Source organism: Ligilactobacillus ubinensis (assembly GCF_024160875.1).
GTDB classification, from domain to species: Bacteria; Bacillota; Bacilli; order Lactobacillales; family Lactobacillaceae; genus Ligilactobacillus; species Ligilactobacillus ubinensis.
Window position 1 is genome coordinate 57,672 of the sequence record NZ_JAIULA010000005.1, and the last position, 57,671, is coordinate 115,342.

The 57,671-nt window shown below is 34.2% G+C and carries 50 protein-coding genes (2 of these 50 cut by a window edge); 4 read left to right on the forward strand and 46 right to left on the reverse strand.

What is annotated here, in order from left to right:
• The 12 genes from LB941_RS03755 to LB941_RS03810 all read right to left on the reverse strand — a co-directional run.
• Positions 1–2,216, reverse strand: the 5' portion of a protein-coding gene (locus LB941_RS03755) for a DNA internalization-related competence protein ComEC/Rec2 (RefSeq protein WP_253359591.1). Its footprint begins 13 nt before the window's first position; only the first 2,216 of its 2,229 coding nucleotides appear in the window; the start codon lies at positions 2,214–2,216; its stop codon lies off the left edge, out of view.
• Positions 2,217–2,265: 49 nt separating this feature from the next.
• The gene (locus tag LB941_RS03760; RefSeq protein WP_253359593.1) at positions 2,266–2,751 is read right to left on the reverse strand and encodes a ComE operon protein 2; all 486 of its coding nucleotides are present in this window, start codon (positions 2,749–2,751) and stop codon (positions 2,266–2,268) included.
• Between the two features lie 44 nt (positions 2,752–2,795).
• The gene (locus LB941_RS03765) at positions 2,796–3,476 is read right to left on the reverse strand and encodes a helix-hairpin-helix domain-containing protein (RefSeq protein WP_253359595.1); all 681 of its coding nucleotides are present in this window, start codon (positions 3,474–3,476) and stop codon (positions 2,796–2,798) included.
• A 160-nt stretch (positions 3,477–3,636) separates the two neighbouring features.
• On the reverse strand, positions 3,637–4,680 hold the full coding sequence (locus LB941_RS03770; protein ID WP_253359597.1) for a SepM family pheromone-processing serine protease: 1,044 nt from the start codon (positions 4,678–4,680) through the stop codon (positions 3,637–3,639).
• Positions 4,680–5,153: a pantetheine-phosphate adenylyltransferase gene (gene coaD / locus LB941_RS03775; RefSeq protein WP_253359599.1), complete on the reverse strand. Its 474-nt coding sequence runs from the start codon at positions 5,151–5,153 to the stop codon at positions 4,680–4,682. Before coaD ends, LB941_RS03770 begins: the two co-directional genes overlap by 1 nt.
• 2 nt (positions 5,154–5,155) lie before the next feature.
• Positions 5,156–5,716 carry a 16S rRNA (guanine(966)-N(2))-methyltransferase RsmD gene (gene rsmD / locus LB941_RS03780; RefSeq protein ID WP_253359601.1) on the reverse strand — a complete coding sequence of 187 codons (561 nt, stop codon included), beginning with the start codon at positions 5,714–5,716 and terminating at the stop codon, positions 5,156–5,158.
• The gene (locus LB941_RS03785; RefSeq protein ID WP_253359602.1) at positions 5,713–6,018 is read right to left on the reverse strand and encodes a YlbG family protein; all 306 of its coding nucleotides are present in this window, start codon (positions 6,016–6,018) and stop codon (positions 5,713–5,715) included. The genes rsmD and LB941_RS03785 overlap by 4 nt, the downstream gene beginning before the upstream one ends.
• Before the next feature lie 258 nt (positions 6,019–6,276).
• Positions 6,277–9,711, reverse strand: a complete 3,435-nt coding sequence (locus tag LB941_RS03790; RefSeq protein ID WP_253359603.1) for a pyruvate carboxylase — start codon at positions 9,709–9,711, stop codon at positions 6,277–6,279.
• 51 nt (positions 9,712–9,762) lie between these two features.
• Positions 9,763–10,956: an FtsW/RodA/SpoVE family cell cycle protein gene (locus LB941_RS03795; protein ID WP_253359604.1), complete on the reverse strand. Its 1,194-nt coding sequence runs from the start codon at positions 10,954–10,956 to the stop codon at positions 9,763–9,765.
• A gap of 508 nt (positions 10,957–11,464) precedes the next feature.
• The gene (typA, locus tag LB941_RS03800; RefSeq protein WP_253359605.1) at positions 11,465–13,306 is read right to left on the reverse strand and encodes a translational GTPase TypA; all 1,842 of its coding nucleotides are present in this window, start codon (positions 13,304–13,306) and stop codon (positions 11,465–11,467) included.
• Positions 13,307–13,450: 144 nt separating this feature from the next.
• Complete coding sequence (locus tag LB941_RS03805) at positions 13,451–14,233, reverse strand: inositol monophosphatase family protein (RefSeq protein WP_253359606.1); 783 nt, start codon at positions 14,231–14,233, stop codon at positions 13,451–13,453.
• Between the two features lie 14 nt (positions 14,234–14,247).
• Positions 14,248–14,529, reverse strand: coding sequence for a UPF0223 family protein (locus LB941_RS03810; RefSeq protein WP_253359607.1), 282 nt, complete (start codon positions 14,527–14,529; stop codon positions 14,248–14,250).
• Between the two features lie 165 nt (positions 14,530–14,694).
• Between LB941_RS03810 and def the strand changes: the two genes are divergently transcribed.
• A complete protein-coding gene (def, locus tag LB941_RS03815; RefSeq protein ID WP_253359609.1) occupies positions 14,695–15,252 on the forward strand; it encodes a peptide deformylase in 558 nt (185 codons plus the stop codon).
• 56 nt (positions 15,253–15,308) lie between these two features.
• Here def and LB941_RS03820 read toward each other — a convergent pair whose 3' ends face one another.
• Positions 15,309–15,695, reverse strand: coding sequence for a hypothetical protein (locus tag LB941_RS03820; protein ID WP_253359611.1), 387 nt, complete (start codon positions 15,693–15,695; stop codon positions 15,309–15,311).
• A 351-nt stretch (positions 15,696–16,046) separates the two neighbouring features.
• Between LB941_RS03820 and LB941_RS03825 the strand changes: the two genes are divergently transcribed.
• From LB941_RS03825 to LB941_RS03835, 3 genes are all read left to right on the forward strand, one after another.
• Positions 16,047–16,265, forward strand: a complete 219-nt coding sequence (locus LB941_RS03825) for a DNA-directed RNA polymerase subunit epsilon (protein ID WP_253359613.1) — start codon at positions 16,047–16,049, stop codon at positions 16,263–16,265.
• On the forward strand, positions 16,262–17,938 hold the full coding sequence (gene rnjA, locus LB941_RS03830; protein WP_253359615.1) for a ribonuclease J1: 1,677 nt from the start codon (positions 16,262–16,264) through the stop codon (positions 17,936–17,938). Before LB941_RS03825 ends, rnjA begins: the two co-directional genes overlap by 4 nt.
• Before the next feature lie 162 nt (positions 17,939–18,100).
• Positions 18,101–19,051, forward strand: coding sequence for a diacylglycerol/lipid kinase family protein (locus LB941_RS03835; RefSeq protein ID WP_253359617.1), 951 nt, complete (start codon positions 18,101–18,103; stop codon positions 19,049–19,051).
• A 146-nt stretch (positions 19,052–19,197) separates the two neighbouring features.
• On the opposite strand, the gene recD2 is transcribed toward LB941_RS03835, so the two are convergent.
• The 33 genes from recD2 to rsmH all read right to left on the reverse strand — a co-directional run.
• Positions 19,198–21,633 (reverse strand): SF1B family DNA helicase RecD2, encoded by a 2,436-nt coding sequence (gene recD2 / locus LB941_RS03840; RefSeq protein ID WP_253359619.1) that lies wholly within the window; start codon positions 21,631–21,633, stop codon positions 19,198–19,200.
• Between the two features lie 16 nt (positions 21,634–21,649).
• The gene (locus tag LB941_RS03845) at positions 21,650–22,324 is read right to left on the reverse strand and encodes a tetratricopeptide repeat protein (RefSeq protein ID WP_253359621.1); all 675 of its coding nucleotides are present in this window, start codon (positions 22,322–22,324) and stop codon (positions 21,650–21,652) included.
• A gap of 17 nt (positions 22,325–22,341) precedes the next feature.
• Positions 22,342–22,995 carry a histidine phosphatase family protein gene (locus tag LB941_RS03850; protein ID WP_253359623.1) on the reverse strand — a complete coding sequence of 218 codons (654 nt, stop codon included), beginning with the start codon at positions 22,993–22,995 and terminating at the stop codon, positions 22,342–22,344.
• 143 nt (positions 22,996–23,138) lie between these two features.
• The gene (locus LB941_RS03855; protein ID WP_253359625.1) at positions 23,139–24,233 is read right to left on the reverse strand and encodes a prephenate dehydrogenase; all 1,095 of its coding nucleotides are present in this window, start codon (positions 24,231–24,233) and stop codon (positions 23,139–23,141) included.
• Positions 24,234–25,544, reverse strand: coding sequence for a 3-phosphoshikimate 1-carboxyvinyltransferase (gene aroA / locus LB941_RS03860; RefSeq protein ID WP_253359627.1), 1,311 nt, complete (start codon positions 25,542–25,544; stop codon positions 24,234–24,236).
• An 18-nt stretch (positions 25,545–25,562) separates the two neighbouring features.
• Entirely contained in the window at positions 25,563–26,099 is a 537-nt protein-coding gene (locus tag LB941_RS03865; protein WP_253359629.1) for a hypothetical protein, read from the reverse strand.
• The gene (aroC, locus tag LB941_RS03870) at positions 26,096–27,259 is read right to left on the reverse strand and encodes a chorismate synthase (RefSeq protein WP_253359631.1); all 1,164 of its coding nucleotides are present in this window, start codon (positions 27,257–27,259) and stop codon (positions 26,096–26,098) included. The genes LB941_RS03865 and aroC overlap by 4 nt, the downstream gene beginning before the upstream one ends.
• Before the next feature lie 5 nt (positions 27,260–27,264).
• Complete coding sequence (locus LB941_RS03875; RefSeq protein ID WP_253359633.1) at positions 27,265–27,537, reverse strand: chorismate mutase; 273 nt, start codon at positions 27,535–27,537, stop codon at positions 27,265–27,267.
• Positions 27,537–28,736, reverse strand: coding sequence for an MFS transporter (locus LB941_RS03880; protein WP_253359634.1), 1,200 nt, complete (start codon positions 28,734–28,736; stop codon positions 27,537–27,539). The genes LB941_RS03875 and LB941_RS03880 overlap by 1 nt, the downstream gene beginning before the upstream one ends.
• Positions 28,737–29,139: 403 nt before the next feature.
• Entirely contained in the window at positions 29,140–30,564 is a 1,425-nt protein-coding gene (locus LB941_RS03885) for a glutamate synthase subunit beta (protein WP_253359635.1), read from the reverse strand.
• Between the two features lie 19 nt (positions 30,565–30,583).
• Complete coding sequence (gene gltB, locus LB941_RS03890; protein ID WP_253359636.1) at positions 30,584–35,056, reverse strand: glutamate synthase large subunit; 4,473 nt, start codon at positions 35,054–35,056, stop codon at positions 30,584–30,586.
• Positions 35,057–35,380: 324 nt separating this feature from the next.
• On the reverse strand, positions 35,381–36,508 hold the full coding sequence (gene mnmA / locus LB941_RS03895; RefSeq protein ID WP_253359637.1) for a tRNA 2-thiouridine(34) synthase MnmA: 1,128 nt from the start codon (positions 36,506–36,508) through the stop codon (positions 35,381–35,383).
• 108 nt (positions 36,509–36,616) lie between these two features.
• Positions 36,617–36,964: a DUF1831 domain-containing protein gene (locus LB941_RS03900; RefSeq protein WP_253359638.1), complete on the reverse strand. Its 348-nt coding sequence runs from the start codon at positions 36,962–36,964 to the stop codon at positions 36,617–36,619.
• 15 nt (positions 36,965–36,979) lie between these two features.
• The gene (locus LB941_RS03905; protein WP_253359639.1) at positions 36,980–38,119 is read right to left on the reverse strand and encodes a cysteine desulfurase family protein; all 1,140 of its coding nucleotides are present in this window, start codon (positions 38,117–38,119) and stop codon (positions 36,980–36,982) included.
• 22 nt (positions 38,120–38,141) lie between these two features.
• Positions 38,142–38,825, reverse strand: coding sequence for a 5'-methylthioadenosine/adenosylhomocysteine nucleosidase (locus LB941_RS03910; RefSeq protein WP_253359641.1), 684 nt, complete (start codon positions 38,823–38,825; stop codon positions 38,142–38,144).
• Between the two features lie 21 nt (positions 38,826–38,846).
• Complete coding sequence (locus LB941_RS03915) at positions 38,847–39,059, reverse strand: hypothetical protein (protein WP_253359644.1); 213 nt, start codon at positions 39,057–39,059, stop codon at positions 38,847–38,849.
• A 14-nt stretch (positions 39,060–39,073) separates the two neighbouring features.
• Entirely contained in the window at positions 39,074–39,610 is a 537-nt protein-coding gene (locus tag LB941_RS03920; protein ID WP_253359646.1) for an NUDIX hydrolase, read from the reverse strand.
• A gap of 19 nt (positions 39,611–39,629) precedes the next feature.
• A complete protein-coding gene (dapF, locus tag LB941_RS03925; RefSeq protein ID WP_253359648.1) occupies positions 39,630–40,610 on the reverse strand; it encodes a diaminopimelate epimerase in 981 nt (326 codons plus the stop codon).
• A 256-nt stretch (positions 40,611–40,866) separates the two neighbouring features.
• Positions 40,867–43,662, reverse strand: coding sequence for an isoleucine--tRNA ligase (gene ileS, locus LB941_RS03930; RefSeq protein ID WP_253359650.1), 2,796 nt, complete (start codon positions 43,660–43,662; stop codon positions 40,867–40,869).
• A 273-nt stretch (positions 43,663–43,935) separates the two neighbouring features.
• Positions 43,936–44,670: a DivIVA domain-containing protein gene (locus LB941_RS03935; RefSeq protein ID WP_253359652.1), complete on the reverse strand. Its 735-nt coding sequence runs from the start codon at positions 44,668–44,670 to the stop codon at positions 43,936–43,938.
• Positions 44,671–44,696: 26 nt separating this feature from the next.
• The gene (locus LB941_RS03940; RefSeq protein WP_253359654.1) at positions 44,697–45,482 is read right to left on the reverse strand and encodes a YlmH family RNA-binding protein; all 786 of its coding nucleotides are present in this window, start codon (positions 45,480–45,482) and stop codon (positions 44,697–44,699) included.
• Positions 45,483–45,502: 20 nt separating this feature from the next.
• A complete protein-coding gene (locus tag LB941_RS03945) occupies positions 45,503–45,757 on the reverse strand; it encodes a YggT family protein (protein WP_253359656.1) in 255 nt (84 codons plus the stop codon).
• Positions 45,758–45,768: 11 nt separating this feature from the next.
• Positions 45,769–46,200: a cell division protein SepF gene (locus tag LB941_RS03950; RefSeq protein ID WP_425270486.1), complete on the reverse strand. Its 432-nt coding sequence runs from the start codon at positions 46,198–46,200 to the stop codon at positions 45,769–45,771.
• 32 nt (positions 46,201–46,232) lie between these two features.
• A complete protein-coding gene (gene ftsZ, locus LB941_RS03955) occupies positions 46,233–47,480 on the reverse strand; it encodes a cell division protein FtsZ (RefSeq protein WP_253359658.1) in 1,248 nt (415 codons plus the stop codon).
• A gap of 20 nt (positions 47,481–47,500) precedes the next feature.
• Positions 47,501–48,862: a cell division protein FtsA gene (gene ftsA / locus LB941_RS03960; protein ID WP_253359714.1), complete on the reverse strand. Its 1,362-nt coding sequence runs from the start codon at positions 48,860–48,862 to the stop codon at positions 47,501–47,503.
• 162 nt (positions 48,863–49,024) lie between these two features.
• Positions 49,025–49,891, reverse strand: a complete 867-nt coding sequence (locus tag LB941_RS03965) for a cell division protein FtsQ/DivIB (protein ID WP_253359660.1) — start codon at positions 49,889–49,891, stop codon at positions 49,025–49,027.
• 21 nt (positions 49,892–49,912) lie between these two features.
• The gene (murG, locus tag LB941_RS03970) at positions 49,913–51,010 is read right to left on the reverse strand and encodes an undecaprenyldiphospho-muramoylpentapeptide beta-N-acetylglucosaminyltransferase (protein ID WP_253359663.1); all 1,098 of its coding nucleotides are present in this window, start codon (positions 51,008–51,010) and stop codon (positions 49,913–49,915) included.
• Positions 51,007–52,383, reverse strand: a complete 1,377-nt coding sequence (gene murD / locus LB941_RS03975; protein ID WP_253359664.1) for a UDP-N-acetylmuramoyl-L-alanine--D-glutamate ligase — start codon at positions 52,381–52,383, stop codon at positions 51,007–51,009. The genes murG and murD overlap by 4 nt, the downstream gene beginning before the upstream one ends.
• Positions 52,384–52,409: 26 nt before the next feature.
• On the reverse strand, positions 52,410–53,372 hold the full coding sequence (gene mraY, locus LB941_RS03980; protein WP_253359665.1) for a phospho-N-acetylmuramoyl-pentapeptide-transferase: 963 nt from the start codon (positions 53,370–53,372) through the stop codon (positions 52,410–52,412).
• Positions 53,373–53,376: 4 nt separating this feature from the next.
• Positions 53,377–54,861, reverse strand: coding sequence for a UDP-N-acetylmuramoyl-L-alanyl-D-glutamate--2,6-diaminopimelate ligase (locus tag LB941_RS03985; protein ID WP_253359666.1), 1,485 nt, complete (start codon positions 54,859–54,861; stop codon positions 53,377–53,379).
• A 30-nt stretch (positions 54,862–54,891) separates the two neighbouring features.
• On the reverse strand, positions 54,892–57,030 hold the full coding sequence (locus LB941_RS03990; RefSeq protein WP_253359667.1) for a penicillin-binding transpeptidase domain-containing protein: 2,139 nt from the start codon (positions 57,028–57,030) through the stop codon (positions 54,892–54,894).
• Positions 57,027–57,395 carry a cell division protein FtsL gene (ftsL, locus tag LB941_RS03995; RefSeq protein WP_253359668.1) on the reverse strand — a complete coding sequence of 123 codons (369 nt, stop codon included), beginning with the start codon at positions 57,393–57,395 and terminating at the stop codon, positions 57,027–57,029. Before ftsL ends, LB941_RS03990 begins: the two co-directional genes overlap by 4 nt.
• Positions 57,396–57,425: 30 nt before the next feature.
• Positions 57,426–57,671 carry the final stretch of a 16S rRNA (cytosine(1402)-N(4))-methyltransferase RsmH gene (gene rsmH / locus LB941_RS04000; RefSeq protein WP_253359669.1) on the reverse strand. It continues 708 nt past the right edge of the window, so the window shows 246 of its 954 coding nt (coding positions 709–954); its start codon lies beyond the right edge, outside the window; it ends in the stop codon at positions 57,426–57,428.

Below are 57,671 nucleotides of genomic sequence, written 5' to 3' on the forward strand. Positions count from 1 at the left end.
AAACTTGTAATTTTATTTTCATCAGCAAAGTTACTTATTTTTATTTTATTATACTTATACACTAGTTTAATCATTCCCTTTTCTGCAGTTAACATATAAGGAATATGGTTTTTTCTCAACGTTTCTAACGTTTCCTCATTAGGATGACCATATCGATTTTGACGACCCGCTGAAATAATTGCATATTTAGGACGTAAAGCGTGTATAAAGCTCTCATCCGAAGATGTCTTACTACCATGATGTCCTAGTTTTAAAATATCAACTTGTAGATTAGGCAACCTTTTTATTAAGGCTATTTCATTATCTTTATCTAAGTCTCCTGTAAAAAGACATGGTACACCATAAAAATTATACTCTAAAACAACTGAATCAGCATTAGTTCCTTGCCCTTCTTTAGTTGGATGTAAAATATTGATATTCGGATCATCAATTAAATCTCCAATTTTTACTGGATATACATGGTTTTGTTTTATAGATGACTTAACTAATCTATGCTGAAAACTGGATAATTTTTCCATTCCCGCTGGTACATAGACCCGTTTAATGCTAATTAATTTACTTATACTTGGAAAATTACCAACATGATCTGCATCCTGATGCGTTAATATTAATCTATCAAGCGAAGAGATTCCCTTGCTAAGCAAATAATTAGCAACTATTGTTTCACCATTAGTTTTACTGTGCCGTGTTTGCCATTTTTCTGTTTGAAAGCTGACCTTTCCCCCTGTATCAATTAGTGTAATACTCTTATTATAAGGTGTTCTAATTAAAGTGCTATCTCCTTGTCCAATATCAATATAGACAATTTCTCCATACAATGGATAATGAATCCACATAAAAACAAAGAAATAACTACTTATGCAAAGAGCTACCAAAATTCTTTTATGCTTACCAAGCATTAATAATATGCTTAGAAACATCCAAAAAACAATCCAAAATAAAGGTGGTTTACCATAGATAATATTAGTTGGAAAATTTGCTATGGCTGTTAGTATGTTAACTGATTGTACAAGAATGGTATTACATGCTTCACTAACTAACGGAATCAAGCTACCTAAAATAACACATGGCATAATCAACCACTCAAAAAAGGGAACAATTACCACTGTTAAGAATATCGTTAATAAATTCCATTGATATGTATTCCATAAAACAAGTGGTATACTAAAAAAAGTTAATCGTATTCCTAGCAAAACTGCAGAAGAATTTTTATTCAGTAACAAAATCAATGTTAACAAATAACTTAATTGCGCTCCAAAATCAAATATACTTGCAGGCGCATAAAAAAGATTAACTAACAAAACAAACGACCAAGATTCTATCGTTGTTATTTTAATTAAAAAAAACTTACGGCTAATTAACGTAATAAAAGCCATCCCAATTGAACGCATTAAACTTAATGAACAACCACCTAAAATTCCATATATGGGTAAGATAATTAAAATAATGTTTTCTGTTGTTTCCCGCGTTATTCTCATTCTCTGAAAAATCCATTTAAATGCCGAAATTAAATAAAACACATGCATCCCAGACAAGCTAAATAGATAACTCAAACCTAACAACCGTATTTTCTCAAGCGTATTATTAAAGTCTTGCTTTTGATATCCTAAAAGTAAGACTTCTGCCAACAAGCTTAGTGGTTGTGGCAGTTTCTGCAAGTAAAGTAACATTTTTTTACGTAAATAATGCAGATATGCTAGTAATCTATCTAATAACGAGCTTTTTATTTTGCTTGATGAGACTTGCAACTCTTCGATGTTAATCGCGTTTACTATATTTCGACTGGCCTCAAATCGTCGAAAATTAAATTCATTTTCATTAGTTGGTAGTGAAACTTGCCTTATTTTGCCGCTAAACGTGTAAGTTACTGTTTTGGAACTAGCCAACCATCGCTTTTTCTCATTTTTTTCCTTAATTCGATAATAAGCCTGTACTTTTTGATGACCTTCAAGCCATTTAGCTTGAATTTTTAATAAATCTCCGTCAACTTCATATTCATCAGCATGCATAACTAGATGACCATTAATATTAGTTTGGTCTACTATCGCCTGTTTTTGCTGAATTTGATTCCATAAAAAAATATATCCAATCCAGAATATACAAAATAGTAAATTAATCCGCCAAATCTGTTTACTTCCTGTTTTCCATATGCGAAATTGCCAACCTAAAAAAACGATGACACCAACCCATGAAAAAGAAAGAATCAGAAAACTCAACAAAACCGCACTAATTGCTGCAAAAAAAACATTTATTCTAACTTTTTACTTAGTCTTTCGTTAAATTAAATTCAGTCGCAGCAATTGAGTGCATATATTTTTCGTCAATCTTAACTTGTTGAACAGCAATTTTCTTTAACTTTAAAAGTCGTAATGCATATGGATCATTATGGTAATTACGCAGATAATAGATTTTCTTTATTCCTGCTTGTAGTAGCATTTTGGTGCATTGTAAACAAGGAAAATCTGTCACATAAACTTCGGCACCTTCAGTTGCTACACCAAACTTCGCACATTGTAAGACGGCATTCATCTCAGCGTGAATTGTTCTCACACAATGTCCATCAACTAAGTAGCACCCTTCATCAATACAATGAGCGTCTCCAGAAACAGATCCATTATATCCTCCCGCAATAATTCGTCTATCTCTAACTAAAATTGCTCCCACTGATAGACGCGTACATGTACTGCGCAAAGATAAAAGCACCGCTTGTAACATAAAATATTGATTCCAGGGAATTCTTTTTTCTGCCATTTTCTCACCTCATTAATACTATTAGTTAATAGTATATCATAGCATCAAACAGTAAGACGATCTGATATTGCCTCAAATGTTTTATCTCCAATTCCGGAAACATTTTTTAAGTCTTCAATTGCAGCAAAATTACCGTGTTCTTGTCTATATGCTATAATTTGTTCTGCTTTTTTATCTCCGATGCCATTTAATTGTGTTAATTCTTCTTTCGTTGCTGTATTTAGATTAACTTTATCCCCTGTTTGAGTTGACGTATTATTCATAGATTCTGAATTCATACTATTCGCATAACTTTGGGATGCATTTTTCACTAAAACTGGGCTATCAATATTAACCTCTTCCCCTTTTTTAGGAATATAAACTAACATTTGATCTGTTAACTGATAAGCTAAATTAATTTGATTTGAATCTGCTTCTTTAGTCAAGCCACCTGCTTGTTTTATTACATAATTAAGTCGATCACCCGCCTTGGTCTTGTAAACCCCCGGCCTATTAACCTCGCCTTTTACATCAACGTATATCTCTCCGCTTATTTTATTACTTTGTAAACTGCTATTTTGTGATAACGTCATATTCACTGAACTTTTGTTATTATAAACAAAGTTATCCTTTTTTGAAGGTACACATTTAGTCCATACAAAAAAAGCGCCTATCAATACAAAAATAACAATTGCAATAATTTTAAGTTTGTTTTCCTCCCACAGTTCTTGTATTTCTCCTAACATAAAAATATTCCTCCTTAATAGACAAATTTCTCACTATATAAATACGTAAAATAGCTGCTTATTTATTAACTATATTTAGCAGTGGTTTTTTTCTAATAAAGAAAAAGCGATAAATGCCATTATCAAGCATTTATCACTGGGATATTTATTTTATGTTAATCTAATTTTTATTTTTCAAATATTTAATTGCATCGCTAATATTCTTTACAGGTACAATTTTCATTTTGGTTCCAATTTTCTTAGCTGTTTCTTTTGCTATCTCGTAATTATTTTTTGCACTCGAATCTGCATTAAGTTCTGCTTTTGAAACAGCATTATTAGGCACAAAAAATATCGTAGCACCTGCACGTGCACTAGCAACAACCTTTTTATCAACACCACCTATATCTCCTACACTACCATCAGCTGAAATAGTTCCTGTTCCAGCAACATTACGTCCCTTCAAAAAATCCTTTTGGCTTAATTGACTATATAATTGTAATGTAATCATCAAACCAGCTGACGGTCCACCAAGTGAATCCATATGTGTCACAATTTTTACTGGACTTGTTACCTTAGAACGATTAGCTAACGTTATTCCAATTCCTACTTTACCTGTTTGTTCTAATTTTATTGTTCGACCACTAATAACATGCTTTTTCGTTGCACGTTCATACGTGACTTTAATTTTTTCATGATTATTTAAAGATTCAATCGCATGCATAAAACCTTGTGTAGAATTATAGTGTTTTCCATTTATAGCTATGATTGTATCGCCGACTTTAAGTTTTCCGCGAAAATTAGAATTGTTAAGTATCGACATCACATAAATTCCTTCATAGGTTCGTTTTACTTTTTTATTTGCTAATTTTAAAGCTACATATTTTGCTTCGTTAAGAGCATCATCCATATAATACTCTTGAACTTTATTATATTGCTTATCGTTGTCTGTACCAGTTACTTCATCAGCTGAGATTCTTGTCGCATAATTTTGCGTATAACTCCACACATATGTTGCTAATGTAGCATGCATTAAATTTACATAGACTAAACGAAAAGTCCCATTTGCTTTTGTCTTATACTTAGGTACTTTAACATAATCACTTACTGGAACTGCTTTTCCTGGAATTTCAATATAATATGGAATTGGATAAAATAAGCATAATATCAATAATATTATGCCTGAAAATATAAAAATAAATTTTAGCCATTGTTTTTTTATCATTACAATTTTTTCCTTAATGCTTTTTCAACTGCAGGTGGTACTAATCCATCTAATTTACCATTAAAGCGGGCAACTTCTTTAATCAAACTTGACGAAAGTAATGTATATTCTGGTCGTGCAATTAATAAAATCGTCTCTAAGTCTGGAGCTAACCGCTTGTTCATTGCAGCTATTCCTTGTTCATATTCGAAATCTTGTCCATTTCTTACGCCACGAACAATCACCTGAGCTTTAAGTTTGCGAGCAACATTTATCGTCAAATCTGCAGGAATGTCTACCGCCGAAACATTTGGTATATCTGTAATCGCTGCATTAACAAGTCGTATTTTCTCTTCCAATGTAAAAAGTGGTTTTTTAGCTGTATTAGTTGCCACAACTACAATCACTTCATCCCAAAGTTCGCTTGCACGTTTAATTAAATCTAAATGTCCATTTGTCAGCGGGTCGAAACTACCAGGAAATATTGCTCTCATCTTTAATTACTCCCTTCAAATACATAAAAGGTTAGTTCTGTAATACCATAATCAACACGCTTTAAAAATGTAAAATTAGCTATTTTTTCTGGTAATTTAGCTTCCTGATCCGTTTCACAAATAATAAGCGCTTTACTGTTAAGTAATTTTAAATCTAGCAACTTTTGCATCATGTTCATAATATCCTGTTGTTTATATGGCGGATCAAAAAAAACGTAGTCAAACTGCTTTTTTTCCTTGCTCAATTGCACAATTATTTTTTTAGCATCACCTTTAATAACGCTAAAGGCATCTTCTTTTTTGGTTACTTCGACATTTTCTTTAATCGTTTTAATTGCTTGGTATTGTCTATCGACTAAAGTTGCATGTTCTGCTCCACGCGACACAGCCTCGATGGCTAATCCACCACTTCCAGCATATAAGTCAAGAACTTTTCCACCATCAAAATATGGACCTATAATATTAAACATTGATTCTTTTATTTTATCAGTTGTAGGTCTTGTTTTCATACCTGGAACGGCCTTAAGTCGACGACCGCCAAAATCTCCTGCTACAATTCTCATATCTTCCACTCTTTATTTTTAAATTTTTCTTGATCCTCTTCAGTAAGTTTAAATCTGCCTAAAGTATTATTGTATGTGGTTGTAATTTCAGGACGTGGTGAAACAATAACTTCTTTTACATAACGCAATTGTTCCAATTTTTTTACATTAACATCAATCTCTTTTTGATTCATATAAATAAGAACATATTTCATCTTTCGTGATACATATTGAATGCTTCCGTATCGACGTAATTGTTTACTTTGTTTAAGATGATATAGATATACAAAAACTCCTTGACGTTTTTGAACTTCAAATACCACAATTAGCTCCTCCTTTAGTCGCTTATTACTAATATTATACACTATTATTTATTAAACTAAGTACTTAATAATTTAGAAAAATACTATATTTAATAAAAAAATGTGAGAAAAATGTCTATACAAAAGCTTAAAAAATGACTGACTTAGTTGCCAACACATCTTTCTTCAACACTTAAGTAAAAGATCTACTTTTCTCACAAATATCTATTTCATTAATAACCACTTTTAAATAACATATTTTATTACTAGACGTAACTTCTATGCTTGGTTAACTGGTTCTAATTCTAATAACAAATCTTGACTTTCTAAAATGTCGCCATTTTTTACATAAACATGTGCAACTTTCCCGGCAAAAGGTGCCTTGATAGTTGTTTCCATTTTCATAGCTTCAGTAACAACTAATGGTTCACCTTTTTTAACCACTTGACCTTTTTCAACTAATAATTCTAACACTGAACCACTTAACGTAGCTCCTATATGTTTAATATTTGTTGGCTCGGCTTTAGGAACACTAGTTACTTTGGCTTCTTTACTCTTATCATGCATCATAATCTGGATTGTTTGCCCATTTAGCGAGAAGAACAAACTGCGGTTTCCTGCTTCATCTGCTGTTGATATAGAGTCAAGTCGAACGATAACCGAACGACCTGGTGAAAAGTTAACATGAATTGTTTCACCTGAACGCATGCCTTGATAAAATGTCGTAGTATCTAAAGCAAACATAGACCCAAACGTCCGAATATTGTCCTCATATGTTAAGAAGACATCTGGGTACAAAATATAGCTTAAAACTTCTTCTGGTGATGGTTCATATTTTATCTTTTCAGTCAACTCATTTTTTACCTTTAGAAAATCAATTGGTTCGGCTAAACTACCCGGTCGAACTGTAATAGGTGTACGTCCCTTCAAAACAATCTTTTGTAATTTTTCAGGGAATCCACCTTCTGGTTGACCTAAATCACCAGCAAAGAAACTAACAACTGATTCTGGAAAATCCAAACTTTGACCTAATGTAAAAATATTTTGAGAATTCAAATTATTCTGAATCATAAAAATAGCTAAATCACCAACAACCTTTGAACTAGGTGTAACCTTAACAATATCACCTAAAAGTTCATTAACTTCCCGATAGGTTTTCTTGACTATTTCAAAATCTTCAATCCCTAAAGCCTTAGCTTGCTGTTGTAAATTCGAGTACTGTCCACCTGGCATTTCTGTTTGATAAATATCTGTCTGTGGTGAAGTCGTCCCATTCATAAAATCTTGGTAAAAAGGTTTGATTCCAGCCCAATAACGGTTTACCTTTTCTACATTATCCATAAGCATAATTGGTTGGCGAATATCACCTTCCATTGCATAATAAAAACTACTCATGCTTGGCTGACTTGTTGTTCCAGATAATGCACTTGAAGCTACATCTACTATATCAACACCCGCACGGGTTGCTTCAACGATTGTGGCAACACCATTCCCAGTTGTATCATGTGTATGCAGATGAATAGGTACATCAATATCAGACTTCAACGCACTGACTAATTCATAAGCAGCTTTGGGCTTAAGCAAACCAGCCATATCTTTAATACCAATAATTTGTGAACCAGCATTAATTAACGACTGCGCTAACTTTCTATAATAGTTAAGTGTGTATTTTGTTTCATCTGCATTAAGGATATCTCCTGTATAACACATAGTTCCTTCAGCAATTTTACCAGTTGCACGTACATACTCAATTGGTTTTTCCATTTGAACAATCCAGTTTAAACTATCAAAGATTCTGAAAACATCAATTCCACTATCTGCACTTTGTTTTATAAATGCCTTTAACACGTTATCTGGATAATTCTTATAACCTACCGCATTAGAACCGCGCAACAACATTTGCAGCAATGTATGTGGCATCTTTTTATGCATAATCTCTAATCTTTTCCATGGATCCTCATTTAAAAAGCGATATGCAACATCAAAAGTTGCTCCACCCCATACTTCAGCGGAAAAAACATTTGGAAATACCTTTTCATAGTTTTCAATGACTGGTAACATATCTTTCGTTCTCATTCTTGTTGCAAATAAACTCTGATGCGCATCTCGCATTGTTGTGTCTGTAATAAGAACTTTAGATTGTTGTTTAACCCAATCCATTGCCGCTTCGACACCATTTTCATCAAAAATAGCCTTTGCATTTTCAGAAGTGTTAATTTTTGAAAAATTAGTATCCAACTGAATATCTGGTGCAAACACCTTTTTATGGTGAACAGTTCCTGGAAACCCATTTACAGTTACATCCGAAATGTACTTTAATAAATGGTTTGTTGTGCTTGGTTTTAAATTGAAACTAACCAACTCAGGTGTGCTATCTACAAATGTTGTATGTGCATTTCCCGCCTGAAATACGGGGTGCTTTAATACATTTAGCATAAACTCAATATTAGTTTTAACTCCACGAATTTGGAATTCCGTTAAAACTCTTTTCATTTTATCAACTGCTTCTGCAAAATTACGCGCCTGCACACATGCTTTTACCAATAAAGAATCAAAAAATGGGGTTATCACTGCTCCAGTATATGCATTACCACCATCCAAACGAACACCAAAACCACCTGGTGATCTATATGTTTCAATTTTCCCCGTATCTGGCATAAAATTATTCTCAGGATTCTCAGTTGTAATCCTACATTGAATAGCCACGCCATGATAAGTCATTTCATCTTGCTTAGGCAAATGTAAGTCTTTAAACAAATCTTTACCCGCTGCTATTTTAATTTGCGCTTGTACAATATCAACTTCTGTAATCATTTCTGTTACAGTGTGTTCAACTTGAATTCTTGGGTTAACTTCAATAAAATAAAAATCATCATCCGTTACTAAAAATTCAACTGTCCCTGCATTTTGATAATTAACCGTTTTAGCTAGACTAACTGCTGCATTGCAAATCTCTTGTCGCCGTTTTTCAGATAAAGAAATACTTGGTGCAAATTCTATAACCTTTTGATTTCTACGTTGTACCGAGCAATCACGTTCAAAAAGATGCAAAATATTGCCATGTTTATCGCCTAATATCTGTACTTCAATATGCTTGGGGTTAAGTAAATACTTTTCAATATATAGTTCATCGTCGCCAAAAGATTGCATAGCTTCACTGCGAGCACGATTATATGCATCTTCTAATTCACTATCCTTGCGTACAATTCTCATTCCACGCCCACCGCCGCCTAAAGCTGCTTTAACCATAATAGGATAGCCATATTTTTCAGCAAATTCTCGAACTTCTACAATAGATTTAACTGGTTCTTTCGTTCCCGGAATCGTTTGCAAGCCCGCTTTATGTGCTACTTCTTTTGCTTCAATTTTATCGCCAAAGATAGATAATTGCTTTACTGATGGCCCAATAAAAGTAATTCCCGCCAAAGCACATTTTTCTGCAAATTCTTCATTTTCAGCTAGAAAGCCATATCCTGGATGAATTGCATCTGCTCCTGTCATTTTTGCTACTCGCAAAATATCGTCCATATCAAGATATGCTTCAATTGGTTTTTTGCCTTCGCCAATCAAATAAGATTCATCAGCCTTAAAGCGATGAATACCATATTCATCTTCTTTAGCATAAACTGCAACAGTACTAAGATCCAATTCATGACATGCACGAATAATCCGAACTGCAATTTCTCCTCGATTAGCGATTAAAATTTTCTTCATTAATTCAAACACCACTTTCTGCTAAATAATCTATCTTCAAAATTAACTATCTTAATGCCTAACCTTGCGTGCAAGCAAATCAAACTCAGCATTCCTTCTTTGACTAACTGAAATATTTACCACCATTCCAAGTGCTAAGGACAATACAACCATACTTGATCCACCATAAGATATAAATGGTAATGTTACTCCTGTAATAGGCAGTAAACCGCATACTGCGCCTACATTTAAGGCTGTTTCAACAAACATAAAGGTTCCAATACCATAACAAAATAAAGAATTATACGTATTTTTTGAACGAATACCAATTAAAATAATTCTTAATGTTAACCACATCAACAATACTAAAACAATAGCTAAACCAATAAAACCAAGTTCCTCGACTATGATTGATAAAATAAAATCCGTATATGGTTCAGGTAAATAACCACGTTTTTGAATACTATTACCTAACCCACGTCCAAATAGTCCCCCATTACTGATTGCATAATATGAATTTACTAACTGTTTACCACTTGAACTAGCTACTTTGAAAGGAGCAAAAAAGGCAACAAACCGTTGATACACATACGCTAATTTACCTGAAAATGGATTAAAAAAGCGAAATATATTTAAGCCAGCATAAAAAACAGTTATACTGCCCACTAATGCGCTAATTTTGGCTTTACCAGACCACTTGTTTGCTGCTAACCACATTATCATTACAATTGCACCATTAATAACTAAGCCACCTAAATCAGGTGTAATTATAATAAGACCAAACAACATACATAGTTTAATAATTACGATAATGTTTTTCTGTGTATAATTTCTATCAATTAAACTGTTTGTTGTCTCTTGACGCGCAAACAATCGAGCTAACCATATTGTTATATACAATTTACATATTTCTGATGGTTGAATGCTTATAATTCCTAAACTAATCCAACCATTTGCACCATTTATTGCCTTAGTAAAGTACTTAGCATAAACTAACGCCAAAAAGACAGCAATAAAACCAATACTAATTACATAGTCGTTAACCCAATATCTAGGATTAATATGCGCCGCTAAAAAAAACAGTATCAATCCTATAAACACAAATACTAATTGCTTATATAAATATGAATTGCTACTTCCACCACTATAAGTTTGATTTATTGAACTAGCCGAATAAACCATTATTACACCTATTATGCATAATGCAACATAAGGTAAAAATAAAAAATAATCAAAATATTTTAATTTTCTTTTTAAATCTTCCATACTACTGCTAAATCACACCCAGCATTATTTTTAATAAATAAATTTTATTGTATGTAAGTGAATTAAAGAATGCTTTTCTTCATACACCTTGATTATATCATAATTTAATACTAGCGTTACTAGACAGTATCTCAATTTAATAAATTCATTTCATTATAATTAAAATATATTTCTCATTTCATTATAATTTGTTTGTGCTTATTTTTGCAACATTTTATTCAAAAAACTATTTATAGATATTCTTATTTATAGATATTCTAATGTTAGTTTCTTAACAGTGAAATACTATTAGAGTCCCAAAAGCTCTTGACTAATTTGTAGAAACAAAAGTAGGACTAAAACGATTAGTAAAAAAATGTAACATCGCAAACCTACTATCTAATCTAGATTCGGGGTAAGTTAAGTACAACTGACTGCATTTGAGCAAATATTTGGGTACATCCAAATATACAAGGATAAAAAAAATAAGTCCGTAACAAAAGTCCCAGACTTATTTCTAAGTGTTTAATTATTTTGTAACTCTCTTTGCTGCTTTAGTTGCTTTTTCACGCGCATTAGTTTCTAATATACGCTTACGCAATCTAATATTTTCAGGCGTTATTTCTAGCAACTCATCTTCATTCAAGAATTCTAATGATTCTTCAAGTGTCAAATGAGTTGGCTTTTTAATTGTTGCTGTTTGATCTTTGTTAGATGAGCGAACGTTCGTCATATTTTTACCTTTTGTAACGTTAACTGAAATATCACGTTCACGTGAAGATTGTCCTACAACCATACCTTCATAAACTTCCATTCCTGGATCAACAAAGATTGTCCCACGACCTTCAATTCCCATAATTGCATATGTTGTAACCTTGCCTTTATTAATTGAAACTAAGGCACCATTACGACGGCCTGGTTCCCAATTACGGATAACCGGTTTATATTCAGAAAATGTATGATTTAAAATACCATAACCACGTGTCATAGAAAGAAACTGTGAATCATATCCAATCAATCCACGTGTAGGTGTTGAAAATGTTAAGCGTGTTTGCCCATTGTTTCCGGTTTCCATGTTTACCATTTCACCTTTACGTTGAGCCATTGAATCAATAACTGCTCCAGAATATTCATCTGGAGTATCAATAATAACACTTTCAAATGGTTCGCACAGTTTACCTTCTACTTCACGGTAAATAACTTTAGGACGTGATACTGCTAATTCAAAACCTTCTCTACGTAATGTTTCAATCAAAATTGATAAATGCAATTCACCACGACCAGATACAATCCATGCATCAGGAGATTCGGTATCCTCAACACGCAAAGAAACATCTGTATGCAATTGTACTTTCAATCTATCTTCTAATTTACGAGCTGTAACATGATCGCCTTCGCGACCTACAAACGGTGAATTATTTGTCATGAATGTCATTTGTAACGTAGGTGGATCAATTCTTAAAACAGGCAGTGCTTCTAGATGACCTACTGGGCAAACAGTTTCGCCAACAAAAATATCATCCATTCCTGAAACAGCAATTAAATCCCCTGCTTTTGCTTCTGTAATTTCTAAACGTTGCAAACCAAAGAAACCAAAAAGTTTGGTTACACGGAAATTTTGTTGAGCTCCATCAAGTTTCATAACTGTAACTTGATCACCGACTTTGATTGCTCCTCGGAACACACGACCAATACCAACTCGGCCCACAAATTCATTGTAATCCAACATAGCAACTTGGAATTGTAAAGGTTCATCTGAATTATCAACTGGTGCCGGAATCGTATCAATAATTGTATTAAAGACTGGATCCATTGTATGTTCTTGTTTTGAAGGATCTGCATCAAAAGAGGATGTTCCATTCATAGCTGAAGCATACACAACAGGAAATTCTAATTGTTCCTCATCCGCACCTAATTCAATAAATAAATCTAGCACTTCATCAACTACTTCTGATGGACGCGCACCTGGACGATCAACTTTGTTAATAATTACAATAGGTGTTAAATGTTGATCTAATGCCTTTTTCAAAACAAAACGAGTTTGTGGCATTGTTCCTTCAAAAGCATCAACTATAAGTAAAACACCATCAACCATTTTCATAATACGCTCAACTTCACCACCAAAATCGGCGTGTCCTGGAGTATCTAAAATGTTAATTTGTTTATTTTTATATCTAACTGCAGTGTTTTTCGATAAAATAGTAATTCCGCGTTCTTTTTCAATATCATTGGAATCTAGAGCGCGATCACCAATAACTGTATGTTCATCTAATGTATCTGATTGCTTTAATAATTCGTTAACTAATGTTGTTTTACCGTGGTCAACGTGTGCGATAATGGCAACATTACGAATATCATCACGTGTTTTCAATATTTTTTTCTTCCTTTCAAAATCTATCTGCATAAGAAATACTCATAAAAAATGACAGCTATTTTCATAACGACATGAAAGAAGAAGGCGTTATTTTCAACAACTGACATAAAAAAACTGCGGCTTCTTACCACAGCATCAAGATTAATAATTATTAATAATCTTGAAAATTTCTGATTGAGCATTGTCCGTAGCTACTAATACATCAGTAGATGATAACACATTAACCGGCTCTCCGTCAATCGTTTTCACTATCAAACCTAAAGTTTCTGCTAAAATTTTACCTGGCAAATAATCCCAAGGTCGTAAAAATGATAAATATGCACATAATTTGCCACTCATGACATTAATAAATTCAATTCCAGCACTCCCAACAATACGTGCTCCAGAGCTTTTAGAAATAACCTCATTGATGCCTCGATAATTCCTTAGAACCATTGGACAACTTGCACCAAATAAGCCATCTTTCAAAGATAGATTTGCCGGAGAGTTAAGTTTTTCATTATTACAATAAACAGCTTGACACGCGGGGCCACCCCAAAAAAGTTTATCTTTCATAACATCATAGATATAACCTAGTAAAGGTTTTCCATTATAGTAGATAGCGATCATACTAGCAAAATTTTCCTGTTCTTTAACAAAATTCATTGTGCCATCAATAGGATCAATAACCCAAAAATATCCTTGATGCTTTAGCATGCCACTATCTTTATGCCCTTCCTCGCCTAAGATTAGTGAATTTGGAAAAAAAAGTTTTATTTGCTTAACGTAATATTCTTCTATTTCTTTGTCCACATTAGTTACTAGATCATTAGGCCCTGATTTAGTTGAAACCTGAACATCCGTCTTAATTTGCGCAAGGATCAACTTTCTAGCGTAGTTCATCCATACCTTGACATGCTGATCTATTTCTTTCCAAGCTGTCATCATACTCCCCCTTACTAAACTTTAAACTTTGTGTCCGGACACATCTCAATTGCTTTCGTAGTTTTATAAATGCTAAAACCTGTTGCTTCTTCAAATTGACGATCTAATTGTTTTCTGGTCATAATTGCAGGCACTACCTTACAATAATCTTTATATTGATTAATAAATTCCTGCTTTAAAACACTGCTTGTATTTGCTTTTTCAACCATTGCATAAAAATTGCTAACCTTTATTATTTCTTCTGTGGTCCACTCAGGTAAAAGTGGATAACTAACATCTGCACGTAATTCAGCCATGATTTCATCCTCTTCAAATTAGTTTATTTTCTGATTATTTTATTAACTCAAGTATAACATATGCTACACATGCACTGTTATTTACTTTTAAACTCCATAACACTAAAATAATTATGTAAAATGTGCTATGATATTTTTAAACAATTAATATGGAGGTAGGTATTCTTGATTACAATGAGTAATATCATTCGTGAAGGCAATCCCACATTACGAGCCCGAGCTAAAAAACTAACATTTCCTTTGTCCAATGAAATTACAGATTTAGCACATGCTATGATGGAATTTCTTGAAAATAGTCAAAATCCTGAATTGGCTGAAAAATATAAATTACGCGCTGGAGTTGGGTTAGCTGCTCCACAAGTTGATAAATCTATCCGCATGACTGCGGTTCTTGTTCCTGGTGAAGAAGGTAAACCTGCTATTTTTAAACATGTCCTAGTCAATCCAACAATTTTAAGCGAATCAGTTCAGTTAGTTTCACTTGCAGAAGGTGAAGGTTGCTTATCTGTCGATCGTGAGGTTTCAGGATATGTTCCTCGCCATGATCGAATTAAATTGCGTTGGTATGATTTAGAAGGTAATGAACATCTTGAACGCTTGCGTGATTACCCAGCTGTCGTCGTCCAACATGAAATAGATCATTTAAATGGTATTTTATTTTTTGATCATATTAACGAAAAAGATCCTTTTAATGCTCCTGAGGGTATGTTGTTAATTGAATAGTGTTACACCCGATTTATTTGAGTCTAGGACAAAAGTCCTGGACTTTTTTAGTAACTCTACTCCACTTTACTAATATCATGGACATATTGTGCTGTTTGCTTATTAATTACATTAGCAACATCAAAATGTAGCAAATTTCCTCTAATCCAAAAGTCTGTAACCATCATTACAGGATACCCCGGCAAACTCTGTGTCTTTTTAACCATTTCATCTTGCAATAATTCATTTGTTAAATTTTTTTTCATTTGAGCTAATTTTTCTACACTAGCATTATTAATTTTAAATTCATACGCAAATGCCAAAACTCCTCTTCCCCAAACATCTGAAATTAATTGTGATTCGATATCTGAAGTGGCTAAATATTTTTGTAATCTTAACTTTTTTAGCGCCCTATTTACAGCGGCGTCTGTTTCTTTTTTACTCAGTTCCTGGATTAATATCATTGCCCGTCGTTTTCGCAGAATTCTATATATTATTCCAATTAGAATAAGCAATATTATTATAATTAACAATAGTAAGGCTATTAGCATTATAGTATCAACTCATTTCCTAATATAATTGGTTGTTATATTTATTATTATAATACTTGAAAGATTTACAAACAAAACATTATATGCGCTGCTTCAACAAATTCATTCCTTGTTCCTATACTTGTACTTTAATTTATGCTAAAATGAAATTAAATAATTGTGAAAGCAATCCTATGTTCGGAAGTATTATTTTAAATTACATTCTTCTATTATTTAATTCAAGAAAAATGTAAATCTATTGATATCAAAGGAGAATTAGAATTAATGATTTTTAAAGTATATTATCAGCCATCAAAAAAAGTAAACCCTCGCCGTGAAAATACAGAGGTTCTTTATTTGGATACTGACACTGAGGTTAATGCTAGAGTCTTAGTTGAATCTAACACTGACTATAATGTTGAATTCATTGAAGGCTTGGATCAAGCTACTTTGGAGTATGAGCAAGAAAGTCCAAACTTCAAAATACGGAGTTTTAATAAATGAAAAAATTAAGCGTCAAAAATAATGAGACTGCCGTCTTTGCAATCGGCGGTCTAGGGGAGATTGGAAAAAATACGTATGGTATCCAATTCCAAGACGAAATTATCGTTGTGGATGCTGGAATTAAGTTTCCAGAAGATGATTTACTAGGTATTGATTACGTTATCCCTGATTACCAATATTTAGTTGCAAATCAACAAAAAATTAAAGCTCTTGTTATTACACACGGTCATGAAGATCATATCGGAGGAATACCTTATCTATTAAAACAAGTCAATATTCCGATTTATGCCGGTCCACTTGCATTAGCTTTAATAAAAAGTAAGCTTGAAGAACATGGATTACTTAAAACAACTGAATTACACGAAATAAGTGAAGACTCTATTTTAAAATTCCGCAAAACCAGTGTTTCTTTCTTTAGAACCACTCACTCAATTCCAGATACGTTAGGTGTTGCCATTAAAACACCTTCTGGAACTATTGTCTGTACTGGTGATTATAAGTTTGACTTAACGCCAGTCACTAATCAGCCACCTAACTTACAAAAAATGGCTAAACTGGGCTCTGATGGTGTTCTTTGCCTACTTTCAGACAGTACTAATGCGGAAATTCCTAATTTCACTAAGTCTGAACGTTGGGTTGGTCGTTCAATTAGACGTATTTTTGAAAAAGTTGAAGGTCGAATTATATTTGCAACTTTTGCATCAAACATCTCACGTATCCAACAAGCTACTACTGCTGCTGTAAATAAAGGCCGAAAAATTGCCGTTTTTGGTCGTAGTATGGAAGCTGCATTAGTCAATGGGCGTGAACTTGGTTATCTGACTATTCCAGATGATTCTTTAGTTGATGCACGCGAAATTAATAGCTTGCCTGCTAATAAAGTAATGATTCTTTGTACCGGCTCTCAAGGTGAACCTATGGCTGCTTTAAGTCGAATAGCTAATGGTACTCACCGTCAAGTAGCCATTCAACCTGGTGATACCGTTGTCTTTTCAAGTTCCCCTATTCCGGGTAACACTCTAAGCGTCAACAAAGTAATTAATGAATTAGAAGAAGCTGGCGCAAACGTTATTCACGGTAAGGTTAATAATATTCACGCATCTGGCCATGGTGGACAAGAAGAGCAAAAATTAATGTTGCGCCTTATGAAACCTAAATATTTTATGCCAGTCCATGGTGAATATAGAATGTTAAAAATCCATACTGAACTTGCTGAAAAATGCGATGTTCCTAAAGAAAATTCATTCATTTTAGAAAATGGTGATGTTCTAGCTTTAACTAAAGATTCAGCTCGTATTGCTGGTCATTTTAATGCAAGTGATGTCTATATTGATGGATCTGGCATTGGTGATATTGGTAATGTTGTCTTACGCGATCGTCGTATTCTTTCTGAAGAAGGCTTAGTCGTTGTCGTTGCAACAATTGATATGAAAAAACGTGAAATTTTAGCTGGACCAGATCTGTTATCTCGTGGTTTTATTTATATGCGTGAATCAGGAGAATTGATAAATCAAGGCAGACGCCGCTTATATAAGACTATTAGACGAACTTTAAAAGGTGAAAAAATATCTGAGGCAATGTTGCGTGATGCTATCATTGCTGATCTTCAAAAATTTTTATTTGAACAAACAGAGCGTCACCCTATGATTTTACCAATGTTGATTACACTTTAATTTCCATCATTCATCAACACCAAATGAGAGGCTGAGTTATTTCAGTTTCTCTTTTTATTTTTACAGATATTTAACTTTTTATATTAATCAGTGTATTTCCTTGCTATTTCGGAATACTTTTTACTATAATATCTTAGTAACTTATGAACGGAGGCCGTGAATTTGAAATCTTTTTTTATTGTTGTTAATGAACATGCCAATTCTGGTAAAAGCAAGCAAAATTGGCAGCTTGTTAAATCAACTTTAGATAATCGACAAATCAATTACACTTTCAAAATTACAAATCACGATGCTAAACAAGTAGCTTATTCTTTCGCAAAAAATTTAACTACAGCATCACTTGATGATTACATAGTCATGGTTGTAGGCGGTGATGGAACCTTAAATGATACTATTAATGGATTAAAACATGCTCATCTTTCTAAAGACTTGCCACTATCCTTTATCCCTTCTGGTAATACTAACAGCTTTGCCAAAGGAAGTGGTATTTCTAATAATCCAGCTGAAGCTCTCAACCAAATTCTTATCGCAAAAGATGCTCAATATCTTGATATTGGATGCTTTGAAGAAATTACACATAATAAAAAAGGCTATTTTCTCAACGACTTTGGTATAGGTATTGATGCCTATATTGTCAGTTTGAATACTCATATAGCACATCACACTCTTTTTAAAAAAATGCACCTTGGTTTTTTACCGTACATTTGGAATGTTCTAAAGGCCTATTTCAACCAAGAATCTTTTAATGTTACAGTTCGTGTTGATAATAAGTATGAATTTTATAAACATGCTTTTCTTGTAAATATCGCAAATCATCCTTATTTTAATAAACATATTACACTCTCACCTGAGGCTGATGTCAATGATCACAAACTTGATTTAATTATAGCTGATAATATTAATTTTTTTAATTGTATCTTATTTAGTATTTTTCTTTATTTCAAAAAGCAATTAAAATTGCCATCAGTCTATCACTATAAGAAAAAGGAAATCCACCTTATCATAAACTCACTTGAATTTGGTCAAATAGATGGCGAAGAACAAGGTAATAAGTACTATGACATTTGCTTTAAAGTTTCAAAATATCCATTTTGGTTTTCTACTACCGAATAAAGTACTCCTAAAATTTGAATATATAAAAAATAAGTCTAGAAACTTTTTGAGATACACATCCCAGAAAGTTCTAGACTCATTTTTCATCTCCAAATATTTGGTGCCAAAACTCATTTAATTATGCTATTATTTTACTATTTTAACTCTTAGTGCATAAACATTGCAGGTGTTAATCCTTGCATCCCAATCATTGGATCAATCTTTTGTGAAGTAACCATTTCAATTGTTAATACATTATTACCTTGCTTAACAACTTCTGTCTCAGTTTCAGAGGTTGTTTCATCTGCAACAACAGTTTGCTGATTATCTATCTTTTCAAACACTTCTTGTAGTCTTTTTTTCAAACTCGTTTGTCTATTAAGCGATGCTGTCGTCGCACTCAGCTTAAATGCAGCTTGCTCACCTACTAAAATTAATTTCTTTTTAGCCCGTGTCACCGCTGTATAGAGCAGGTTCCGCGCTAACATTCTCGAAAACTGTAAAACTAATGGAATAATAACTGTTGAAAATTCGCTACCTTGTGCCTTATGTATAGATAAACAATATGCAAGCTTTAAGTTTGACCAGTCCTTGCGTTCAAACGTCACTTCATTTTGATCAAATAAAACAATTAATTGATCTGTCCTCTTTTTTTTAGCATCTGCCTTGTTAATTCCAACTATTTTACCGATATCACCATTAAAAATATTTTGCTCCGGTTTATTAACCAAGTGTAATACACGATCACCAATTCTAAATTTCTGCGTTAAGGTTTTAACCTCTTTTTTCCCAGGGACTAATGGATTAAATTGATTTTGTAAAAGCTCATTTAAAGCATCTATTCCCGCTGGTCCCCGATACATTGGCGAAAGGACTTGAATATCATCGATTTCTACACCTTTTGCTATTGCTATTTGAACAACTCGCTGAATAATTTGTTCGACTTGATTGACTTTACAAGGCAAAAAAGAACGGTCGCTTTGTTTTTGTGAAAAATCTTTTGGTAAAACTCCTTGCTGAATATCATAAGCAAGTGCTGTAATTGTTGAGCCATCTGCCTGCCGATAAATATGCTGTAACTCCTTTTTTGCAAGCACGTCACTTTCTAATAGATCTGAAAAAACTTGTCCTGCTCCAACCGAAGGCAATTGATTCTTATCACCCACAAAAATAACCTGCATTCTTGCTGGAATTGCTTGAATTAAAAGCTGCATTAATTCTGTATCTACCATAGATGTTTCATCAATAATTAACAATTGTCCTGCTAATTCTCTAGTCTCTGTTGGTAATTCTTCATCATGACCTGCAATTCCTAATAATCGATGAATTGTACTAGCTGGCAAGTCCGTCATCTCAGTCATACGTTTAGCTGCTCTACCTGTTGGTGCAGCTAATAGAATAGGAAAATCATCTTGTTGTTTCTCTTTTAAATCAATATCATGCAAAAGAGCAAATGTCTCTACAATCCCACGAATAATTGTTGTTTTGCCAGTTCCCGGTCCTCCAGTCAATAAAAAAACAGGTGAACATAAAGCTGATTTAATCGCTTCTAACTGGTCTTTTCCATAACTTATATTTAATTTTTTTTCTACGTTTCTAATTTTTTTATCAAGCATCTGCTCTTCATTGTCTACCTGAATTTCACTATCCTTAGTTAAACGTAAAAAATCGTGTGCAATGTTTTTTTCTGCATAAAAATATTTTTTTAGATATACGCGATTGTCCTCAGGCATTATCTTTCTAGTACTAGCTAGTTCAATCATCTGATCCGCAATCAAATCCGGGTTAATGGGGACATTTCGACCATCCTCTAAAAATTGCAAAGCATTGGTAACGGTCTGCTCTAAAGTCGCATATGTATTACCCTCATTATCACATGAAACAAACATTGCTTGAAAAATTGCCGCTTGAATTCGTCGTGAATCGTCCGCTGTAAAGCCAAGTTGTTCAGCAATTTGATCCGCTCTAGTAAATCCAATTCCATTTATATCTTGAGCTAATCGATATGGATTTTCATGAATAACATCAAGTGCTCGTTCATGATACTTCGTATAGATTTTATTAGATAAATTACCTGAAAAGCCAAAGCTATTCAATCCGACTATTATCTGTTCCATTCCATTATTTAACCGTAAAGTACTTACAATTACTTCACTTTGTTTAGCGGATATTCCAATTTCTTTCAAACACTCTTCATCAGCTAGAATTTTACTTATTGCATCTATACCCAATTCTTTTACAATTCTTTCAGCTGTTTTTTTACCAATTCCAGAAAAATCACTTCCTGAAAGATAACTGATTAATCCCTCTTTAGTTGTAGCCACTTCGGCTTGATAGGTATCCACATGAAACTGCTCGCCATACGTTGGATGCTTAACAAGATGACCTCTAAAGCGATATAATCCGCCTTCTTTAATATCAGCAAAGTTTCCGACTACAGTCAATTGTTTTTTAGACCATTCCAAGTTTGTTTCCTTAATTTTCACTATCATGACTTTATAAAAATCATCTTGTGAATCAAAAATAACTTGTGTAACTTGACCAACGATATAACTATTCTCATTATTGGTCCGAGGCTCAAATAAATTTAACTCTGTAGCCATAAAGCACCTTACCTTCTTATTCCTTTTTTGTCTGTTTTTTTATGACAAATGTTTCAGCGTCAGTCAAACGTGACTGCATCTTCTTATAATACTTTCCATCAATCTGTTTAACTAGTTTAAAGTATTTATTTGGAATATCTTTATCAATCATAGCAATTATTCCTCGCTGAAACAGTACTGCCACATCTTTAGGTTTAATTTTTAATGCTTGATCATAGTATTGCTTAGCTTGTTCAAAATTACCCATATTCATAAAACAATCACCTACTAACTTAAGTGCATCATCATTTTTTGAATCTTGCTCCTGTTGCGCAGCTGTTAATGCAAAAGCTAAAGCTATTTCATAATTTTCTTGCACGTAGTTTGTTTGAGCTATCATCAAATAGGCATCATTACGCAGTTTTTTGCTTTTTACATTTTTAAATTCAGTAATTGCTTCAGAATATAATTCACTCGCATAATAAACATTCCCTAGTCCATAATGCAAAATATCTGTCTTTTCAGGTGTCTTTGAAAAAGCACTTAATGTTCGTTTGAAAAGTTCCTCAGCTTGCGAGTAGCTCTTCATTTCTGTTAACGCAACCCCTAATTCATAATATGCCTGCACATCATCAGGATTCTCATCAATTTTAGCAATAAGTAACTTAATTGCAGTTTGTGCCTTTTCTTTTTGTTCTTCACGCTTTTTCAATTTCTTACCTTCTCACTTTATACCATATCACTATCATTAAGAGCACGTACTAAATAATCGTGTTTATTCCATGCAGAACATTTGAAATTTTGACCATCTAGTGTGGTTAAAATAGTTGTGCTAGTATTGTTTAATCCACCTACAGCTCGTATTTGCTCCAAAGGTATTCCCATTAAATGCCGTATTTCAGCACATAAAGCCGCTCCATGACTAACTATCAAAACATTTTCATTTGGATATCGTTTACAAATAGCTTTTATCTTGGGTGTCATTCGCGCAAAAACTTCTTCAAATGATTCCCCAGCTATTTTACTAGCATCATATTTCTCAGGATGGTTTCTAAATGCATCAACTTCCTTTGGATAAAGTCGCTCACAGTCACTAAACTTTACTCCTTCCATTTTGCCGAGATTAAACTCTCTAAATGCATCATTTACCTCAAGTGGAATATTCTGATCCAATTTAGCGACAATTGTTTGAGCTGTCACACGGGCCCGCTTAATCGGGCTACTATATGCTTTAACAAAATTAATGGTTTTTAAAAAATCACATAGTTGTTTAATCTCATCAAAACTTTCATCCAATAAAGGTGAGTCTCCCTTTGCTCCTTGGTAACGTCGTTCTAAATTCCATTGTGTCTTACCATGTCTGATAAAATATAACTTAGTCATATTCTAAAACCTCTTTATTATCTCGAACTGAAAAACATCTTCAATTACTTATTCTAATTATCTAGCTAATGTTTATTTTACAAGAAAAATAGCGATTATTCAATTAGCAGTCAGGCCACCTAAATTGAACAATCACTATTTTTTTAATTATCACGGTTAATTACCTGGAAGTAAGGTAATAATGTTGCTTTCGCTTTTTTATAGTCTTTGTCGGAACTAAATGTTAATTGTAAAATACCATCAACTTCTTCTCGTATTTCTAAAATATGAATATTAACTATATTAATTTCAGCTGTAGTTAATAGCGCTGTAACTTTTGCTAATGAGCCTGTTTGATCAGGTATATTTATAAAAAGATCATAGAAATTAGGAACTGCCCCTACCTTTTCCGGTCCAAGTGAATCTCTTTTAACTTTAGCTTGCGCAAAAAAAGTTTGTAATGCTAGCACATCTTTATCTTTTGTTTTGACTACGATGTCCTGTAATGCTTCAATATATTCGTTTAATTGCTTCGTAATCAAATTAGTATTATTTAATAATATTGCTGTCCACATTTCTGGATCTGCTGAAGCTATCCGCGTAATTGACTTAAATCCCCCTGCTGCTAATCGCATTCCTAATGGTTCATCTTTAAAGGCTTCAGACGTTTGATTCACTAAAGCCGATGCAATTACATGTGGAACATGACTCAACTGAGCTACAATCTTATCATGTTGTTTAGCTGTTACTCTAAGCCATTTAGCTTTCGTTTCACTTAATAAATCACGTATCTTCACTACTGCTTCTTCATTATTTTCAGTGGTAATTTGAAAATAAAAAGCATTCTCAAATAGATCTGCACGTCCAGCTTGAACTCCAGTTTTATGTGAGCCTGCCATTGGATGTCCGCCAACAAAACTAATACCTTGCTCGGTTAAAAGTTCTGCGGTTTGAATAACCGTTTGTTTGGTACTCCCAACATCAGTAATAATGACTCCTGGTTTAAGTGGTAATCTTGCCAAACTCTTTATATCTTCTATAATTTGTGTAATTGGGGTTGCTAAAATAATTATATCAGCTTGTGTTGCTTTTTGGAGGTCATCGCATGTTTCATCGATTAAATGTCTTTTTTTTGCATAATCTAAATTACTTAAATTTGAGTCACTTGCACAAATTGTTAGTTTTTCATTTTTTTGTTTTATAGCTCTTACTAGTGAACTTCCAATCAAACCTAATCCTCTGATAAATATATCAGCCATCTAATCACCATCCTTAGTATTTTTTAAAAGTAACTCTAAATCTTCAAAAAAATTAGGGTATGAAACAGCAATAGCAGTTGCATTTTTTAAGGTTAGTTTTGTCCTAACCCTTAATGCAGCTACAGCTAACATCATACCAAGACGATGATCCTTATGACTATCCAACTGCGTATCAACAACTTTCCATTCTTGTGAACCTACAATTTCAAGTCCATCTGGAAATTCAGTTATATCAATCCCAAATTTACGTAATTCCATGGCTACAGTAGCAATTCTATCCGTTTCTTTTACACGTAATTCTTGAGCGCCACTAATTTTGGTCGCCCCATCAGCACAAGCTGCTGCAAGTGCCACTAATGGTAACTCATCGATTAATGCCGGAATATCTTTTGCATCAATTGTAATTGCATGTAATTTGGCGGCTTTAATCCTAATATTACCTATTTTTTCACCCTTATTTTCTACTGGTGTAACTGTAATATCTGCCCCCATCTTACGTAGCGCCTCTAAAATTCCAGTGCGTGTAGGATTTAAGTTAACATTAGTTAATGTGATGTCAGAGTTATCTATAATTGTTGCGGCGACCATAAAAAATGCGGCTGAAGACATATCTCCTGGAACAATAACATGTTGTCCTATTAGCTTTGGTTTAGGCTGTACTGTGATTGTCCGCTGATCAGCTGCCGTTTTAATTTGTCCGCCAAACTGATTTATCATTATTTCTGTATGATTGCGTGTCGGTAACTTTTCTATAATTTGAGAAGGTTCATCCGCCATTAAACTTGCAAAAATCAGTGCACTCTTTACTTGCGCACTTGCAACATTCAATTTGACAGTACTAGCTCTTACTTCTCCACCATAAATCTTTGCGGGCAACGTCCCTTGCTCGGTTGTTTCAACACGCACACCTAATTTAGCTAACGGCTCACTAACACGGCGCATTGGTCTTTTTTGAAGAGAACTATCCCCCACTAAAGTTGTGGTAAAATTCGTTCCAGCTAACAAGCCCATCAATAAACGGGTTGTTGTCCCCGAATTTCCCATATCTAGTGGTTTTTGTGGTTTTTTAAACGCGCTTCTCCCTGCACTACGGATAATTACTGTTGTGTTTGTGCGCGTAATTTCAACACCTAAAGCACGTAAAGCTTCTAATGTACTTAGACAATCTTCACCCGCTAAAAAATGATCAATTGTCGTTTTGCCTTGTGCAATTGCTCCAAGCATCAATGCACGATGTGAAATACTCTTATCACCAGGCACATCCAATTTTCCATGCAAGCCTTGTGTTGGAGCTGTTGCTAATGTCTTCATTCTTCTCTCTTCTTTCCTTTAGACAATTTGATAAACACACCAGATAATTTCAACTGGTAACCGTGCATGAATTACTTCTTTTTTGCTTAATTCCAAAATATTATTTTCATTAGTCAAAACAAATTGACCATCTACTTTATATCTTTGATAAGCTTCATATTTGCTAGCACATGTTATTATTTCATCAGCATCGGGACAAATTTCTTTTAGCAAATCTGCTGTCGCCGCATGTGTATATGCTTTTTTAGTGTTTATTGCACTATTTTCAATGCAGATTAATGGATTTAGCGCAAATATAAAACTATCAATCGTCTTTAATCGTTTTAAATAACGATAATGTAATTGTCCAAAACTTAAATTTCCTAATATTCTTGAGCAAAAAGCAACGGGTATCAAAAAATAATCATCCGTATAATTTGCTAGATTTGCATATATCTCTTCAAAATTAGTATGCAACTCTATTTGTAAAGAATCTTCAATATGGCTTTGTTGATAAAACTTAGCAGCCTGATAACTATCTGTTTTTTTAGGTCCTAAAGTATGCAATTTCTTCAATAATCTTTAACCTCTTGCCGATATGCTGCAAATTGTTCCTTTAACCGTTCCATATTACTTGCCTCGAATGTATCTAAAATTGCTTTAACTAGTTCAATTGCTACTACATTTTCGACAATAACAGAGGCTGCTACAATTGCCGTTGTATCGGAACGCTCAACATTTGCTTTTTTTATTTCTTTAGTATTTACATCAACTGTTTGTAATGGTTTATATAAAGTTGGAATAGGTTTTTTGACAACATTAATTATAATCGGCATCCCATTAGTCATCCCGCCTTCAAAGCCACCTAGATGATTACTTAGTCTCTTCCAGCCTTGCTCTTTTGACCATGTTATTTCATCCATCACTTCACTACCTAATTTTCCACCTAATTCAAAACCATCACCAAAACTAACACCCTTCATTGCGTTAATTCCAACAACTGCAGCAGCTATTTTAGCATCTAATTTTGTATCCCAGCTAACATAGCTTCCTAACCCTGCAGGTACATTTTCAGCTACTACACGAATAACACCACCCAAGGTATCTCCAGCTCGTTTAGTTTTATCGATTAGGTCATGCATCTTTAGAACTGTTTGCTTGTCTAAAACACGCATATCATTTTGATTTATTTGCGCACTGATTTGTTCAACATCTAAAGGCTTTTCTTCTATTTTAATAGAACCTAACTGTTGTACATAGCCAACAATCTTGATATCTAATTGCGCTAATAACTGTTCGCAAATATTTCCAATTGCTACTCTCATTGCAGTTTCACGTGCTGATGAACGTTCTAAAATATTACGCAAATCACGTTGTCGGTATTTAATGCCCCCAACTAAGTCCGCATGTCCAGGCCGTGGTTTTTCTACTTTACGTAATGTATTTTCTGGCGTTGCCGCTGTTGTTGGATTCATAATCTTGCTCCAATTAGAATGATCATTATTTTTAATAACTAAAGCTAGTGGCGAACCCAACGTTACGCCATGTCGTAAGCCACCAACAACTTCAACAACATCATTTTCAATTTTTTGTCTATTGCCGCGACCATATCCACCTTGACGACTACGTAAAGCATTATTAATCTTTTCACTGTCTATCTTTAATCCTGCAGGTAATCCCGAAATAACCCCTGTTAATTGCGGGCCATGCGATTCTCCAGCTGTTACATAATCCATACTTTTTAATCCTCCTTGTGTGCTTTTTGAAAAGCACGTGCTTCTTGCATAATTGTTTGATATATCTCACTTAAATAGGGTATATATTCGGAATCCGTACTATGATTAGCCACATTTTCTAATACCTGTCTTTCACGTTTCTCATCTAATATTGATTTTTCTGCTTTTTCCTTAAGCCTACCAACCCTTTTCACTGCATCTAATCTTTCACATAGCAGTTTCGTGATTTGTTCGTCTAATTGCGTTATTTCATGACGTACCTGTGCAAGTTCCTGCATTATTTATCCTCTTTTCCTTGTCTAATAGCAGTCCACATTATAATAACTAATCCCAAGCTTATTATACCAATAATAATGTTGAAACTAAAAGCTGCCGTTATACTTTTTTTAGAAAGCCAACCTGTTATTATTGGAATTGTAAACGAGGCAATACTTCCAAAAAAGTAAAATACCCCCGTAATCATTCCCTTCATTTGAGGATAAACTTTCATAAACAGCGTCAATCCTGTCTGCATAACCCCACCAGCAGCTGAAAAACCAAATAGCAAACTTGCAAAAAAGATAAAAGTTGTATTTTTGGTTATCATCATCATTACTAAAGCAACTAATGCTAAAAAATTTAATGTAATTAACAATATACTTTCTTTAGCATTATGTTTTAACAATGCATATAAAACAAGAACACCCACTATTGAACCAATACTATACAAGGATAAAATAAAATGTGCAGTTACATTCCCTAAATTTAGTTCATTTTGTGCATATAAACTAATCCACTGTGTATATAGAATCATTAATGCCATTGAGGTATAGCCATATAGAACTAGTGCCAGTGTTAATATTGTTTTACGTGCCTTAGATAAATCATGGCCTACTGAATTACTTGTCACCTGATCGATATTTGCTTTGGGAAATTTTAAACTAAATAGATTGATAGCATTCAAAACAATTAATGCTGCCATACAGATAAACGACCAACCAAACCATAATGAATTAGTTTCAAGCGAAGCTACAATTAAGGGTAAAATAAATTCTCCTGCTGACATAAATGCTTTTATTAGTATGGTTCCTTGACCCTTTCCATCATTCATTTCAACTAATGTTGTATATGTTCCAGCATCTAATGCCGAATTAGCTACCCCAGCTAAAATTGCAAATATATATCCAATCTGAGGTGAAGGAGATAACAATATCCCTATTGCAAAAAGTAAATAACATATCATTCCTAAGTAAACAAAGAATTTACGACTTATTTTATCAGCTAAAAAACCGGTAATTAGATATGCTAATAATCTTCCTATACCTACACCTGAAATAACGTAAGACACTGTCGCAAGTGGCGTATTCCACACTCCACTTAATTCTTTCATATTTTGTGCTAAAATAATTAATCCAAAGCCGTGAATAAAATAATTTATGTATAACCCTATGGATAATCGTCGTTTATTAATTTCGCTTTTTTCTGCTACTACTTGCATTATTCTTTCCTCCTACATAAAATATATAAAAAAACCAGCTATACCAACACCCTTGTGTTAATCTAACTGGCTTTTGTAAAATTCATTCAAGAAGAAAAAACTCGCATGCACTTTTCAGTTAGATTAACCTGCTGTAAGGTTTGTATCTAACCGAGCACTTAAAATAAACCCTGCTTAGATACGAACATGATTGTCCGTAACTAATTAGGTTAACGGACACTAGCTAAAATAAGCAAAGCCCCAAAAATATTCATATTGTGCGCGTAGTGCTACATATTGCATAATCTTTCTTCCCTTCGTATGTGATTGATATTATTAAACCATGCTTAAAAAAAATAGTCAATAGTTTATTCTTTTTTTCATATTATTAATAATATTTCATTTTAATCTAATTAATTCATTTCTATATTCGAACCCGACACGATTCATCCACTCTTTCAGCTACCATTCGCCCTTCATGAATCCCCCATATCACTAGACTAGGGCCACGTCGTGCATCACCGGCTACATAAACTTGATCATCATCTGTCGTATAATCATCGTTAATAGTTTCTACCCCAAAAGCCTCCAAAAACTTTTTCTCAGCACCTAAAAAGCCCATTGCTAATATTACTATATCAACTGCTTGCTTTTTTTCAGTACCTGCTACCGGTTTAAATAATTGCACCTTACTTGTTGTCATCGACTGCAAAATATTATTTTCGCCTTCAAAGCCAATTGCCGTCATTTCATATTGTGTTATGTTATTTTTAAAAAGATATTCTGCTTCTTCTTGACCATATCCTGTTTTTGCAACCATTGGCCATTGTGGCCAGGGATTCGTTGCAGTTCTTTTTTCAGGAGGCCGTCTTGTTATTTCAAGTTGTTTGACATCAGCAGCCCCTTGGCGGATAGCTGTAGCAATACAATCATTACCTGTATCTCCTCCTCCAATTACAACTACTTTTTTCCCAGCTAAAGATTTTGTTGCTTTAGTTCCTTCCTGCAATACATTTTTAGTTGCTAAAGTCAGAAATTCAACTGCTTGATAAATTCCTTTTAATTCACGGCCTGGTGTATCAAGCTCCCTTGGTGCACGTGCTCCAATTGCAAGGACTACCCGTTGATAATTAGTCTTTAACTCTTCTGCTGTAATATCAATGCCAACAGTTGTATTGAGAATAAATTTAATTCCTACTTCTTTCATAACTGCAATTCTGCGTGCAACAATCTTTTTAGGTAATTTCATATTGGGTATACCATACATGGTAAAACCACCAGGATGGTCATCTCGTTCATATACTGTAACATCATAGCCTAATTGATTTAAACGCCATGCACAGGATAATCCAGCTGGGCCTGAACCTACAACTGCTATCTTAATGCTATTGCGCTTAACTGGTAAGCCACTTTCTTTAACCCAATTATTTTTAAATCCTTGTTCAATAATGAAGCGTTCATTATTTCGAATCGTTACCCCTTTCCCATTCAAGGCCTCATTACATGAAACTTCACAAGGTGCAGGGCATACACGACCCGTAAATTCAGGTAGTGGATTGGTAGATGTTAATCTTTGAAAAGCTGCTTTATCCTCATTTCTATATACTAAATCATTCCACTCTGGAATAAGGTTGTCATTAGGACAACCGCCAACAGCACGTCCACCCGCATAAAAAAAGCCAGCATGACAATGCGGAACACCACAATTCATACATCGTGCTGCTTGTTTTCTTCGCTCCTCAACCGATAATACATTTTCCATTTCTTCAAAATCTTTGATTCGCTCACCAACCGTTCTGTAAGGGTTGTTGATCCGAGGATATTTCATAAAACCAAATGGATCTGCCATCTTGTCTTCCTCCCTTTCCTTACTCTGCTAATGTTGGTGTTGCACCAATCATCATTTCAAATGCTTTTTCACTTAATTGATCTTTAGGTGTCCCTTTTTTATTCAGCTTAACCATCAAATCAGTAATATATCGATACTCTTTTGGATATACCTTTACAAAATCTGCTTGTTTTGTTGACCAATCATCTAAAATCATCTTAGCTTTATCTGAGCCTGTATATTTAACATGCTTTTCCAGTAAGTCAACTAATTCACTGTCGTCACCTTGCTCGTTTAATTTAAACAGTTCAATCATTTCCATATTACATTTTTGAGCAAATTCACCATCTGGATCATAGACGTAAGCTAATCCACCTGACATTCCTGCTCCAAAATTATGTCCTGTTTTTCCTAAAACGACTGCAATACCACCAGTCATATACTCGCAACCATGGTCTCCTATCCCTTCAGCTACCACTTTTGCTCCTGAATTACGGACACAAAAACGTTCACCAGCACGTCCATTAAAATATGCCTCACCAGCAGTTGCACCAAAACAAGCAACATTACCAACAATTTGGGCTTCACTATATAGTTTTTTAGCTTTAGGCGGTGCTTGTACTACTAATAACCCACCACTAAGGCCCTTGCCAACATAATCATTAGCTTCACCAATAAGTTTTAATTCTAAACCTTGTGTAATAAAAGCCCCGAAACTTTGCCCAGCAACGCCTGTATATTCGTATCTTAATCTCGCTTCTGAGATACCACTATTACCATATCTTTGTGCAATCCAACCACCCATACGTGAGCCAGCAGCACGCACAACATTATTAATTGGTTTTTTAACAATAAAACTCTTCTTTTGTTTAATTGCAGTTTCTGCAAATACATTTAAATCAGGCCACTGATATTTAGGTGCAAATGGATCACTTGATTTTCTTTGAATGCCAATAGATGTAGCTAAAATTCTTGAAAAATCAAGAGATTTTGCTTTTCCTTTTGCTACATAACGAGCATGTAAGTGTTCTGTATGTCCAACCAATTCATCAACTGTGCGATAACCTAAGTGCGCCATTTCTTCACGCAAATCTTGGGCCAAAAACTGCATACAATTCTTAACATGCTCTGGTTTACCCAAGAAAAGTTTACGCAAATTTGGGTTTTGGGTGGCTATACCTGTAGGACACGTATTTTGGCTACAAACCCGCATCATAATACAGCCAATAGATACTAGAACTAATGAAGCAAAACTAAATTCCTCTGCCCCTAACATAATTGCAATTGCAATATCTCTACCTGTCATTAACTTACCATCAGTTTCAAGCACTGTACGTTGACGTAAGTTATTTAGAGCCAATGTCTGATGTGCTTCAGCTAATCCCATTTCCCATGGTAATCCTGCATCGCGAATTGATGTTCTAGGAGCAGCACCTGTCCCACCATCGTAGCCACTAATAACAACTTTATCAGCACCACATTTAACCACACCAGTTGTAATAGTACCTACACCGGTGCTTGAAACTAATTTGACTGTGATTGCTGCAAACGGATTAACTTGCTTCAAGTCGTAAATCAATTGCTTTAAATCTTCAATTGAATAAATATCATGATGAGGCGGCGGTGAGATTAAACGTACTCCTGGTACAGAGCCACGAATTTCCGCTACCCAGGGGAAGTTTTTTGCTCCCGGTAATTGTCCTCCTTCACCTGGTTTGGCACCTTGAGCGACTTTAATTTGAATTTCTTCTGCACTCATTAAATACTCTGTATTTACACCAAAGCGCCCTGAAGCAACTTGTTTAATTTTACTGTTCACATTATGTCCATTAGCCCCTGGCTTAAATCGATTACGATTCTCCCCACCTTCACCGCTATTACTTTTACCACCTAATTCATTCATTGCTTGTGCAATGCATTCATGAGCTTCTTTAGAAAGCGAGCCAAAACTCATTGCACCCGATTTGAAACGTTTAACAATTTGACTAACTGGCTCAACTTCGCTTAACGGAACTGTTGTTTTACTTTCAGCTATATCCCACATTGCTCTAAGAGTTGTTGGCCTTTCATGCTCTTCTTTATGCATTAAATTTGAGTATTCTTTATACAAAGAATAATCACCACTACGAACAGCTTGTTGGAACTTATACATTGTTAAAGGATTATATAAATGATGTTCACCTTTGCTTCTATACTTAAAACTACCACCTGATGCTAAAGCATCTTTAGCTCTAGCTCCAAATGCACGATGATACCTTGCCAAATACTCTTCTTCGATTTGATCTAATGACAGACCACCAATTCTACTTTCTGTACCTGTGAAATATTTGTCAACAACATCCTTTGATAAGCCAACAGCTTCAAATAATTGTGCCCCTTGATACCCAACAATAGTAGAAATCCCCATTCTACTCATAATCTTAATAATTCCATTTAAAGCCGCTTTACGATAAACATCAATTTTCTCACTTAGACTATTGTATTCAAGCGTCGCGTATACTCCATATGGATGAATAGCTGATGCACCATAACCCAATAAAGTTGCATAATGATGTGTCTCGCAAGCTTCTCCGGTATCTACTAAAATAGATGCCAGTTCTCTTTTGCCTTTACGGACTAAATAATTATTCAATCCAGACACTGCTAATAATACAGGAATAATCAAATCATCACTTGTTGCACCACGATCACTCAAAATAATTATGTTAGCCCCAGCATCAATTTTACCTTCAGTATCTTTAAATAAATCATCTAAGGCCTGTTCCAAACGATGCGGTCTATTAACATTGCTATAACACATAGAAACAAGTTCTGACTTGAATCCGTTCTTACCATTTAAATGCCTAATTTTTTCATAGCTAGCTGAACTTAAAATAGGTGAATCCAATTTAATTTTTTTTGCATTTATTGAAGTATCTTTAGTAATTTCACCATCGCGACCCAAGAACATCTCTGTTCCAATTACCAACTCTTCACGAATAGCATCGATCGGCGGATTGGTTACTTGTGCAAATTGTTGCTTAAAATAAGTAAATAAAGATTGAGGTTTATCACTTAAAACAGCTAATGGTGAATCAAAACCCATTGAAAGAACAGGTTCTGATCCATTTTTTGCCATCGGTAAAATTGCATCCCGAATAATATCTTCTGTATATCCATGACGTCGCCATAAAATCTGGAGCGCATGCTCTGACAAATTTTCTACTACATCAGCTTCTGGTAAATTTGCTAGCGTTAATTGCTTTTCTTTTAACCATCTTTGATATGGATGAAGCTTGGCATAATGCTCTTTTAATTCGCTATTATGGTAAATTTTACCCTTAGAAGTGTCCACTAGTAACATCTCTGCAGGTCCTAAAATTCCTTTTTCAAGAACATCTTCAGGATTTACATCATAAACACCTGATTCAGATGCAGCTACTAGAATATTTCCCTTCATAAGTACATATCTAGATGGTCGCAATCCATTTCGATCCAAAGTTGCACCAACTTGAATACCATCCGTAAAACACAGTGCAGCAGGTCCATCCCATGGAGCCACAAAACTAGAATTATATTCATCAAAAGCAGCTTGCTCAGCTGGTAAATGCATCGCATCGCTCCATGCTTCTGGAATCATCATCATTAGAATTTGAGGAATATCACGGCCATTGCGGTATAGATACTCCATACAATTTTCTAACTTAGCTGAATCCGAATCATCTTCATTATAAATTTCAACATTATGACTAACCATCCAATTTTCGGCACGTTTTAACGTATTTATCTCTCCATTATGGGCGATGAATCTAAATGGTTGTGCCCGTTCCCAGCTTGGAAAAGTATTAGTCGAAAAGCGTGAATGAATTAACGCAATCGAAGACGCCATTTTTTCATGATGTAAATCTGGATAAAATTGGCCAACTTGATACGCGTGCAACATTCCTTTATAGCAAATAGTCCGACTAGACAAACTTACAATGGCAAATTCATTAGCAGAAAATGTCTTTTCAAGCTTACGTCTTAAATCATATAATGCATCTTCAAAGAGACGACCTTTTTTAATATCTGCAGGTTTATTTAAAATAACTTGTACAAATCCTGGCATGGCCTTTTGAGCTGTTGGTCCACAATTTTCATATACATATGGCACGTCACGTGTTGCTATAATATTATAACCATGACGGTTGATTTCATCCGTTACTGAGCGCAACATCGCCTTTTTTTCATTTTCTTGTTGTGAGACAAATAGCATCGCTACTGCATAATTGCCTAGCGATGGAAATTTTTTTATTCCCATTTCTTTAGCATAATTTTGAAAAAAAGCATCCGGCATCGCTAATAGAATTCCTGCTCCATCACCAGTATCTGGTTCTGCACCTGTTCCACCACGATGATTCATCCTACTTAACATAACTAGGGCACGTTCAACTAATTCATGACTCGCTTTTCCATCAATTTGAGTAATGAAACCCATCCCACAAGCATCATGCTCGAGAGACGGAGTATACATTGTTTTGGTTTTATCAATCATTTTCTTCCCACCTCATGATAGTATCTAGCTAACATCTCTACTTTTATTAATATAAAATAAAAGTAATTTAACTTTAATCTAATTTTAGAGATAGATTTATCAAAACACAAGACATTTACTTAGCCTTAGATAAATTTGAATAGTCATATATCTTTTATTCCTTTAGATGCATATAAAACCATATATAGCGATAAAATAGCATCTATAACAACTCATGTAAGCATAATAAATTATAATTATAATAAAAATACACTATACTAATTAGATTTTGTATCTAATTTAATATAGTGTATTTTTAATTTTTGAACGTTAATAGATTTTTAATTAAACATATTGTAATTGTTTTTCTTCTTGATAAGCATGGTCAATTGTACCACTTCCCAAACACTCCTCGCCATCATAAAAAACGACTTCCTGTCCCGGGGTAATAGCGCGCACTGGTTCATCAAAAATAACATCTACTTTAGAGTAATCATCATTAAATTTTACAGTTACACCACTGTCTTTTTGGCGATATCTAAACTTTGCTGTACAGTGAAAGTCGTAACCACGCTCTGTAATAGGTGCAATGAAACTTAATTTTGTTGCATCAAGACTAGTAGCATACAAATGCTCATTATGATATCCTTGCCCCACAAGCAAAGTGTTCGTTTTAAGATCTTTTCCAACAACAAACCATGGATCATTACTCTTAGCGTCACCGCCAATACCTAATCCACGCCGTTGTCCGATTGTATAATTCATTAAACCATAATGTTCGCCCTTGTATTCACCGGCAATTGTCATCATTTTTCCAGGTTGGGCAGGTAAAAATTCATTTAAAAACTTACTGAAATTTCTCTCACCAATAAAACAGATTCCAGTTGAATCTTTCTTCTCGGCTGTAGCTAAGCCGATTTCTTTGGCAATCTTTCGAACTTCCTTTTTATTCATATCACCGATTGGAAAAAGAACTCTTTGTAATTGTTCTTGAGACAATTGACTTAAAAAATATGTTTGATCTTTATTCTCATCCGCACCACGTAGTAAATGAACTGTACCATCTTCACTTCGCTTTAATTGTGCATAATGTCCCATCGCAATATAATCTGCATCTAACTTCATTGCGTAATCAAGAAAGGCTTTAAATTTAACTTCTTTATTACACATAATATCTGGGTTAGGGGTTCTACCTTGCTTATATTCATCAAGAAAATAAGTAAATACCCGATCCCAATATTCTTTTTCAAAATTCACAGAATAATATGGAATTCCAATTTGATTAGCAACCTTAGCAACGTCTTGGTAATCTTCCGTTACTGTACAAACGCCACTATCATTTTCTTCATCCCAGTTTTTCATAAAGACACCAATAACATCGTATCCTTGTTGTTTAAGCAAATATGCACAAACAGATGAATCAACGCCACCACTCATCCCTACAACAACCCGAATTTGACTTTTGTCTTTCATTTTAACTCACCATCATTTCATAAAGATTCTGAACCCACGATTTGAAGGTCGTTTTATCCAGTAAATGCTATTATACTTACAATTTAATTTCTGTGCAAGTTCAATGGTTTATTTCTCTTCAATGACAAGAATATTGTGCTCTTGTAAATCTTTTATAATATATTCTAGTTGCGTAATTTTTTTCTCAGCATCATTTGCTTTAAAAATATTAACTTCTTTTAATCCATTAGCTGTAACTGTCGCCATTTTAAAATTATGTAAATCATTTTGTACAACCATTTTAAATTTAAAACTTTGATTAATGGGCATCCGTGGATCTAAGCTACGTTCAAGTTGAAATTTCCCATTTTTGGACTCTATAAAACCAACATCCCTTAATGAATAACGTTTGATATTATCCGCTAATTTATATACTTGATTCATCCCTAGAACTTTTGCTGCTTTTGTATATGCCATTTCACCCTTACCTTCCTATTTTTTTATAATCTTAGCTAATAAAGCTATTGTTTCATCAATTTGAGCTGCTGTATTTGTTATCCCAAAGCTAAACCGTAACGATTCTCCCACTCGCGGACTATCTGTGCCATACATTGCACTTAATACATGCGAAGGCTCTAACGATCCAGCGGTACATGCTGATCCTGCTGCAGCTGAAATACCACCTAAATCCAAATTTGTTAATAAAACGTCACTTCGACAACCTTTAAACCAGATACTTAAAACATGTGGTAACTCATCAGCATTGACTTTACCGTTCACTTCAAAAGCTATCTTATTAGTTTCTAGTCCTGTAATTAATTGTTGCTTAAATTCCATATATTTTTTTCGATGATCAGCTTTATCACGATTTGCTAATAGAACTGCTTGTGCAAATCCAGCAATTGCTGGTACATTTTCTGTTCCAGCGCGTCTTTTTAATTCCTGATCACCACCCTTTAAAAGCGACTCAAAATGTAAGCCTTTACGCTGATATAAAAAGCCCATATACTTGGGACCATTTAATTTGTGGGCTGAAGTCGAGAGCATATCTATCTTATCAGCTTGGACATCTATATCTAAAATTCCGTATGTTTGCACGCAGTCAGTATGAAACCATGCATTTGAATTAGCAACGATTTGGCCAATTTCATGAATAGGCATGTGACTTCCTACTTCATTGTTTCCCATCATAACTGAAACTAAAATCGTATCTTCTCGCAAGTTTCTTTTTAAATCTTCAAGAGATATTTCACCATTCTCATCAACTGGCAAATAAGTAACCTCAAACCCTTCACGCTCTAAATATGCCATTGGTTTCAAAACTGCTTCGTGTTCAATTGCAGTGGTAATAATATGACGACCTTCATTTTTACGTGCTAATGCTGTTTGAATAATTGCTGTATTATCACTTTCAGTTCCACCGCTTGTAAATATAATCTCGTTATCAGCAGTCGCATTAATCGACTTGGCAATTATATGACGACTATCATCTAAAACCTTACGTGCTTGTCTTCCATAAAAATTTATTGCAGAGGCATTTCCAAAAACATTTGTCATCGTCTCTGTCATTTTTTCGATAACGCTTGTTGCCATTGGCGTCGTGCCTGCATTATCAAGATAAATGTTATCCACTTTTCTTACCTCTCAATTCTAACTATACTAAAAAATTTAAAATCATTTGTGCCGATTGCTTACCTGCATCAATAATAAATTCATCAAATGTTTGACCTGCATTCTCATCTCCCACATCTGACATTGCTCTTACAACAAGATATGGTATTTTAAACTGATAAGCTACTTGGGCGACCGCTGCACCTTCCATTTCACAACACATTGCATCAGGATAAATTTCTTTAATTTCTTTAATTTTACTTGCTGATGCAACAAATTGATCACCAGTTACAATTAATCCTGGCTTAACAACTAAACCTGTTTTCTTAGCAGCTATGCTCACCGCACCTATTAGCTCTTCATCGGCAGGAAAAATTTGGGGTTGTTGCGGTAACTGTCCAGGTTTATATCCAAAAACAGTTGCGTTTGCATCATGATACGCTGCTCCTGTTGAAAGAACTAAATCTCCTACATGTAGTCCTTGTCCAATTCCACCGGCAGAACCTGAATTAATGACTGCATCCACTTTAAATTGAGTAACTAATAGAGCAGTTGTCACTCCTGCTTGAACTTTACCAATCCCTGATCTCACCAAAACAACCTCTTTGCTACTAATTTTACCCACATAAAATTCCATATTAGCAATGGTTATACTTTTTGCTTCTTCTAAATGTGCACGTAATCCCTTTATTTCTTCTTCCATTGCACAAATAATTCCATATTTCACTTGATATCACCCTTTGTAAAATTAAAAATTTATAAAACGCATAAAAAGTAGCACAAATAGTAACATAACTATCAAAGCTGCGATTATATAATTAAGTTTTCGTTTTAAATGTGTTATTTTTTCTTGTTCTAGTGACTGCTTTTGTTCTTCACGTGCTTTCGTACGACTAATTGGTTCAGCTTCTTCTTTTCTATCTGTATTTTTAGAACGTCGAGAAAAGTTTTGATCTGTCATTCAAATTACCTCTACTATTTCATCATCTGCCACAGCATAATCGCAATTAATGTCTTACTATCACAAATGGTACCATTAGCAATTTGTTCTTGCACCTCTTTTATGGTTAATTCTTCCAGTTGCAAAAACTCATCCTCATCCTGTGGTAACTTAGTTTTAGCTACATGTAATCCACTAGCATGATATAGATACATTTTTTCATCCGCAAAACCAGGTGATGTATAAAACTCATTAACGCGTTCTAACGTGTCTGCTGTAAATCGTGTTTCTTCATTTAATTCACGTACAGCCGTTTGATCGGGATGTTCGCCTTTTTCAATTTTACCAGCAGGTATCTCCAAAGTAATCTTTCTAAGTGGTGCACGCCATTGTCTAATTAACACAATTTTTTCTTCAGGTGTAATTGCGACTATCCCAACAGCTCCTGGATGGCGTATTATTTCCCGCGTGGCCTTTTCATTATTTGGCAAAACAACGGTTTCTAAATCAAGTTTAACAAAATTTCCTTCATAGAGATGCTTAATATCTGTTACTTTTTCTTCAAATTCCATTTTACTCACCTTATTATATCTATTTGACTATTGAGTTTACAAAACCTTGATATGCCGCTTGTTCTTTTGTCGCTTTCCAAACTGCACTAGTAAATATACCCTCTAATGCTTGTTCTTGCACTAATTCAACATGCGCAACAAATGTCGCATTTCCTATTAAAGACATCCAATAGTTTCCGTTGTTATATTGATGTACTTTTGTTTTTACCATTCCCCCTGGATTAACCACTTGAATTTCTTGTTCTAATCCAGTTTGATCTGTGTGGAGCAAAACATACATTAAACTTGAAGCAGACATTGCTGTTCCACAAGCATTTGTATATCCAACTCCACGTTCATATGTTCGGACGAAGATTTTATTTGATGCTAAAACTTCAACAAAGCTTACATTAACACCATCTGGAAAAATTGAATTCTTACCGTCGTTTAAATAACTAGCTATTCGACCCAATTCATTTCCAATTAAAGTTGTATGATCCACAAATGCAATTAAATGTGGATTAGGTACTGCTACAGCTGAAAATTTTATCTTATCTGATAAAGTTGGAATGAAATCATTGATTAACTTATCTTGACCGACATGCATCAACAAATCCTTAGCGTCAAAACTAACAGGTGAAATTTCCGCATCAAATGCTGGAACATTTGGAGCAAAAGCCGTAACTTTTTTTATAGCTAAATCTGCATACATTGTCTCTACTTTAAAATTTTCAATTCCCTTTTTTTCACTTAAATATCTAGCAACTGTTCTGATACCGTTTCCACACATGCTAGCTTCACTACCATCTGCATTGATTACTCGCATCTTTCCCGCAACTGATGCATTATGTCCTTTGGTTACAAATAAAATACCATCTGCACCACCATGCAACCCGTTTTTACGATCACAAACTTTCTGTGCTAACTTTCTTAATTCAGCTTCTGTTAAAGGTTGTTCCAAATTGTCTTGATCTAAAATAAAAAAATCATTATTAGAGCCGTGCACTTTTAACATTTCCATCCTAGCTACCTCGTTTTTATATTATATCTGAATATTACCACTTTCTACATCTTAACAAAAAATTTTTTAAGTGTGAAGTAATCTTCCTTTAAAAATCAGCCCGACTTAGCCATTTCACCAATATATTAGATTCGACACCAAAAAAGCAATTCCTTTCAAGCTTAACTATGAAAGACCAGTTAATTAAAACCATGTCTTTAGACTAGTACACTCAAAAGGAATTACCTTTTTTATATTTTATAACAACATCTTAATGCTATTCTGTTAAGCCTTCTTGACTTGCTTCTGGATAATTTTCCCGTACAATAGTTGCACAATGCCCACATAGATTACTAAATGTTTCATCTACACCTATATCAGTCTTAATCATCCGACAGCGTGGACAAACTTCACCTTGTGCATGTTCAACTTTAACTGATACAGTATCAAATTTTAAAGCATCAGCTGGTGTCTTCGATGCTGGGAGAATATCAAGCGCAGAAACAATTAAGTTTTGGCGAATATTAGTTGCTAATTGGTCTAACTCTTCTTTTACACCATCTGAAACATACAGTGTAACATGTGCTTCAAATGATTTTCCTATCAATTTATTGTTTCTTGCTTCTTCAAGTGCTTTTAAAACATTTGAACGAATATGCATGAAACGACTCCAACTTTCAACTAATTTTCCTTCGCCAGCATAATGATCAACAGTAGGCATTTCAGCTAATTGAACAAATTCTTCTGGCTCTTTCAAATATTGCCATAATTCCTCTGTTGTGTGTGGTAATACTGGTGTCATTAACTTAGTTAAACGAACCGCAACATCATATAAAACTGTTTGCATCGATCTGCGTGCCAAACTATTCTCAGCTTCAATATAAACAACATCTTTAGCTATATCAAGGTAAAAGGCAGATAGATCTGTAGATAAGAAATTGATTAATTTCTTATAAACATTCATAAAATCATAATTTGCATAAGAATCCAAAATATCTTTAGTAAATTGATTAGTCAATACAAGCATATATTTATCTAAGGATTCTAATTCATCATACGCAACCATATCCTTTTTAGGATCAAAATCAGTTGTATTTGCAAGTAAAAAGCGCATTGTATTTCTAAACTTACGATAACTTTCTGAAATTTGATTAAAACTCTCCATTGAAACTCTAACATCTGCTGAAGAATCAACACTTAATACCCAGAGACGAATAATTTCAGCACCCATTTTCTTGATTACTTGATCTGGTACGATGGTATTTCCTAAAGATTTACTCATCTTACGGCCTTTACCGTCTAATGTGAATCCTTGCGATAAAATTTGCTTATATGGCGCATGTCCTGATACCGCTACACTTGTAATTAAGCTTGAATTAAACCAACCACGATATTGATCAGAACCTTCAAGATACATATTAGAAGGATAGGTCAAATAATCTCGTTGTGCTAATACACCTTGGTGAGACGAGCCAGAATCAAACCAAACATCCATAATATCTGTTTCTTTTGTAAATATTCCATTTGGTGAGTGTTCGCTTGTAAAACCAGCTGGCAATAAGTCTTTAGCTTCACGTTCAAACCAAATATTTGAGCCGTTCTTTTCAAATAAGTCCGCAACATGATCAATTGTTTCCTTTGTCATAATTGCTTCTCCATCTTCACCATAGAAAATAGGTAGCGGTACGCCCCAAACACGTTGACGTGAAATTACCCAATCGCCACGGTCACGAATCATGTTATAAAGACGTTTTTTACCCCAAGAAGGGAAGAAAGTTACTTCGTCAATTGCTCCTAAAATTTCATCTCGAATTTTATCAACAGATGCAAACCATTGTGGTGTTGCTCTAAAAATGATTGGTTTCTTTGTTCGCCAATCAAACGGGTAGCTGTGTTCATAATCCATTTGCTTTAATAACACACCAGCTTCATTCAATTTCTTTAAAGAAATCTCATTAGCATCCTCATAAAAGACTCCAGCAAAATCCTTGCCTGTATCTTCAGTGAGATATCCCTTATCATCTACAGGTACATAAATATCTAATCCATATTGTTTACCTACATTAAAATCATCTTCCCCAAAACCAGGTGCTGTATGTACTAAACCAGTACCTGCATCAAGAGTAACAAAATCACCAATCATGGTTACTAACTTTCGTTCTGGATAAAAAGGATGTTGTGTTAAGATATTTTCAAGTTCTGCACCTTTTACAACTTTTAATTCTTTAACATTTTCCCAACCAAACAATTCCGCATTAGCTGCAACTAATTCTGAAGCTAAAACGTATTTTTTGTCATCATTAGCTGGTTGTACTACAGAATAGTTGAAATTTGCATCAATTGTAATTCCTTCAGAAGCTGGAATTGTCCAAGGTGTTGTCGTCCAAACAACCATATAAGTATCTGTATCTAAAACACCTTTTCCATCAACAACCTTTTCTCCATAAAAAGCAGATGGAGACGTTACATCATGATATTCTACTTCAGCTTCCGCTAATGCTGATTCAGATGACCATGACCAGAAAACAGGTTTTTTACCCTTATATATCAATCCACGTTCTGCCATCTTTCCGAAAACACGAATTTGTTGAGCTTCATATTCTGGAAATAGCGTGAGATATGGATTATCCCATTCTCCTGCTACACCTAAACGTTTAAAATCAGCTTTTTGCTTATCAACTTGTTTTAAAGCATATTCGTAACATTTTTTTCTAAAGTCAACCGTTGACATTGCTTTACGGTTAACCCCAGCTTTTTTCAATTGTTGTTCAATTGGCAATCCATGTGTATCCCATCCAGGAACATATGGTGAACGAAATCCCATCATCGATTTTGAACGAACAATAAAATCCTTGGTTATTTTATTCAATGCATGTCCCATATGAATGTTACCATTTGCATAAGGAGGACCATCATGCAAAACAAAAGTTGGTTTACCTTCATTTAGCTTTTGTCTTTGCTCATAAACTTTATTTTCTTCCCATTGGTTCTCACGTTCTAATTCTCTCACAGGTAAATTCCCACGCATTGGAAACTTAGTTTTACCAAGATTCAATGTATCTTTAACTCGCATATTAAACGCTCCTTCATAAAAATTTTTCAGAATAATACAAAAAAGACCTCGTCACAAGGGACGAGATCTTTCGTGGTACCACCCAATTTAAAAACTTATTAATACTAATAAATTTCACTTTAATAATTGATAACGGTAATAAACCGACTACACCTACTTAAATTTCAGCCTAGCACAAAACGAAGATGATAAATAAATACTCATTAATTGTCAACCTTGCACCATCTATTGACTCGCTGTTATCATAACTATCTATTCGTGTTCTTCTATACTTTAATTATTGATAAATACATTATCTGCAAAATGATCACCATCTGAATCCTCAGATGAATCTGGAAAAATAACTACGGTCTCATTGCCATTTTCAGCTTCTGCTTTTGAAGCTACTGCTGGTGTTGAGAATGCATCGTTATTACCATCTGACACTGATTGTACTTCTGATTCATATTCGTTGTCAAGCGTTTCATCATGCCGAATTGCATCTTGAATTTCTTCATAACTGCTTGTTTGACCACGCTTTAAGATTTCATCCCATTCACTACCCTTAACAACTTCTAGTTGGGATTCCATCATTACTTGAAGTTTCTGACGGAAAATACGAGCTTGTTTACGCAAATCATCAGTTTCAAGAGCCAATTTTTTAGCTTTTTTGGAAGATTCTTCTAGGATGTGGCGTGCTTTTTCATTAGCTTGATCAATAATGTCTTGCCCTTGTTTCTGTGCTTCACGATTAATTATTTCCGCTTCACGTTGTGAGTTAGCTTTGACTTTATCAGCAGCTTCTTGTGCAACAATAATAGATTGATTTAGCGAGTCCTTTAAATCATTAAAATATTTGAGCTTTTCTTGACTTTGTTGTAAACTGTCATTTAAATGATCGTTTTCTTTTAATGCCATTTCATAATCTTTTATCACTTGATCCAAAAAGTCATTGACTTCATCTTGATCATAACCACGCAGTTTCACATGAAATTCCTTATTATGAATATCTAAAGGGGTTAATGCCATGTCCCCAACACCTCCAAATTATGTAATTATTTTCTTAATACAGATATATCTAACCGAAGCTTTCCTTTTTTAGATATACCAGATACTTCATTTAATCTGATTCGTCCATAACCACGAACTGAAATAATATCGTATGACTCTAACATATAGTCTGGTTTCTCCAATTGCATCCAATTAACATGAATTTTATGCGCTTTAATCAACGCCTTAGTGTGTTGACGCGAAATATGATAACAATTAGAAACGACACCATCAATTCGCAAAGAACTTACCGTCGTTGTTTCATTTTCCCAAGCATCTATAGTATTGACCTTGCTACCCATATCAATCTCTCTTAATCTTACCTTAATTCGACCAATTTGTGTAACTTGTTCCAAAAAAAAGGATACCATATTATTTTGAACAAAAAACTGCCAACGCTGCCCATCTGTAAGAATATCCCCTAAAACATCATACTTAACACCTGCATTAGCTAACGTCCCAAGTATTTGTCCATGTTTTAATGTAGCAAATTTAATTGGATATTCAATCTCTACAAGAGAAATATTGAAATCTTTAGTTTCAACCTCAAAATAAACTGGATAGAAAAGAATTCTTTGTCGTTCTGCTTTTTTTGCTCCGCCATAAAAACTTGCCTTTACATTATCATTTTGTCCTAAAATAGATTTAGCAATGTAGCATTCTCGCGGATTTAAAAAAGGTGTTAATACCGGTCTATATTCATTTTCTGCTCGTGCAATTAAACTCAATAATTCATCGATTAATGGTTCTTCTTCATTTCTAAAATGTTGATAAATCTGCTCATTTTTCATTTTTCTGCCATCTCTTACATCTAAAAGACTAAACTAATAAAATAAAATAAGCCTTTTTCAATAAATGTAAGAGCAAAAAAAGCAATTATCGGTGAAAAGTCTATCCCCATCACAGGTGGAATGAACCGGAATATTTCTAAATATGGTTCACATATACGCATTAAAAAACGGCCGACTGAAGTTTGATATGCACCTGGAAACCAAGACATTAAAATGTAGACAACTAATGCCACATAATATAAATAGAATAAATAATATATTATTGTAGAAAACAAATGAACTCTCCTTAATTAAAGTTACTTTTACGATTAAATTCTGATAAAGTTCCCTCAACAGTATAATCTTGCGGTGTGCATAGAAAAATAGAATCGCCTACTCGCTGTATATCACCACGAACTGCAAAAACAACACCTGTCAAAAAATCAATTACCCGGTGAGCATTTGCATCATCCATATGCTGAAAATTAACGAGTGTCGCTTCACCGCTTAAAAGTCTAGTTGCTATTTGTTTAACATCTGAATAGACGCGTGGTTCAAATAACATGATTTTCTTTGTTTCATTACTATTTTTTTGAGATCCGACTAATGACATAACTTTTGCATTTTTATATTGTTCATTTTTCGCAAAGTCTTGCTGTTGATCAATCTCTTGACCATCATCATAGTATTCATCTTCACTTGTATAATCATCTTTAAATAAATTTTTGAAAAAGCTCACGTCATCAACCTCCTCTGTCTAACAACTTTTCCTTAACGTCTGTGTCGTAAAAATGGTGGAGTATCTAAATTTTCGTCTTCATTGTTATCAGTATCATGTGATGATCCTGAGCCAAAAACATCAAATTTTGTCTTTTCCATGTTCTCAAATCTACTTGTTCTTGCTTGTGAAGTTGTATGTGTGTCTTCATCAATTTCACGGCTTAAGTTCCAATCACCAAATGTATCTTTAGTTCCAACTGCTTCATTTTGATCATCATTTGACATCTTTTTTTGAACATCTCCTGAATGACGTGAAGAACGTTTTAACTCATTTTTTTTGTCTATTCCCGTAGCAATCACAGTAACGACAACCGAATTATCTAACTCTTCATTTATTGAAGTCCCGAAAATAATATTAACATTACTTGATGCAGCTTGAGTTACAATCGCTGAAGCTGCTTGCGCTTCAAATAATGATAAATCACTACTTCCTGTTATATTTAACAATACATGTTCAGCGCCATCAATAGATACTTCTAACAATGATGAGGAAATAGCCTTTTTAGTTGCATCCTCAATTCTATTTTCACCTTCACCAGTCCCTATCCCCATCAAAGCAGACCCTTGGTTTTCCATAACTGTTTTAACATCAGCAAAATCCAAGTTAACATATCCTGGTGAAGTAATTAAGTCAGAAATACCTTGGACACCCTGACGTAAAACATTATCAGCTTCATGAAATGCTTCTAGCATTGGTGTATTTTTATCAACTATTTCTAGTAGACGATCATTTGAAATAATTACCAAAGTATCCACATTTTCCTTCATCTGTGCCACACCTTCAGCAGCATATTTGGAACGTCTTTGGCCTTCAAAAGTAAAAGGTCGAGTTACAACACCAACAGTTAATGCACCTTGGTCCTTAGCAATTTTAGCAATTATTGGAGCTGCACCTGTTCCTGTTCCGCCACCCATGCCAGCGGTAACAAAAATCATATCTGCACCTTCTAAGGCCTGTGCCAAAGCTTCTTCACTTTCTTCTGCAGCTTTTTGCCCTCTATCAGGATTAGCGCCAGCACCTAATCCTCTAGTAAGTTTAGGCCCCAATTGAATTTTAACTTCCGCATTGGAATTTTTTAAAGCCTGTACATCCGTATTGGCGACAATAAACTCAACCCCTTGCACATTATCAGAAATCATTCGATTGACTGCGTTGCCACCAGCACCACCAACACCAATTACTTTAATTACGGCTTGGCTTTCATCTGTATTTGAATCTAATGTAATATCAAAGCTCATTTTCTACCTCCACATATTGATTATTCGAAAAAGCCGGTAATAAAATCTTTCATTCTATTAAAAACTCCTGGCCCATTCTCCTGATCAGATTTATTATAATTTATCTCGTTTTCTTCAACATAATCTGCGCTTGTATTATCTCGATCGTGATTAGTATCTTTTATATAATCACTCTGACTTACTCCAGATACTACATTGGTTGTTCCTAATTTTTTATCAATAGTGTGTTTTACAACTAATTCAATTTCATTTTGTGAAGCCACACAACTTATTAAGCCAAGAACCTGAGTATACGATGGTATACGTAATCCCATTTCATTTGATCTAAAAATACGAACATTAGCATCAAAAAATTCTTCTGCTAATTCTGCAATTCCTGGTAAATCAGCTAACCCACCCGTTAATACAATTCCACCGGGTAATTGCAAAGCTTTTACGTCTTCCAAAGCTTTAGCTATTTTATTAAATATCTGTTCCAAACGTGCTTGTATAATTTCTGCTAAAAATTCCTCATGTATCATACGTGGTTCTTGTTGGCCTACAACTTGAACAGGAAATGTTTCCTCCGCAGATGCATTACGCGCTAATGCCATTCCATATGTTCGCTTAAGTGTCTCAGCATTTTCAACTGAAGTATTAAGAACTACCGAGATATCTCTAGTAACAAAATCTCCACCCTCTTGGTCCACATATGTATATTTTAATTTATGGTCATGAACAACTGCTGCCGTAGTCTGTCCTCCACCTAAATCAATTACAATCGCTCCAAAATCTTTTTCACCCTCATCCAAAGCTAATTGAGCAATTGCAATTGGAGCAACAACAACTTCTTTTATCCTTAAGCCTGCCCTTTCAACACACTTTTTAGTATTATGCAATATCGTCTTAGGACCTGTATACATAACACCCTTCATTTCCATTCGTACACCCACCATACCGCGCGGATCACGAATACCTTCAAAATCATCTACAATGAATTCATCAGGAGCTATATCGATTACATCTCGTTCTGGCGGAAGATTTTGAATCAGTGCCGCCTCTGTTACCCTGCGAACATCGTCATCATTTATTTCTTTACTTTTAACATGTTCATTTCCAAGTGATATCATGCCCCGACACTTTTCAATTTGTAACATATTTGCTGGTAATCCAACAATGACATCATGAATGTCTATCCCAGCCTTATCTTCTGCTTGTTTTACTGCGTCTTTTATTGCTCCTACGACCTGGTCAATGTCAACTACAACTCCCCGATTTAGACCTGCAGAACGTGTATTACCAGATCCAATGACATTAAGTTGTCCTTTGACATACTCTGCAATAATAACTTTAATCGAAGTAGTCCCAATGTCCAATCCGACATAAAGTCCAGAATTTTCCATCATATTAGGCCTCCTATTCGAAAAATATTTAATTAAGTTTAAATTATTAATTCTTTCTTATACATCTAATTTAGATTCATGTCAATACACAAATTTTACCACATATAATGGGTACTTTTCTATGTATAAGCACTAAAACATGTTAAAAAATATAAATTAAGTTTAATTACTCGTTGTTGAATTACTATATGGGTACGAATATGCACCAACTTCTAAATCAACAATCCCTGTTCCATTCATTTTAGCTACAATACTTGGATAATATGCCATTTTTTTGGCGAAAGTTCCAATAGTAGCAATAACTTCATTTCCATCGTTCATATAAACAAGTATTTTTCCTGAATCTGCTTTTGTTGGCGTTGCATGAATTTCAGATATTGCTTCTTGTATATTTTGTGATATTAAACTAAGTTGCTTAGCAATAAGTTTTAAATTTTTAGTACTTTTAAAGTCGTAAATTGTTGGCATATTTCCCGTTACATTTGCCACAGTTGCTTTACTTACAGCACCATTTTTAGTTAATGCATAATATTTCTTATCTTGATACACGTACCCAACTGTTGAATATTCTAAAATATTGATTTTTACATTCCTATTTTTTTCAGCTATTTTAGCATATTTTACAGTTCCATTTTCCTGTTTAATCCTTTTTTTTATCTCGCTATTTTTAAACCAAGTTTCAATTAAAAAGTCACCCTTCATTATTTTACTTGATTTCAATATATCCTTTTGTGTTTGCTTATTAACACCCGTAATAACTATATTTTTTACACGACTGACTGGTAGTATTAAGTACAACGATACGCTTGTTATTACTGTGAATATTGTTAATAATAATAGTCCCCGTTTTTTCAATCTCTTTTTATGCACATTTTTTAACTGTGGTAATTGTCTTGAAAAATTTTGCTTTTTAAAGGGACTCTTTTTTTCTTTTTGACGCTTTTTATTTCTTTCTAATTGTGCTTTTTCCCATGGAGTTAACTCTTGACCGGTTTGTGAGAGCCTGGCCTTATTTAGATTTTTCTTCAAAGACTATCCCTCCAATCCACGTCAACCATTAACTAAGCTATCTAAAACATTCAATACCCTACTTGCTGCATCAGGAACACCTACTTGCTTGCAATTTGTCGCTATCTTTTCACGTTCAATTGTATTACTCATTAAATCATCAATTTCTTTAGCTAAAAGTTGACCATTCAACTCTTCTTCAGTAATCATCTTGGCTGCATTCTTTGAAACAAGGCTCATTGCATTTTTAGTTTGATGATCATTAGTAACATATGGACTTGGAATTAAAATCGAAGCAATTCCCAATGCTGTTATTTCAGCTAAACTCGTTGCCCCTGCCCGACCAACTATACATTCAATTTCTGGTAGTATAGCTGGCATATCAGCAATGTAAGGTTGAATAAAAACATTTTCAGGTAAATGTTGTGTTGCTGGATTTGCCATAATTTTATCGTAATGCCTACGTCCTGTTACAAATAAAATTTGATATTTTTTGTTTGCAAATTGTTTGATTGCAGCTATACTAGCCTGATTTATTTTTTTAGCTCCCTGTGAACCTCCAAATATCAATACCGTTGGAACATCTTTTTTTAAACCGTATTCCTTATACAAGCGATTGCTTTTAGTCATCCCTGCAACTTGCTGAGCACGGGGATTACCTGTAAAAATAATCTTTTCAGTTGGAAAGCTTTGTCTAGCATCGTCAAAACAAATTCCGATTTTATCTACAAATCGACTTAAAAATTTATTTGTTATTCCAGCCACACTGTTTTGCTCATGTATCATTGTTGGTATCTTAAGACGTGCTGCCGCATATACTACAGCTCCACATACATATCCCCCAGTACCAATTACAACATCTGGTTTAAATTCACGAATTATTTTTTTTGATTCATGCACACTTTTCAAAAATAAATAGACTGTCTTTATATTTTCAAATGATATTGACCGTTTAAATCCCTGAATGTGTAATGTACGTAGCTTAATTCCTGACTCAGGTACAATTCGCTTTTCAAGACCTCGCTCTGCCCCAACATACAAAACCTCTGACTCAGGTTGTTCCTTTTTTAAAGTTTCAATCAATGCAAGCGCTGGGTAGATATGTCCACCTGTTCCTCCACCTGATACTAATATTCTCATTTGGATTCTTTAACCTCCTCTTCTAATTTTTCAACAGCTTCAATGAATTTATCTCCGCGCACCTCAAATGTTGGCCACTGATCCCAACTTGCACAAGCAGGTGACAACAAAATAATATCACCTGGTTCACTCATTTTATACGCTAAAGGTACTGCACTCACCGCATCTTGTGTTTGCTTAATTTGCTTTACACCAGCTTTTTTTGCCGCTTGTTCCAATAAATCAGCAGTTTGTCCAAATAAAACAATGCCACGCAAGTTTTTGAAATATGGCTCGAGACGTTCAAAAGTAAATCCTCTATCTAAACCGCCAGCTAATAAAACAACCGGTGCTTTAAAGCCATCCAAAGCTTTCTGCGTTGATTCAATATTTGTTGCTTTTGAATCATTATAAAATTTTCGCTCATTGAAGGTTGTAACATACTGTGTTCTATGTTTTACACCCGAAAAAGTTTTTAAAACCTCAACAATGTGTTCATTACTTTGGCCTAATAATTTTGCTACCGCTAACGCGGCTAGTGCATTTTCAATATTATGTGAGCCTGGAACATTTATATCTTCAGCAGACATTATTTCCTCATTACGGAAAAATAATTTTCCATTACTTAGATATGCGCCATCTTTGGTTAAACATTGCCGTGAAAATGGAATGATTTTTGCTTGACTTTGTTTGGCCAATTCTTGCCATTCTGAATTATCCCAATTTACAACAAAATAATCGTTCTCCGTTTGATTCATAGTAATTCTCATTTTGGCTTTAATATAATTTGCACGCGTTTTATGATAATCTGTATGTGCTTCATAGATATTAGTTAAAACAGCTATACGTGGATGAAGTTTTGTTATTCCCATTAATTGGAAACTTGAAAGTTCTGCTACCATCGTATCATTAGCATCCGCTTTTTGTGCAATTTTTGTTGCAGAAATACCTATATTTCCGGCTGTATATGCGTGTCCTTTTTTTCTACCTTGATTAAGCATTAATGCAATCATTGTCGTCGTTGTCGTTTTTCCATTTGTTCCTGTAACAGCTATTAAAGGTGCATCTAAAATTTCATATGCCAATTCAGGCTCAGTAATTATTTTTAGTCCTCGTTTAACAGCTTCACTAATTAATGAATTACTATATGGAATCCCTGGGTTTTTGACAATTAAACTTATGTTATCTAGCAATTCTAATGGGTGACTACCCGTTATAACATCTATCCCCATTTTTTTTAACTTATTAACTTGCGTTAAGTCCTTAGGGGTATTCTTATCATTCACAACAACATTGGCACCAAGCCTTTTTAATAGACTTGCTGCATTAATACCACTTTTACCAAGGCCTAAAACCAAAACATTTTTATTTTGATAATCAGTAATATTTTTCATTGTTTATACCTTCCTCGATTATACTTTTAAATAATTATCCAAACTGTCGCAGTAGCAAAAATTAACCCTACAAGCCAAAAAGTTAAATCAATTCGCCATTCACTCCAACCACATAATTCAAAGTGATGATGAATTGGGCTCATCTTAAACAAACGTTTCCCTGTTCTTTTAAAATAACCTACTTGTAACATTACACTTGCTGTTTCACATACAAAAATAATTCCAATAAAAAGAAGTGAAAGTTCATGATGTACTAGAATCGATACCGCTGCAAGAGCTCCACCCAAGGCCAACGAACCCATATCACCCATAAAGACTTTTGCAGGCTTATGATTAAATCCTAAAAATGCAATTAATGCACCAATAACAGACAAACAGAATATTAATACTGAGAATTGATGCTGTACATACGCAATTACCGCATATGCTCCAAAGGCAATTATTGCTTGTCCAGCAACTAGACCATCAATTCCATCTGTTAAATTAACTGCATTTGAAAACCCAACTAACCAAAATATTGCAAATACAATATATAACAATCCAATATTTAATTCGTGATTGAAAATGTTCAAAGATAAAGGTAGACCCTTATATATATAAAAAGCCATAAAGATAAGGGCACCAATTATCTGTCCTGTTAGCTTTTGCCAAGCTTTCAACCCTTCGTTTTGCTTTTTCCATAATTTAATTGAATCATCCCAAAAGCCTAAGAACCCATATAAAATTAAAATGAAATTCAAAATAATCACTGGTACATTTAATGTATGTTGCGAAAATGCAACTATCATAGATGTAATCAAAATTGAAAAATTAAAAACAAATCCACCCATTGTTGGTGTCCCTGATTTTTTTTCATGCCATTTTGGCCCTTCTTCACGAATCATTTGTCCTTGCTTTTTTTTATGTGCGTAATCGATGAATACCGGTAAAAATAAAGTAGTTAAAATTAAGCTGCCTATCACTGGAATTAACATCTGCGTAATATTCATTTTATTAATTCTTCTCCTTTAATTTAAATGCTTTATTAGCTTCCTCAACATCATCAAAATGATGTTTTGTATGACCAATTATTTGATAATCCTCATGTCCTTTGCCAGCTATTAAAACAATATCATTTGGCTTAGCCTTCATAATAGCTGTTTGAATTGCTTGTCTACGATCTAGAAGAACCGTTGCTTTCATGCCGTTAGGGACACCTGTAAGCATCGCATCAATAATCGATTTCGGCTCTTCTGTCCGCGGATTATCTGAAGTGAAAATAGCATAATCACAATTTTCAACAGCTATTTTAGCCATTTTAGGTCTTTTATCATGATCGCGATCTCCACCACATCCAATAACACAGTACACTTTTCCGACTGCAAATTCATTAATTGTCTTTAGCGCATTTAATAATCCATCTGGTGTGTGCGAATAATCAACAATTGCACTAGCACCGCTATTTGAAGTAACTAGCTGTAACCGTCCTTTTACACCCGAGAAATTTTCTAATGCTTCGACAATTCTATTACTATCTACACCAGCTACATAAGCTGCACTGTATGCAGCTAACAAATTATACACGTTAAACATTCCAATAGTTTTGACATGTAAATGATATTTATTATTAAAAACCTTCAAATCAAAATCTGTTCCATGAGCATGAATTTTTATATTTGAAGCACGAATTATTGCATCATTTTTTATGCCATACGTCATGACTTGAGCAGCTGTATCTTCCATAAATCTTTGACTCATAGAATCATCATTGTTAAAAATTGCAACTTTAGCATCACCACTAATTGTATAACCATTGCCTAACTGTGAAAATAATAAACTCTTTGCATGTGCATAATTGTCCATTGTTTTATGGTAGTCTAGATGGTCTTGCGTAAAATTAGTAAATACAGCAATATCAAAATCAACGCCCCATACCCTGCCTTGCACTAATGCTACTGAAGAAACTTCAATAGCGGCTTCAGAAACACCCACTTCAACCATTTTTTGCATCGTTCTTTGCAACGTTATTATATCAGGTGTTGTATTGGCTGTCTTCAGTACCTCATCACCAATCCGCCGATACATTGTTCCAACAAGTCCAGTCTTTTCACCTTGATCTCTAAAAATTGCATCAATCATATGTGTAACTGTTGTTTTACCGTTAGTTCCTGTTACACCAATTACTTTCATTGCATGGCTTGGAGCACCATAAAACGTATTACTTAAAAGTGCCATTGCTCGATTTGTATTTTCAACATATACAACCGGTACTAACATCTCACCAAGCGGCTTTTGAGCAATAATCATTTTTGCGCCCTTTTCAATAGCTTGTCTAACATACTGATGCCCATCTACTGTATAACCGCTAATTGCAATAAAAATACTATTTTCAACAACTTCACGTGTATCTTGTGTCACAAGGGATATGGAAAAATCAGAATATTTTTCTGGTATCACTTGTTTAAATTTTAAAACTTTTAATAGTTCACTCGCTAACATTTTTTCACCAAATCTCTATTTAATAGTCAATTACTTAAGTGTCACAGAAATACTTTTAACTCCACTTAGATTTGTACCAGTTGTTACACTTTGAGCAGTCACATATCCTGATCCAGAGATATTAACTTTAATTCCTAACAGTGTCTCTAGTTTAATAACATCACTACGTGACCATCCTGAAATATCCGGCATAGTGATTGTACCGCTCGTTTTCAAAATAATTCGTCCACCAGACAATAATTTTTTCCCGCCTGCCGTCGATTGTGCACTAACAACTGAGCCACTTCCAAGAATACTTACATTCAAACCACTATTACTCAATGTCGTTTTCGCTTTTTGAATGTTTTGACCTTTCACACTTGGGACTTTAACCGTTTTTTGACTAGTAGAAGAACTACTTTCTTTTATTGCTCGCTCCATTAGCGGATTAAAGACAGAAGCTAACATTTCGCCAGAAGTTCCTGAACCGAATGTTTGTGGCTGTTTCATTGTAACATATAATATATATCTTGGATTATTAATTGGTGCCATTCCAACAACTGAAAAGATATAATTTGTACTTCCCGTCAAATATCCACTTCCATTTGAACTAGCAATTTGTGCTGTCCCTGTTTTTACACCTACAGTATATTCCGATGATTTAAACGCAGAACCCGTCCCATTTTCATCCGTAACAACTTGCGCCATTAAATTACGAACTTGCTTGGCTGTCGTTGCTTTAATTGGGTTTGAGATAATCTTCTTTGATTGCTTATAGACTGTTTTTCCAGTACTAGAACTCACAATTTTTTTAATCATATATGGTTTAAGTTCTTTACCATTATTAGCTATCGCTGTAAATCCTTGCATCATTTGAAATACAGTAACATCTATCCCTTGACCGTAAGCTGTATTGGCTTGTTCAATTGGATAGGTGTATGAAATACTACCAGTTGCTTCTGAGCCTAAATGTGCATTAGTACTTTTTAAAAAGCCAAATTTTTTTATATATTTCAACCAGGTTTTGGAACCCATTTGCTGTTCTAAAAGTGCCATTCCGACGTTTGACGAACGAATAAAGGCCTGATTATAACTTATATATCCCCATCCTGCTTTATTCCAATCATATATTTTAGAACCATTTATTGTTAAAGATCCAGACGAATATGTTGCATTCCCATTGAAAATGCCTGAATTAATGGCCGCCGCTGTCGTAAACACCTTCATTGTTGACCCAGGTTCATAGGTTTCATCCAGTAAGATATTTTGCCATTCACTTATACTACTTTTCGTTTGTGCATTAAATGTTGGTCGCTGACTTGCTGCTAAAATCGCCCCAGTTTTAGCATCCATCAAAACTGCCGTCATTTCTTTTGGATGATATGTTTTTTGAGCTGATTTCAACAAAGTTTCCATATATACTTGCAATTGAGAATCTAGTGTAGTGTAGAGATTGTCACCATTTTTAGCTTTTTTATACTTGGTTTTTGTACCTGGAATTTCGGTTCCCGTACTATCTTCCATATAACTGTGTGTTCCATTTACACCACTTAAAAGATGATTATATACTTTTTCTATTCCCATTAAACCATGTAGTTTATTGTTAGTTGTAGTTGTCAAACCAATAAAATAAGATGCAAATGCCCCGTTTGGATACAATCTTGCAGTAGATGCAGTAAAATCAATACCTGTTATGTGTTTAGACTCTATTGCTTTTTTTGTTTCCAAAGATATTCCTTTGCCCGCTGAACCTAACTCGACTTGATACTTATCTTTTTGATTTAAGATTTTTAAAACATCAGCATATGAAATAGATAAATACTTACTTAATACTTTTGCCGCTTTATCCTTGTCCTTATTTGCTAAGTATTCACGTTTACCATAATATATCGCTTTTTTTGAAAGAACAATATAAACCGAATAAGTCGTTGTATCTTCCGCAATTGTATTACCGTCTTTATCATAGATAGTTCCTCGTTTAGCTTTAATTTGAGTTTTGTTTGCATAAAGTTGTGCAACCTTTTTTTCCAAATTAACTCCACCAACAGTATGAAACATTCCTATATAAAAAAAACGGCCTATAAATATCAAAAAAATAATAGCTACGATGAAAAAAATAGTTATACCTACATTTCTTCGTTTATTTCTTATTTTTTGAGTATTTATAAAACGTTTATCTTTCATATTCATTTAGTTACATTCCTTGTACTAGATTCATCCAGTGTTAATCCTGCTGCCGCTGCAATTTTACTTAACCGCGTCCGACTAGATAGTTCACTGATTTCTTGCTGTGAACTTGTATTCTTGCTTTGTATCTTTGTTTGCTGTTGCGCAATTGCCTGTAACTCGTGTTGTGTGCTTGTTAACGTAACAGTAGATTGAATTACAAATATTGCCGTAATTAATGTTACAACTAACACACCTACTACAAACCCTAAATCACTTCTAAAATAAGGTGATTTTTGAGGTACCAATCTCGTCTTTCTATTTTTTTTATGTATTTTTGTGGGAGACGGTACACTTTGTCCCCATTGTTTCAATGCTGGTTGAGCCAAAAAAATCACTTCTTTCTTAATAATAATATTTTAAATTTCTTTAATACATTCAATTACACGTAGTTTAGCTGAATGTGCTCGATGATTTACCATAAGTTCATTTTTTGTAGGAATAATTGGTTTGCGATTAACAAGTCTAAACGCTGGTTGTTTTTCGTCTGGAATTATCGGTAATCCTATCGGTAGTTCTGGCAAACTTGTTTTTTCTTTAAACATTGTCTTTACAAGTCGATCTTCTAAAGACTGAAATGTTATAACACTTATACGACCATTTAC

Coding starts and splice junctions, on each gene's coding strand:
- LB941_RS03760 (WP_253359593.1), bottom strand. CDS start 2,751: ATGGCAGAAAAAAGAATTCCCTGGAATCAATATTTTATGTTACAAGCG.
- LB941_RS03765 (WP_253359595.1), bottom strand. CDS start 3,476: ATGTTAGGAGAAATACAAGAACTGTGGGAGGAAAACAAACTTAAAATT.
- LB941_RS03770 (WP_253359597.1), bottom strand. CDS start 4,680: ATGATAAAAAAACAATGGCTAAAATTTATTTTTATATTTTCAGGCATA.
- coaD (WP_253359599.1), bottom strand. CDS start 5,153: ATGAGAGCAATATTTCCTGGTAGTTTCGACCCGCTGACAAATGGACAT.
- rsmD (WP_253359601.1), bottom strand. CDS start 5,716: ATGAGAATTGTAGCAGGAGATTTTGGCGGTCGTCGACTTAAGGCCGTT.
- LB941_RS03790 (WP_253359603.1), bottom strand. CDS start 9,711: ATGAAGAAAATTTTAATCGCTAATCGAGGAGAAATTGCAGTTCGGATT.
- LB941_RS03795 (WP_253359604.1), bottom strand. CDS start 10,956: ATGGAAGATTTAAAAAGAAAATTAAAATATTTTGATTATTTTTTATTT.
- LB941_RS03805 (WP_253359606.1), bottom strand. CDS start 14,233: ATGACAGCTTGGAAAGAAATAGATCAGCATGTCAAGGTATGGATGAAC.
- LB941_RS03810 (WP_253359607.1), bottom strand. CDS start 14,529: ATGGCTGAATTACGTGCAGATGTTAGTTATCCACTTTTACCTGAGTGG.
- LB941_RS03820 (WP_253359611.1), bottom strand. CDS start 15,695: ATGATATTAATCCAGGAACTGAGTAAAAAAGAAACAGACGCCGCTGTA.
- LB941_RS03825 (WP_253359613.1), top strand. CDS start 16,047: ATGATTTTTAAAGTATATTATCAGCCATCAAAAAAAGTAAACCCTCGC.
- rnjA (WP_253359615.1), top strand. CDS start 16,262: ATGAAAAAATTAAGCGTCAAAAATAATGAGACTGCCGTCTTTGCAATC.
- recD2 (WP_253359619.1), bottom strand. CDS start 21,633: ATGGCTACAGAGTTAAATTTATTTGAGCCTCGGACCAATAATGAGAAT.
- LB941_RS03850 (WP_253359623.1), bottom strand. CDS start 22,995: ATGACTAAGTTATATTTTATCAGACATGGTAAGACACAATGGAATTTA.
- LB941_RS03855 (WP_253359625.1), bottom strand. CDS start 24,233: ATGGCTGATATATTTATCAGAGGATTAGGTTTGATTGGAAGTTCACTA.
- aroA (WP_253359627.1), bottom strand. CDS start 25,544: ATGAAGACATTAGCAACAGCTCCAACACAAGGCTTGCATGGAAAATTG.
- aroC (WP_253359631.1), bottom strand. CDS start 27,259: ATGGATTATGTAACAGCTGGAGAATCGCATGGCCCGCAATTAACAGGG.
- LB941_RS03875 (WP_253359633.1), bottom strand. CDS start 27,537: ATGCAGGAACTTGCACAGGTACGTCATGAAATAACGCAATTAGACGAA.
- LB941_RS03880 (WP_253359634.1), bottom strand. CDS start 28,736: ATGCAAGTAGTAGCAGAAAAAAGCGAAATTAATAAACGACGATTATCC.
- LB941_RS03885 (WP_253359635.1), bottom strand. CDS start 30,564: ATGGCAGATCCATTTGGTTTTATGAAATATCCTCGGATCAACAACCCT.
- gltB (WP_253359636.1), bottom strand. CDS start 35,056: ATGATTGATAAAACCAAAACAATGTATACTCCGTCTCTCGAGCATGAT.
- mnmA (WP_253359637.1), bottom strand. CDS start 36,508: ATGAAAGACAAAAGTCAAATTCGGGTTGTTGTAGGGATGAGTGGTGGC.
- LB941_RS03900 (WP_253359638.1), bottom strand. CDS start 36,964: ATGGCATATACAAAAGCAGCAAAAGTTCTAGGGATGAATCAAGTATAT.
- LB941_RS03915 (WP_253359644.1), bottom strand. CDS start 39,059: ATGACAGATCAAAACTTTTCTCGACGTTCTAAAAATACAGATAGAAAA.
- LB941_RS03920 (WP_253359646.1), bottom strand. CDS start 39,610: ATGGAATTTGAAGAAAAAGTAACAGATATTAAGCATCTCTATGAAGGA.
- dapF (WP_253359648.1), bottom strand. CDS start 40,610: ATGGAAATGTTAAAAGTGCACGGCTCTAATAATGATTTTTTTATTTTA.
- ileS (WP_253359650.1), bottom strand. CDS start 43,662: ATGCGAGTTAAAGATACATTGAATCTTGGTAAAACTAAGTTTCCAATG.
- LB941_RS03935 (WP_253359652.1), bottom strand. CDS start 44,670: ATGGCATTAACCCCTTTAGATATTCATAATAAGGAATTTCATGTGAAA.
- LB941_RS03940 (WP_253359654.1), bottom strand. CDS start 45,482: ATGAAAAATGAGCAGATTTATCAACATTTTAGAAATGAAGAAGAACCA.
- ftsZ (WP_253359658.1), bottom strand. CDS start 47,480: ATGAGCTTTGATATTACATTAGATTCAAATACAGATGAAAGCCAAGCC.
- ftsA (WP_253359714.1), bottom strand. CDS start 48,862: ATGGAAAATTCTGGACTTTATGTCGGATTGGACATTGGGACTACTTCG.
- murG (WP_253359663.1), bottom strand. CDS start 51,010: ATGAGAATATTAGTATCAGGTGGAGGAACAGGTGGACATATCTACCCA.
- murD (WP_253359664.1), bottom strand. CDS start 52,383: ATGAAAAATATTACTGATTATCAAAATAAAAATGTTTTGGTTTTAGGC.
- mraY (WP_253359665.1), bottom strand. CDS start 53,372: ATGAATATTACGCAGATGTTAATTCCAGTGATAGGCAGCTTAATTTTA.
- LB941_RS03985 (WP_253359666.1), bottom strand. CDS start 54,861: ATGTTAGCGAGTGAACTATTAAAAGTTTTAAAATTTAAACAAGTGATA.
- LB941_RS03990 (WP_253359667.1), bottom strand. CDS start 57,030: ATGAATATGAAAGATAAACGTTTTATAAATACTCAAAAAATAAGAAAT.